This window comes from Sphingopyxis sp. (genome assembly GCF_035998965.1).
Taxonomy (GTDB): domain Bacteria; phylum Pseudomonadota; class Alphaproteobacteria; order Sphingomonadales; family Sphingomonadaceae; genus Sphingopyxis.
Genome location: NZ_DASYHE010000079.1, coordinates 1 through 55793, shown reverse-complemented (window position 1 = coordinate 55793; position 55793 = coordinate 1). Strand labels below are relative to the sequence as shown.

The window sequence follows — 55793 nt, the reverse complement described above, 5'->3', positions numbered from 1 at the left end:
TCGCCGCGGCGATTTCGGGGTGATTTTCCAGCGACAGCGCCGCGACGGTCCAGCTGGCCATGATATCATAGCGCTGCAGCAGCTTGACGATACGCGGCGCGCCCGCCTTGATGCCATAGAGATAGTTGGATTCGTTGGAATAATTGCGCATCTTTGACTTGACGAAGACGCCCAGCTCATCAACCGGCTCCATCCCGCGGTCGCCCCGCGCGATGGTCATCTCGCTGCCTTCCTCGACATTGACCACCACCGACAGCGCCAGCTTGGCGCCATCCGGCCAGTCGATCCGCTCTTCCTTCAGCACATGGGTCTCCGTCTGCTCGGTCATCTCAATGCATTTCCTCACCGCCGCTGACGTTCAGCGCCTCGCCGCTGACGTAAAAGGCGTCGTCGCTCGCCAGCCACGCACAGGCGGCCGCCGTATCCGACGGCAGGCCGGGGCGCCCCATCGGGTTCCTGGCACTCATGTTCTTAAGATAGGCCTCGACGCTGCCGAAGCCCAGCAGCTTCGAGAAATAGGCGTTCTGCTGCGCGCCGAGTCCCGTCGTTACATGGTTGGGGCACACTGCATTGACGGTGATGCCGTGCGCGCCGAGTTCGACCGCGCTTGCGCGGGTCAGCCCGACCATGCCGTGTTTCGACGACACATAGGCCGGCAAGTGCGGAAAGCCGGTTTTGGCCGCTTGGCTCGCGATATTGATGATCCGCCCGCCCTGCCCGCGCCGCACCATGTCGCGCGCCGCCGCCTGGGTACAGTAAAAAGCGCCCGACAGGTTGACCGCGATCACTGTCGCCCAGTCGGCAGGATCGACGTCGAGCAGCGGCTTCATCATGAAGCCTATTCCTGCATTGTTGACCATGATATCGACGCCGCCAAAGCGCGCTGCCGCCTGTTCGACCAGCACGGCACATTGCGCGGCATCGGACACGTCGCACGCGATCGTCGCCACTTGCGCGCCGCGCGCCGCGAGTTCGGTCGCGACCGCTTCGGCCTCGGCATCGATGGCGAGGTCGGAGACCACACAATTGGCGCCTTCGTCGGCGAACCGCTGCAAGATCCCCTGCCCCAGACCGCGCTGCTTGCCCGATCCTGTGACGACCACCGTCTTGCCCGCAAAGCGCGCCATGATCACAGATCCTCGGTCAGGATGAAGGTCGGATTGTCGGTGAACTGGCCGAATGCCGCCGCGACCTTTTGAAATTCGGCGTCCGACACGTCGGCGACGAACGCATCCATGCCATGAATGTCGATGACCTCGATATAGTCATAGGGCGGCGCCGCGTCGGACCCGAACAGGCCGGTGGCGCGGTGGACGGTAAAGGCGGCGACGCTCCCCAGCGCGTTGACGCCGGGAATGTCGGTGCCGCGCGCCCACGCCTCATAGTCCGCAGCGCTGGCGCCGTCCTTCAGGTTGAACAGACAGATGATGCGCATTTTGGTTTCTCCCATCATGGCGCGCGATAGGCGCAAAGCGTTGAATCGATCTGGCGGGCGAGCGCGAACAACGCCGCCTCCTGCCCCGCTGCCCCGACCAGTTGGACGCCGACCGGCAGGCCGTCGTCGGTCCACCCCGCGGGCAGTGCCAGCGCCGGTAGCCCGGCGATATTGGCGAGGCAGGTGAAATCGGCCTGCGCCGCAGGTTCGGGGCCGTCGTGCGAAAAGGCCGGGTTCGGACAGGTCGGCAGGATCAGAAAGCCATGCGCCGCGACGAAATCGCGCAGTTGCGCGCGTGTCCGCGCCAGCACTGCCGCGTCGGCAGCCCTGTCGGCGTCAGAGCGGCGCGGACCATAGGTCAGCAGCTTGGCAAGATGCGGCGACAGGTCCGGAACTTCGGCCAGATGTTCGGCCATGGTGCGCGACACCTGAATGAACCCGGCAAAGCGCACGCGACCCGGCGGGTGATCGAGCCGCACCGCCACCGGCGGCTGCGGCAGCGCCGCACAGGCTGCGGCAAAGGCCCGTGCCACGGCAGGATGCAGCTCGACACCATGATCGGCGAGCGTACACCCCGCGCCTGCGGTCGGCACCGCTGTCCCGACCTCCGAAATCAACTCTGCCGTCCGTTCCAGCAGATCGAGGTCGCGGGCGAGCGGGCCGATGGCGTCGAGCGCCAGGTCAGCGGGTTCCAGCCCGTCCTGGCTGACGCGCGCGGTTGCCGGTTTGAAGCCGTAAACGCCGCAATGCGCCGCCGGGATGCGCACCGACCCCATGGTGTCGGTGCCAAGCGCGATGCCGCACAGCCCCGCCGCGACCGCCGCGCCGCTGCCACCCGACGAGCCGCCGGGCGACCAGCCGGGCCGGTGCGGATTATGCGTTCGGCCATAATGGGGATTGTCGGTCTTGGCCCCCAGCGCCGCCTCTTCCATGTTGAGCGTGCCAAGGATCGCCGCCCCCGCCGCGCGCAGCCGCGCGACGCAGTCGGCGTCACGATCCGCGATACGGCTGCGAGACGCCGCCAGCCCGCCGGTCCATGGCAGGCCCTTCATCATGATGTTCGCCTTTACCCCCACAGTCAGCCCCGCCAGCGGGCCATCGCCAAACGCCGCGCCCTCATCCCAGTCGAGGAAAGCGTGGAGCGGCGCGTTGGCCGCCTTCAGGGCCCCGAAATCGATCAAAGCCCGCGCTCGTCGATCAGCCGCAGCGGCTTTTGCCGTCGGTCGATCTCGGTCGCCGCGGCGGTGTCGCCCGGTTCGACCAGACAAATCTCGACCTCGACGCCCAGCCCTTGCTTAAGGAGTACGCCGAGCGCGGCCGCGTCGGTGCCGCCGCGGCTTTCCAGCGTCACCGTCATCGCGTCGCGCTGCGCCGCGTCGCGGCGCAGGTGACAGACATATTCGCCGGTCAGGTCGCCGCGATTTTCGATGATCGCGCCGATCGCATGGGGAAAGACGTTGATGCCGCGCAGCTTGACCATATTGTCGCTGCGCCCCTTGAACCCCACGATACGCTTGAATGCCAGTTCGCCGCGGCCATCGAGTTCGTGGGTGATGTCGTGGGTGTTGAAGCGTATGCACGGCGCGACGTCGCGCTTGTACAGACAGGTGACGACCATGTCGCCGGTGCCGCCCCGCGCCACCGGCTGCCCGCTGTCTACGTCGAGCAGCTCAAGATATTGCGCATCTTCCCACACGTAGAGGCCATCGCGGTCAGGCCCTTCGCCGGCGATCGCGCCGGTGTCGCCGACGCCGTACCAGTCATAGGCCCTGGCGCCGTGCCACGCCGCCTCGGTCGCTTTGCGGTCCTCGGTCCCCAGATGGCCGATAATCATCTTGATGTTGATGCGGTCGAACAGGCCGTCCGCCTCCGCCTGCGTCGCCAGTTTGCGGATATAATCGACGAAACCGACCAGGCAGGTGACGCCGAAATCGGCCATCAGCCGCACCTGGTTCGCCGAACGCGTCTCGATGCCCGTGCCTGCCGACAGAAAGATCGAGTTGGTGAAATGCGTCACCGCCTCGCGGATATAATGGCCGCCGTTGATCATGCCGTGGCCGTACACCGACTGGACGACATCGGCGGGCGACAGCCCCATCCAGCGGTACATGCGCCCGACGAGCAGATTGCCGACCTCGCGCCCCCACGGCCCGAACATCAGCACCTGCGGCTTGCCGGTGGTGCCGCTCGTGGTGTGAAAGATGGCGGGCGGCCGGTCGGCGCCGCCGAGCCCGGCGAAATCGCCATAGGGCGGATGCGCGTGGATGGAGGCCATCAGGTCGGATTTGTCGTATACCGGCAGCTTGCCGATATCGGCCAACCCGCGAATGTCGCCGGGTTCGATGCCCTGTGCGCCCCACAATCGCTGATAAAAGGGGATCTGCCAGCCGCGCTGCATCAACTCGCGGAACTGCGCGTCCTGGATGGCGAACAATTCATCGCGGCTCATGCTGCGATAACGCGCGGTGAAAGCATCGCCGACGGGATAGTCGGTCAGCATCCGGCGATGGTCGAGCGCCTCGAAATAGGTCGGAAAACTCATTGCGGCTCCGTGAAATATGCAAGCGGTTGGTAAAAGATGCGCGGATGAGCATCTGCGGAAGCGAGCGCGCGGGTGAGGTCGCGCTTCGCCGCAAGTTCGGCGGCATCGAGCGGATTATCGGGACTGCCCAGCGTGTGCGCGACGGGATGGTCGGTGCGGCGCCCCGCGCCGTCGATGATCGTCAACCGCTGCGGGAACAGCGCATTGGGATCGTCATTGCCGTCGGGAACCAGGCGGACCTTTGCGGCGAGCGCGGCGAGCGCCGAGTCGGCAAAGCCTTCGGGGGTGAAGCGCCGCGGATCGATACGCCCGTCGGTCAGCATCAGCGCCGTCAGGAACGGCAGGCACAGCCGCGCATAGGCCGGAGTCATGTCGGGGCGGTAGGGCCGCCCGACGAGACGGTGGATCAGCGGCGGCGCCGCAAGCTCGATCGCCGCGATGCTTGCCCGATCGGGGGAGAGCGCCGCCAGCGCGCCGAGCATTGCGTGGCTGGCGCGGCCCGAGGGATAGGGCTTCATACTGATCTCGGTGATCCGCCAGACCTGGCCCAGCGTGGCGGCATAGCCGTCGAGTTCGCCATCCTCGAACAGCCTGAAATAGCCGAACGGCCCTTCGATCGGATCTTTCGGCCCGGAGAAGCCCGCGGCGGCCAGATCGCTGGCGACGATGGCGGCGCGTGCGGCGTTGGCGATCTGGAATGGCAGCGTCGGCGATCCTTCGACATGCGCCTGCATGGTCCCCGCCGCCGACGAATAGGCCAGGCCAAGCGCATCGGCGAGCGGCGCGCCATCGAGCCGCGCGACCGCCAGCGCGGCGCCCATCACCCCGGCGACCGCGGGACGGAAAAAGCGCAGGCCACTGGTCGCGCCGATCCCAAGCCCCGCCGCAACATCCACGCCGACGGCCAGCGCCGTTAGTGCGGCGTCCGCGTCGCACCCGCCGCGCCGGTCGATCGCTGCACCCAGCGCCGCGGTGACGACGCTCAGCGCATGGACGACCGCCCCTTCGTGCACCGCATCCCATTCCAGACAATGGATGCGATAGCCGTTGACGAACGCTGCCGACGGCGCGGGGAGCCGTTCCTGCGTACCAAGCAGCCGCGCCTCGCCGCCGGCGCCGAACGCGCGCGCCGCCGCCAGCACCGCCGCCTCGCCCGGTGCATCGACTCCCGCTGCCCCAACCGCCAGCGTATCGGCGAGCAGTCGTTCCGCCGCACCGCGCACATCGGGCGCCAAGCGATGTTCGGCGCCGACAAACTCCAGCAGGGCCGCTGTGGCGCTCATCCCAGCCAATCCTCCAGAAGCATGGTGAGCGCCGTGACATCGTCGCCATGCAGCACCGCCGCGACCGCGCGATCGGCCTCCCCGGGCGCCAGCCCGCCCCATGTCACCAGGCAGCGCAGCTTGGCGACGATATCCGCCTCGCTCACCGGGCGTTCGGGGTCACCGCGTGTGTCGATTAATTCGAGCCCGTTGACGCGCGCGCCGAAATGCGCGGGATAGCGCGCGCTGATCGCGGGATCTTCGGCGACGGTCACCTGCGCGCGCAGCGGCGCCAGCGCGGCGATCGCCTCGGGTGTGAAGTCGGTGGGCTCGGCCTGCCGCCCAGCCGCGATCACCGCGACCGCATGTTGCAGCGAGAATTTCGCCTCGATCTCGGTTCGCGGATCGGGCCGATCGCAAAAGGTCAGCGCATCGGCGTAGGTTTCGACCCGGAACGGCGCGTTCAGCCGGCCGGCGGCGCGCAGTTCCAGCGCGGCGTCGATCGCCGGATGCGCGTGGCGGCACGCCGCAAAGGGTTTGAAACTGACCTCGCCGATGAGCCAGCCCTCGCCCGCACTGCCCAGTTTGCCGGGCGCGCGCGTCATCGCCGCGAACAGCCCCTGCGGACCTTCGAGGATCGCCGCCGGTCCCGTGATTCCCACCGCTGCGGCGCGCGCGGCAGTATGCCCCGTCGCGACCGCGTGATAGACGTGCCACTGTTTCGTCTGCACGTCGTCGTGGCGCATGTGCCACAACCCGCCCGCGACCGACGCCGCATTACCGAGCGCCCAGCCCGTCGCCTCGCGGTTCAGCCCCAATACGCTGGCTGCGGCCGCCGCCGCGCCGATCGTCCCTGCCGTCGCGGTCGGATGCCATTGTGCATAATGATGCGCGTCGAGCGCAGTGCCGACCGCGATCATCGCCTCGTAACCGCGCACTCCGGCTTCGAGCAGCACCGCCATGTCGGTCGGCCCTGCCACCAGCGCCGCCGGCCAGATGACCGGCCCCGGGTGCAGCAATGCGGTGCGATGAACATCATCCATCTCAAGCACATTGCCCAGCAGAGCAGCGTCGGCAAATGCTGTGCCCAGACCGCGCCCGCGACCCCGAATCGGATGGTTTCGCGCCCCGGCAACACAGGCCACCCAGTCGAGCAGGTGCCGCCGCGCGCGCATCCTCTCGCTTTCCCCCACGGTGCGGGCTAGGCTGCTTGCAAGCTGCACGGTAAGGGGCGGATTCATTGCACCATGCCTCCCGTACCGCCCCTATCAAGGAGCTGAATTTGCCGAGCGATATTTCGACGAACGAGGTCGCGATCAAGTCTACGACCCCCCGTTATCTGCAACTTGCCGGGGAATGGCGGGCGGCGATCCTGGCCGGCAGCTTCGCCAACGGCGATCATTTTCCGACCGAAACCGAATTGTGCAAACGCCATGGCGTTTCGCGATTCACGGTTCGCGAGGCGCTGCGACGCCTGCAGAATGAAGGACTGATCGCCCGCAAACGGGGATCCGGAACGACCGTCCAGCCGGCGGCGGCTCGCGGGGGTGCGTTGCATCAGCCGCTGTCCAACGTTGGCGAAATCCTGCAATATGCCCGCGACACCAAAGTGGTTTACGAGCCGCGGGGCGCGGGGAAGCTGCCGCGCGTGATCGCCGAGCAGATCGGTGAGAACACGCTCGGCGAGTGGACCTGTTTTCGGGGCATCCGCCGTCATGACGGCGACAGCCTGCCGATCGCTGTCACCGATGCCTATTTTCACGAAACGCTTGGCGATGCGATCGACCGCCTGAATCTCGGCGCGGGGACGTTGTTCAGCCAGATCGAACAATTGTCTGGGCGCAGTGTCGGGCGCGTCACACAGGATATTCAGGCCGTAGCGGCGCGCGGCGAGATCGCCGCCGCACTCGGCATCCGGCGCGGCGCCGCGGTGCTGCGTATCCTGCGTTGCTATTTCGATCCGCACGGCGCGCTGTTCGAAATTTCTGTCAGCCACCATCCCGGCGACCGCTTCGCCTATTCGATGCACATCGACGTCGACGACTGACCGCGTCATGGCTGGGCGAGGTCCGGCACCGATGCGGGAATCCACTGCGGCTCGTTGGCAAAGCGTATCGGCGGCGCGATATGATGCCCGCCGTCGGCGCCCGCAACAATCAGGCCGCGCTCGGCGACTACCGGGGCGTTGAATGCCTCGCGAAAATCGAGCACGGGGGCGAAAGCCACATCCTTGTCGGCGAACCACGCGGTCCATTCGTCGCGTGTGCGCGTTGCAAAGGTCTCACGCAGAAAAGCGATCAGCGGCCCCTGCTTGCCCGCCGGCGCCTCGGCATAGGGCAGCAGATCGTCGCGGCCGAGCGCGCCAAGCAGCACGCGCGCGAACTTGATCTCGCGCCCGCCGAGCGCAATGTGCCCGCCGCCGCGGGTTGCATAGACCTGATATAAGGCTGCGCCGCCCAAGGAGCGCTGGTGCGACGAGACCGGCGACGCGCCGCCCGCAATCGCGCTGCCCGCGATATGCGCGCACCAGGGCAGCAGGCTGTCGAACATCGCGCAGTCGATATAGTCGCCCGCGCCGTTACGCTCGCGGCCGACGAGCGCCATCAGCACCGCCGACAGCGCGGTCAGCCCCGCCGCCATGTCGGCCGACGGCGCACCCGGCACCACCGGCGCGCCCACGCCGTCGCCCGCATCGTTGACCGACAGGAACCCCGCCATCGCCTGCACCGCCATGTCATGCGCCGGATGATGCGCCAGCGCGCCCTCTTGGCCGAAGGCGGAGATCGAGCAATAAACGATGCGCGGGTTGAGCGCACGCACCGTGTCATAATCGAAGCCCAGCCGCCTCATCACGCCGGGGCGAAAGCTCTCTACGAACACGTCGGCGCTGCGGCACAGTTCGGTCAATCGCGCCTTGCCCGCCACACCCTTGAGGTCGAGCACCAAGCTTTCCTTGCCGCGGTTTAGGTTCGCAAACCACACCGAGTGCCCGGCCTCGAACGGCGCCTGCTCGCGCGCGGGGTCGCCCGTCGGCGGTTCGACCTTGATCACGCGCGCACCTTGGTCGGCCATCATCACGGTCATCATCGGTCCTGGCAGGAATTGCGACAGGTCCAACACGGTGATGCCCGACAGCTTACCCATGATCGTCCTAAAACTCCGATGCTCAGACGACGCCAGCGGCGCGCAGCCGCGCCACCTCGTCGCCATCATAGCCCAGTTCGCCGAGAATGGCGTCGCTGTCGGCGCCGAGCAATGGCGCCGCGCGGTTGGGCAGGCGCCCGCCATCGAGCTTGATCGGATTCGCCAGAATGTCGATACCCGCCCGGTGCGGATGATCGACCTGATCGCGCATCTGCACCGTCTCAACCCAGTCGCTATCCAGCGCAGCGCCCAGTGTGTAGACCGGAGCGACGGGCACGTGCCCCGCCAGCAGCGTCTGCCAATGCGCCATCGGCTGCGCGGAAAACTCGGCGTCGAGCAGCGTGGTGAGCGCGTCGCGATTGGCCAATCGGTCGGCATTTGTCGCAAAGCGGGGATCGGCGGCCAAGTCAGCACGGCCCATCCGGTCCAGCAGAATATCCCAGAATTTTGGCAGCTGGCACATCACGAACATCCAGCCATCGGCAGCGCGGAACATCTGGCTGGGGGTTGCCGAAGGATGCGCGGAGCGCGGGGTGCGCTGCGTCTCGTCGCCCTCGTTCATGTACCACAGCGCCGGATAGCTGGTCTGATGCAGCGCGGCGGAAAACAGGTCAGTATCGACGTCGCGACCCTTGCCGGTGCGCTGCGCGTCGACCAACGCCGCGAGCAGGCCGATGCTCATGATGGTGCCGGTCATGAAATCGACCATCGAGAGCCCCATGCGCTGCGGCTCGCCATCAGGATCGCCGGTTAGCGCGCAATAGCCCGCCTCCGCCTGCATCAGATAGTCATAGCCGGGCCAGGCGCTGCGCGCATTGCCGCGGCCATAGGCCGACAGATGCGCGCACACGATTGCCGGATTGACGTGTTTCAGCGCGTCATAGGTGATGCCGAAACGCGCAGGCAGGTCGCCGCGCATGTTGTTCGCAACGGCGTCCGCCGACGCGGCGAGCTTATGAAACACCGCCATGCCCTCGGCGGCACCGAGGTCGAGCGTCAGCGAGCGTTTGTTGAGGTTGAATGCCTGAAAATAGAGGCTTTCGTCAGCACCCAGAAAATGGGGGCCAACATGCCGCGCCGTATCACCGCCGCCGCGCCGCTTGCCATCGCTCTCCGCCTTGCCCGGCGGCTCGATCTTGATGACATCGGCGCCGAGCTGCGCGAGGAACATGGTGCCATAGGGACCGGCACCATATTGTTCGACGCTGACGACGCGGAAACCGGTCAGGGGAAGGTACATCGAGTGGGACGCCGTCACGCCGGGTTGTTCTTGAAATGCTGCTTCGCGATGATGATCCGCTGCATTTCATTCGTCCCCTCGCCGATGCACATCAGCATCGAATCGCGATAATAGCGTTCGATGTCATATTCCTTGGAATAGCTATAGCCGCCGTAGACCCGCATCGCCTCCTGGCTGTTGTCAACCGCGGCTTCTGACGCAAAATACTTCGCCATCCCCGCCTCCATGTCGCAGCGATCGCCGCGATCATACGCCTCGGCGGCGTCGAGTGTCAGCAGCCGCGCCGCGCGCGCGCGCGTCGCCATCTCGCCGATCTTCAGCTGGATCGCCTGGTGATTGGCGATCGGTGTCCCCATCGTCTCGCGCTGCTGCGCATATTCGGTGGCGAGCCGCAGCGATCCTTCGGCGAGCCCGACACCGCGCGCGGCGACGTTGATGCGGCCGAGTTCTAGCCCGCCGGTCGCCTGGAAAAATCCCTGCCCCTCGACGCCGCCGATCAGCTGGTCGGCGGGAATGCGATAATCCTGCATGACCAGTTCGGCGCTATCGATCGCCTTATACCCCAGCTTGTCGAACTTCTTGCCGGTGGTCAGCCCGTCGCGCTTGTCGGCGATGAACAGGCTCATCCCCTTGTAGCGCGGATTGGCGGCGGGATCGGTCTTGGCGAGCAGCGCGAAGCAGGAGCCGTTGATCGCGTTGGAAATCCATGTCTTGGTGCCGTTCAGGACATAATCGTCGCCGTCACGCCGCGCGACGGTACGGATCGCCTGCAAGTCGGTGCCGGCGTTGGGTTCGGTCAGCGCCAACCCGCCGCGCACCTCGCCCGTCGCGAATTTGGGAAGCCACTGCGCCTTCTGCGCCGGGGTGCCGAAGCGTTCGACCGCCGCCGCCATGATCAGATGCGAATTAAAGATGCCGGTGATCGCCATCCAATAGGAGGATATGCGCATCACGATCTTGGCATAGGTTGTCGCAGGCAGGCCCAGCCCGCCATATTCCTGGCCAATCGTCGCGCCGAACAGTCCCATTTCGGCCATTTGTGCCACCAACTCGGCGGGCCAGATGTCGCCATGATCATGATGACGGATGACCGGAATGACCTCGCGTTCGAGCCAGCGGTCGATCGCATCCAGAAACGCCCGTTCTTCATCGGGATCGATGGTACGGATCGGTTCGACCAGTGCGGCGGTCGCCATGACATTCTCTCCCTTGTTCTTTTCCACGCGCCCGATGTCGCTGCTTCAATCGTCGACCGGACCGCAACCACGCTTCCAGATCAGCATCGTCCGCTTGAAACTGCACACCGTGTCGCCATGCTGATTCTTGCCGATGGTCCGGATCGTGACGATCCCCTGCTCAGGCCGCGACGATGATTCGCGTTTGTCGAGCACTTCGCTCTCGGCATAGAGCGTGTCGCCGGGGAACAGCGGATGCGTGAGACGAATCTCGTCCCAGCCCAGGTTTGCGACGGCCTTCTGGCTGGTGTCCGACACGCTCATGCCCACCATCAGCGCGACGGTGAAAGGCGAACAGACCAGTGGTTTGCCGAACTCGGTCTTCTTGGCAAATTCATAGTCGAAATGCGCTGGATGCGTGTTCATGGTGAGCAGCGTGAACCACACATTGTCGGTGTCGGTGATCGTCCGCCCGGGCCGATGCTCATAGATATGCCCGATCTCGAAGTCCTCGAAAGACCGGCCAAAGGTCTCCCGAAAGCGGTTTTCTCCAACCTGCTTTACCCCGTCACGCATCGATCTGTCCTTTGCTTCGCGCAAGCAGCGCGCGATATTTCATGATAATGGGTTTCTCGAGCATCCGACCCTCGTGACGCACAGCGCGACCACCCGCCGCGTCGAAAGCCGCGAGTGCGGCTTCAGCCTCTGCAATTTGCGCTGCGGACGGCCGAAAGGCCTGCTCGATGACGGGCACCTGCGACGGATGAATGGCCGCCTTGGCCGCGAATCCCAGTGCCTGCGCGCGACCGCACTCAGCAGCGAGCCCGTCAGGATCGTCAAGGCCGACAAAAGGGACGTCGATGGCGGCCACGCGCGCTTCCGCTGCTGCGAGCAATAGCGCCTGACGCGCGCCCAGCAACGGCTCCCAAGCCATCTCGACACCCAGTTCGGCCGCGAAATCGCCGCCGCCGAACATGATCGCACCAACCCGGGGGGCGACTGCAATGGCTTGCGCCTGCCGCAACCCGCGTGGGGTTTCGACCAGCGGCACCAGCAAGGGACAGCGATCGCCGAACAGCTTGGCGACAAGCTCGGCCTCTGCGGCCGCTTCGACCATCGGTAGCAGCAGCACGGGCGGCAAAGTCGCAGCATCGAGCAGCGCTGTCAGATCCCTTACCCCGGCGGCGGTCGCAAGCGCATTAATGCGCAGTCCCCATCCCTCAACATTTTCGGCTATATGAACAAGAGCCGCCGCCCGCGCGCCATGTTTGTCTTCTGGAGGGACCGAATCTTCAAGATCAATCACTGTCAGACCAGCCCCCGACGCCTTCGCCTTGGCGAACCGTTCCGGTCGCGTTCCGGGTACGAACAGCAGGCTGTTGGCGGCAAACATGAAAAGGGCGATCCTCCCGGCTTCGTCGTCGATTATCTTCTTCACAATTTGTCCGGACAAATTTAAAGTCAAGGCAGAATCGCAAATGTCCGGACAAATTTGCCGACATGACCATGAGGGAGAGTGCAGAAATGAAGAGATCAAGGTTGGCCGCACTGGCCACAAGCGTCGTCGTTGCCGCAGGCATCGCGGCCCCCGCCGCATCGGCACGCGTTCTGGATCCGGCCAAGCCGGTCGATGCCGTCGAAATATCCAAGCGGACGCAATGCGGTGTTAAGGACGGTACGCCTGCGGTATATCGCTGGACCGGTCGGGTCTATGGGCGCCGGACGGGCGAGCGCGACCGTCATCTCTTTAACGTCGAAGGGATGAATATCCGCCAATGCACCACCGTAACCGACGCCAAGCGCGGGACCGGCTATCGGATGGTCAGCCGGGAGATCATGCTCTATCTCGATCCAAAGACCAATGAAGTGCTGCGGAACTGGACCAATCCGATTACGGGCAAGACCGTCGAGGTCATGCATGTGGCCAATGACCCAGTGAACAGTCGGCCGACCTTTCCATATGGTGAGGATGGCACACCCTATGCAATGAACATGAGCCGGATCAACGACACGGTGTTTCTGGCGTTCGAGGCGCCGCTTTATTATGTGAACCCGTTGGCCGGCGACTATCAGGATTATGTCGGCAACAAATATCACGCGATGGAAATTTTCGATTTCGCGATGAGCGCGAAAGATGCGCTCGATACCAGCCTGCCGACCGCCTATCCGTCGATCGCCTGGGTGCGCATTTCCGACTGGATGCCCTGGATGATGATGGAAGGCCGTGACGGCCAGATGGTCTTCAACGCCGTCGGAACGAAGCTCAAGAGTTTCGACGAATTGCCCGCTGTCATGAAAAACGAGATCGCGACCACCTACAAAGATTATGTCGCACCGCCGCCGGTCGATGATGCCCGTCCCAACGAGACGACCTGGACCGTGTTCAAGAAATCGATCGATGCCAAACGCGCTGCGGAAGGGGCGAAGCCCGCCACGACCGCTCACTGATCGACAAAAACCCGGCAGCCGGATCCCCCGGCGGCCAAGCAATAAAAATGCCCCGGAAAGTCAGGCCTTCCGGGGCATTTTTTGATCCTGCCCCGGTCGGGCGCGACCCAGTTCAGAAGCCGGCTGTCAACGTCACCCCAAACCGACGACCGGGGCGCAGTCCGGCGATGAAATTGCGGCGAAGGTCTGCGTTGGCGTCGGCGTAACGGATGATTTGCGCGATGGCGTCTTCATCAAAGAGGTTCTTCACATAGGCCATGATCTTGAACCGGTCATTCTGCACCCCGATCCGCGCATCGACGACCACCGAGTCGCCGGTCTTGGCTAGGTTGAGCACCTGATCATAGCTTGACGCCACCAGATTGACGTTGCTGCCCACGAAAAACTGCCAATCCCCGGTTCCCATCGGCCGGCGATAATCGGCATCGACAAACACGGTGTGCGCCGGCGCCCGCGGGATATATTTCCCTTTGATCGACGCATAGCGCGACTGGCAACCGGTGATCGCTGGAAACTCGTCGCCGGTCGAACAATTGACGAGGCCGTCGTCGCTGACGTCCACGATCAGCCCGAGATTCTCGTCACTGCCCGCGGTGAATTTCGCATTGGTGTAGGCATAGTTGGCGGTGAGCGTGAAATTGCGATCCGGCCGCAAGATCAATTCGACTTCGGCCCCGTGGACACGGGCGTCGCCGCCGTTGCGCGTCAACGACACCTGGTTCGGCGGCACGGACACATTCTGTGTGATTTGATACCCCGAAATCTTGGTGCGATACAGCGCCACGTTGGCGATCAGCTGACCGTCGAGAAAGCTGTTCTTACTGCCGATTTCGAAAGCCTTGTTGTCTTCGGGATCGAAGGTCGGAAAGCCCGCGGTTATCGCCTGGTTGCTGTTGAAACCGCCGGGCTTTTGTCCTTCGGCATAAACGCCGTAAATCAAATGGTCGCGCGCCGCCTGCCAACTAAGGGTGAAGCGCGGGGTAAATTCCTTGAACGTCGCTTCGACCACGCGCGGCGCGGGCGCCGCCTGCCCGTTGCTGAAGGTCTGTGTGGCTTGCCGGATTTTTTCTTCGGCATAGCGGCCTTCGGCGGAAATCGACAACGTGTCCGTGATGTCAAAGGTCGCCGATCCGAAAACCGCCTTGTTCGTAATGTCGAAGTTGTTGGTGTTGCGGGATTCCGGCAGGTTCGCGGCGGTCACGGTAATCGGCGTAAAAATGCCGCACGCTGGCATTGCCGCACAGAGCGCCGCCGTCGCTGCGTTCGCATTGGCCTCGGCCCGCGTCAGTGCGTCGCTTGGCAACACGCGCGTGTCGCGGCTCTTGTCGGACTGATCGAAATAATAGCCGCCGATCAACAGCTTTAAGCGGTCCCCTTCATAGGCAAGACGCAGTTCCTGTGACCAGTCTCTGGTTTCCTGATGGTTCGAAAAGGTGAAATCCTGAACCGAGGTCGCGAAGGCGGTGTAGCGCAGCGTCCGCGGCGGCGTCACCGGCGCCGGGGCCGGACCCGTCGCGCCATAGGCAAAAATCACCATCTGGAAACTGTTGCCCGAATAATCGCCGTCGGTTTGGGTATCCGCAACGCGCCGGTTGTATCCGGTCAGCGATGTCAGCGTCACCCGATCGCCGAAATCGAAATCCATCCGATACGCTGCATTCAGCGTTTTCGATTCCAGGCCGACATCCTCGACATTGACGAACTGGCGGCTATAGTAGCTGTTGATCTGTTGCGGGCGAATGACGCCGCAATAATAGCGTCGCTGCCCACGATAGAGAGCCCCGTTGTCGGGGAAACAATTGTTGGCATTGGCGCTCTGGGCGAAAATCGCCGGCTGACCGTCATCGACCACATTGTAATTGGCGCGCAGCGAGGCCCGAAAGGCGCCGCCATTGTCATATTGCAGCAGTCCGAAACCCGAATAGCTTTGCTGCTTGCCGATCCGGCTGCCGTCGAACTGGTTGCGGAATTCGCCGGCATTGTCGAAGAGACGACCGCCGAGCGCAATCCCCAGCCCTTCGCCGATCGGGCCGCGCAAGCTGGCGGTCAGTTCGTAGCGACGCGTATCGGAAATATCGGCCTGCACCCTTCCGGTCCAGCGATCACCAGGACGTTTCGAAATGAGGTTGATCGCACCCGAATAGGTGTTGCGTCCATACAGCGCCGATTGCGGCCCCTTGACCACTTCGATCCGTTCGATCGTATCGACATCATAGTCGGCAAGCGATCCCGAATAATATATGCCGTCGATAAAATAGGCGACACCCGACTGGCCAAGGATATTTGCCTGCCCGCGGATCACCGGACGGTTGGCGTCGCGCCCGAACGTGTCGTCGAACACCAGCCCCGGCGTCGTTTTGGCAATGTCGGTCAGATTGTCGAGGCCCAGCCGATCGATCGACGCCGCCGTAGCGACCGCGACCGTCGTCGGTACATTTTGCAGCGTTTCTTCACGCTTGCGGGCCGTCACGATAATCAGATTGGGATCTTCATCGACCACCGGCGCCGAACCGCCCTGCGCCATGGCAGGCGCCGCGGCCAGTGACGCCACCGATGACATCAGCACGGCGGTCGAACAAAAAATACGGTGTTTGCTAAGCATGGTTTCCTCCCCCATACGGCATCAATTTGTCCGGACAACTTTCATCAATGCGCACGATTGTCCAGACAAATTTATGCCCGACCCGCTGGGCGGCCGATCGAATGTCTCTCGCAAGGCGCCCCGCGGCGCTCACCAGAACGGCTTTACCGAACCGAGCCAGGATGTGACGATCAGGAGCAGATATATGACAAAGACCCAGATCCGGGTGCGATCCATGGTGCGACGCAGGGGTCTTTCGGTGGCGTCGCTCGACCCCTCGGCGATCAGGCGCGCCAGCTGTCCGCCCACCGGCTTGAAGCTGTAATCGATCAGAATGGCCGCAACGAAGATCGCACCGAAAAGCAGCGCCTTGGTCGCGAGCCAGCCCGGCGCCAGCGGAGCCCCCGTTACCAGCGAAACCGCCCCGATCCCGAGATAAAAAAGGGTGAGGCCGAGCTTGATCGGGAGCTCGATCAGGCGTCCGGTCCGGGCGCGCGGCGTTCCTTCGTGCAGATAGATATCCCAGGTCAGCCAGAGCCAGAAGCCACCGACAATCCAGGCAGCGACCATCCATATGGGCGGTACCGCCCACCATCCCCCGCCCGCAAGAACCGAGAGTGACACCGGCACCATCAGCGCCCAGGCCGAGCGCGGGACCATATCGACCAGCACCAGCATGCGCAGCAGCACGAGCCGCTCGCCCAGCGCATAGCGATCGCGTTTACGAAAATGCTGCCCGAGCAGGAAGACGCCGACGTCGCCGCCCAGCCAGAACACGAACAGCAGCACATGGACGTATACGAGCGTCGGATAGGCCATATCGACGAGCGACATCACAACTCTCCCTTCAGCCAAATCGCCATTGCGACACAAAAGTCCGGACAAATGCCATTTGTCGCCTTGACAAAAGAGCATTTGTCCGGACAACTTTCAAGGGCGCAGGATGGGAAACCGACCGGATCGCCAACAGGCGGCCGTGCCGAAAAAACGGGAAGGTGTTGTCCATGGTCACGAAAATCATCTGCAAGCCCGCTTTATATGCTGCGGTCTCGATCGCTGCCGTCGTCGGCAGTGCTGCGCCGGCAACGGCACAGACCAGCGAAGCTGCGGCGGACGAAAGCGTCGGCGGCGTTCCGGAAATCGTCGTCACCGCCCAGCGCCGCGAACAGAGTGTGCAGGATGTTCCCATCGCGATTACGGCGCTCGATGCGCAGTCGCTGGAAACGCGCGGCGTAACGAGCGCGCTCGAGATTGCACAGTTCGTGCCGAACCTGGTGGGTATCAACAATACCGGTCTTGGCACCGGCAATGCCTATTTCCTGCGCGGCATCGGCAACACCGAGTCGATCGCGACCTTTGACCCGCCGATCGGCACCTATATCGACGACATCTATATCAGCCGCCAGAACGCCAATAATTTCAGCTTTTTCGACGTCGAGCGGGTCGAAGTGTTGCGCGGACCGCAGGGCACCTTGTTCGGCCGCAACACCACAGGCGGTGCGATTGCGATTGTGATGAAAGAGCCCGGCGACACGGTCGGCGGTTTTGTCGAGGCAGGCTACGGCAGCTTCGATCGCTTCTTGGCGCGCGGGTCGATCGACCTGCCCTTGTCCGACACGTTTGCCGTCAAACTGTCGGGCTATTTCCAGGATGACAAGGGATATGCGCGAAACGTCACCACCGGTGAACGCGTCAACGAGGACGATGGCTGGGGGGTTCGGCTAGGCATTCGCGGCGATCTGTCCGACACCGTACGCTGGAACGCCAGCCTGACGCACAGCTACGCCGCGTCCGCGAACCTGGTCAATTTTACCTGCAACCCGGTGGCGCCGACCGAATGCGATGGCCGCTATGTTTCAACCGGTCTGTCCAAAGACAGCAATTTCACGGGTCTGCTGACTGGCCGCAAGGCCGGGTTCGGGTTGGATAACGAGGCTTGGCTGAACCTCTTTACCTCCAATCTGGAAGTCGAGGTCACGCCTGACCTGACGCTCAATGTCATCACCGGTTTCGTGAATATGGAGCAGGATTTTGCGCTCGACTTTGCCGACGGACGCGCGTTGCCCAGCCTCGCAGTCCCGCGTCCCCCGGTCCTGGGGTATCGCTTCGGCGGCTTTGCCATCGTCAACGAAGGACAGCACGACCAGTTTACGCAGGAAATCAAGCTGAATGGGTCGCTCGGCGATGGCTTCATCGATTTTGTGTCGGGCATCTATTTCTACAAGGAATGGAACACGACCGATTTTGCCGATGTCTTCACCCTGCCATTGGCACCGCCGCCGACCGGCGTCCCCCTGGTCCTCGCCGATCGAACGCTGAAAAACAGCACGACCGCCTGGGCAGGCTATCTTCAGGCCGATGCCAATGTCACCGACCAGATCATCGTCACGGCGGGCATTCGCTATACCGACGAGCGCAAGACCATAAAGTTCGACGACAACCGGCTATCCTGCAACGATGCCGTGATCGAGGCGGCCTGCCTGGAAAGCGCCAACCTGATTGCGGCGAATGGGGTGCGGATCCCGACCCGGCAGCGCGCGAAAGTATGGACGCCGCGCTTTGCGATCAATTTCAAACCTTCGCGCGACCTGCTGCTGTTCGTCAGCGCAACGCGGGGCTTCAAATCGGGCGGGTGGAGCGCCCGCGCGACGTCGCCGACCGAGGCGCTGCCCTTCGGGCCAGAAAAGGCGTGGAGTTACGAGGCGGGAATCAAGGCCGATCTTTTCGATCGCCGCCTTCAACTGAACCTCGCGGCTTTCTGGCTCGATGTCAGCGACCTGCAAACGCCCTCGGCCTTCACCCGCGCCAACGGGTCGGCGGCGTTCATTACCCGCAACTTTGCCAACTATCGCAACAAAGGCATCGAACTTGAACTGACGGCGCGGCCGACTGATGCCCTCACGCTGTTTGGATCGCTCGGCTATTCGGACGATGAGTACCGGCTTGATGCCGATTTGCCCCGCTTCGATCTTTACGGCGTCGAATCGGTCGCAAGCCAGTTGGCGCGCTGTCAGGCGCAACTCGCGACCGGCCTTACCGCCGGCGGATCGGGTGCCGACAATGCCTCGGCCTGCGGCGTCGGGATTGTCGCGCCCGACGGAACGCTGGCCGAGCCTGTTCGCAGCCCGCGCTGGACCGCGGCGATGGGTGCCAGTTACGATGCGCCGCTCGGCGGTGGATTGTCGCTGCGCCCGTCGGTCAACGCCAGCTGGCGATCGAAAAGCGAGGTCAGCACGGCCAACCTGACCTTCTATGATCGGGCCTATACCAGTCCCCGCGGAACCAGCTATCCCGCCAATCCCTTTGGCGATGGCGCGGCCATCACGGGATCGTTCAGCCCGGCGCGCTGGATCGTCAACGCCTCGCTGGCGCTGGTCAGCGACCAGGGCTGGTCCCTGACCGCCGAATGCAAAAATTGCCTCGATCAGGAAGCTGTCGAATCGACGCTCACCAACTATACCTATCTCAACCGTCCGCGGACCTGGTCGATCCGGGGCAAATATATGTTCTGATCGCGGCGACAAAGATATTTGCCTGCCTCCGGGCGAGACGGATTTTTGTCTTGCCGATGACGCCGGGCTTTCTGGGGGAAACAAGATATGAGCGTCACGGATACGGCACACCAACCCGGCCGATCGGAATTTGGCAAAGGCTGGAAGGTCTTGATCGCGGCGATGATCGGCGTGGCGTGCGGCGCCTCGCCGCTGCCATACAACACGATCGGCTTCGTCATCGGACCAATTAACGCCGAACTTGGCTGGAGCTTTGCAGAGATCAGCGCCGCCATTCTGGTATTCGGTATCACCGCATCGTTGCTGGCACCGGTGTTCGGGTGGCTCGCCGACCGCCATGGGGTGCGCCGCGTGGCCATCCTAGCGATGCTCGCCTTCGGATTGACCTTTGCCCTCGTCGGCGCCGCTCCAGCCTCGCTGCTTGGATTTTACCTGCTGTGGTTCCTCGTCGGCTTGGTCGGCATCGGATCGACCCCGGTCACCTTCAGCCGCGCCGTCAATATGTGGTTCTCGCAGAATCGGGGGCTGGCGCTGGGCCTCATGCTGATCGGCACCAGCTTTGCCGCGCTGATCGTGCCGCAGGTCGCCGTTCGTGCGGTCGAAGCCTATGGTTGGCGCAGCATGTATCCGGCGCTGGCATTGTTCCCGCTGCTCGTCGCGCTGCCCATCCTCTACCTCTGGTTCCGCGAGCCGCGGGCAGACGAAATGCCGGCCGACATTCACAGCGGCGGCCAGTTGACCGGCGTCACGTTGGCCAGCGCGCTTCGCGACCGACGATTCTGGACCATCTGGCTGTCGATCCTCTGCGTCGCGCTGGCTTATGGCGGCGCCCATATCCATATGCCGGAAATCATCAAACAGCACGGCATGACCGCCGCACAGGGTGCGTCAGTGATGGGCATGATCGGGATCGCACTCATCGCAGGGCGGATCGTTACCGGCTGGTTGCTCGACCGGATCTGGGCGCCGCTGGTGTGCGTACCCGTTCTGCTCATCCCGGCAGGCGCATGCTGGCTGTTGATGGGGACCAGCACCGACGTCGCGCTGATTTACGGAGCCGCGTTTCTGCTCGGCTTCGCTGCCGGGGCGGAAAGCGATCTCATCGCCTATCTGGCCAGCCGCTATTTCGGCATGGCGAACTACGGCAAGGTTTACGGATTGCTCTATATGCCCTTTGGCATCGGGTCAGCGATCTCGCCCGTCCTTTACGGGCGGATACGCGACGTAACCGGCAGCTATGACCAGATGTTGCAGGCGGCGATGCTGCTGTTTGCGGTCGGCGCGGCGCTTCTGATCACGCTTGGCCGCTATCCCGTATTCAATCGTGAGACGGCGCGCGCGGCATGACAATCGCCGACCTGCCGCTACCCGCGGGCTTAAGATCTGCGGTCGAACCGCAGTCGTTGCTTGTCGATCGCGAAACGCGCTCGCTCTATGCGCACGACGTCTATTCAGCGGGCCCGCTGCCGTTGGCGGTGTTTCGACCGACATCGGTTGACGAGCTGGCGTGCGGTGTTGCCGCCGCTACCCGCGAGGGGATCGCGGTCGTCCCGCGCGGCGGCGGGATGAGCTATACCGGCGGTTATCTGTCGCCGATCCCCCGCTTCATTCTGGTCGATACCGGCGCGCTCGACGCCATCGTCAGCATTGATGAAACCGACATGACGGCGACGGTCGAGGCGGGCGTGACCTGGGAAAAACTGCGCGCCGCGCTGCAGGGGCGCGGCTTGCGGGCCAAGGCATGGGGCACGCTGTCGGGTTTGCACGCGACGGTCGGCGGCGGGATGAGCCAGAATGGCGTCTTTTGGGGCGCCCGCGACGGCACCATTGCCGACGCCGTATTGCGCTTCGACATTGTGCTGGCCGACGGACGGATCCTGTCGACCGGCAGCGAGTTCTTTCGGCCCTTCGGTCCCGATTTGACCGGCCTGTTCATTGCCGACTGCGGGGCGCTGGGTATCAAGGCGCGAATCACGCTTCGGCTCGTTCGGGAGGGAACGGGCCTCGCCTATGGCAGCTTTGCCTTCGACGATCACCGCGCCCTGTTTCAGGCAATGAGCGCAGTGGCGCGCGGCGGATATGCGTCCGAATGTTTTGGCTTTGACCCGTTTCTGCAGGCGCAGCGCATGAAGCGCGAAAGCCTGACCAAGGACGCGAAAAGTCTTGTGACAATGATGAAAGCGCAAGGCTCGCTCCTAAAGGGTCTGAAGGAAGGCGCGAAGGTCGCTTTGGCGGGCCGCAGCTTTCTGGACGATGTCCCCTTCTCGCTCCATTGCATCGCTGAAGCGCGCAGCGAAACGGCCGCGCGTGACGACATAACGGCGATCGAAAAGATCGTCGGCGCGGCGGGCGGCCGCGCCATTGAAAACACGATTCCGAAGATATTACGATCGAATCCGTTCCCGCCGGTCAACTCAATGGTCGGCCCCGACGGCGAACGCTGGGTGCCCGTCCATGGATTCCTGCCGCATTCGCGATTGGTCGAAAGCTGGGAGGCGATCCAGATACTATACGCCGATCATGGTGAGCAGATGGCGGCGCTCGGTGTCGAAGCGGGGGCGATGCTTGCCGCGGTCAGCCCGCAAGCATGCCTGATCGAGCCGGTCTTTTTTTGGCCCGATGCGCTAAATCCCCTGCATCGCAGCGCCGTTGAGCCAGCGCATCTTTCCAAGCTGAAAGGGTTTGATGCCAACGCCGCAGCGGCATCGCTGGTCCACACGCTGCGTGCTGGCGTCATCGACATTTTTGCCAAGCGTCAGGCAGTGCACCTGCAGATCGCGCGGACCTATCCGCTGCGCGAGAGCCATGACGAAACGGCGTGGCGTCTGTTAGAGACGATCAAGCGGCAGCTCGATCCGGCCGGACTGATGAATCCGGGGTCGCTGGCCCTGACATGAGGAGCGCGCAAGTTTGACAGAGATTTCGCCATACGCAGCAGCGGCCATGCAGCTCACCGCACGGTCGTTGGCGGGAATCGACGCATCGTCGGCGCGCGCCGATATATTGGCGCATATCGGCGCGCTGGAGGGCGCCATCCGCACCACCGCCATCTTTGTCGAACAATATAGCGGCCTGCCGCTACGCCTGGTGGTCCTGCCCGAATATCTCTTCACCTCCTACCCGGCTGGAGAGACGATTGAAGGCTTTGCGGCGCGCGTTGGCTTTGCCCCTGACGGACCCGAATATGACGCGCTCGGCAAACTGGCGCAGCGGCTTGGCCTATATATCGCCGGTAACGCCTATGAGACCGACCGGCATTTCCCAGGTTTTTATTTCCAAGCAAGCTTCCTGATCGCGCCCGATGGCAATGTCGCGCTGCGATACCGGCGGCTGCTGTCGATGTTTGCGCCGAGTCCGCATGACCTTTGGGAAGCCTATCTCGATCGCTACGGCCTCGACGGCGTGTTTCCCGTCGCCGACACGGCACTCGGACGGATCGCCGCCATTGCGTCCGAAGAAATTCTCTATCCCGAAATCGCCCGCGTGTTCGCCCTGCGCGGCGCGGAAATTTTTGTCCATTCGTCGAGCGAGATCGGTTCGCCACTGGCCACGCCAAAGGATATTGCGAAGCGCGCCCGCGCGTTCGAGAATATGGCCTATGTGGTGTCGGCGAACACCGCTGGGATCAGCGGCACGCCGATGCCGATCGCCTCGGCCGACGGCAACAGCCAGATCGTTGACTGGCGCGGCAAGCTGGTCGCGCAATCGCTGTCGGGCGAGACCTACACCGCGTTCGCCGAGATCGATCTGGCGGCATTGCGCGCGGCCCGGCGACGTCCGGCAATGACCAATATGCTCGCGCGCCAGCGACCGCAGATGTTTGCCGAGGCCTTTGGCGCCGCCGCAGCGGCTTTCCAGCCGCCGGGCGCGATGCTGGATGACGGCGGGATCGCCACGCCGCCGCCCCGCGACTATTTCCGTAAGGCGCAGGAAGCGGTCATCGACCGGCTGCTGCGCGCCGACATCTTGCGATGAAGCACCGCAGAGTCCGCGGCACGATCCGTTACACCTCGGTCAAGCCGGGCATGGCGGGAACGGAGCGCGGCCGCGAGTATTTTTCCTTCACCCATCATCGCGACGGATCGACGATTCTGCGCGCGCAATGCGAGATAGAAGAACCTGCGCCGACGGTCTTGCGCGACGTCATCTATCATATCGGGCCGGATATGACGCCGTTGCATTTGCATGTGCAGCTGATGCTCGACGACGCATTCCTGGGGTCGGGCTGGATGCGCCATAATGTCGCGGCGAAGACGGTCGAATGCGAGAGCTGGGCGCCGTCGACGGGACGGCGATCGGAAAGCAGGACCGTCGGCGATTTCGACGGCTTTGGTACCCATCCCGTTGTCGCCGACGCCTATGCGACGCGTCTGATGGCGGACGCCGCTGCCGGGAGCCGGCGGCAACTGCGGATGGTCCTGCCGTCCGCCGATCATCGGGGCGCCACGCCGCCAGCGATAGCCGAGGTTTTGATCGACCTGGAATATGTCGGCGTTTCGCGTCGCGAAGTTGCCGCCGGTGCCTTTGATTGTCGCCATTTTCGGTTCATCGATGACAGTAGCGAGGGCATGGGCGGGCGCACGCACCCCGCTTATGATATCTGGGTCACCGACGACGATGATGCGATTTTGGTCTATGGCGCGATCGATGGTTATATGATGAACCGATACGAACTTGTCGAACTCGTCCGTTAACGCATATTGCTATGAGGTCTTACCTCAATCCATGCGGATCAGCAGTTTGCCGAAATGCGCCGCCTCGGCAAGATAATGATAGGCATCGGGTGCTTCGCCAAAGTCAAATTCGCGCGCGATCGGCATCCGCAGCTCTTTCTCGGCCGCCAGGTCGAGTGCGTCGATGAGCATCTCGCGGCTGCCCGATGCGATGCCCTTGACAACGATATTCTTGCCGATCAGTGCGCCTTGACTGGCGCTCCCCACGTCGGTCGGATGCCCGGATTGCGCGCCCACTGTCGCGATGCGGCCTTCAACCGCGGCGGCCGCGACCGTCTGTCCCAGTGCCGAAAAACCGAGGGTATCGACGATCACATCGACGCCGCGCCCGCCAGTTGCTTCGCGCAGCGCCTCCGCCCAGTCGGGACGCCGCCGATAATTGATGATGTAATCCGCGCCCAGTTGCTGCGCCTCCGCCAGTTTGGCATCGCTGGACGACGTAATGGCTACTGCTGCACCCAGTGCCTTGGCGGCCAACAGCGTGAAGATCGCGATGCCGCCAGTACCCTGCGTCAGCACCAGCTGACCTGCTTCGGATGCGCCAAAACGCACCAAGGCGTGCCACACCGTCGCCCCCGCGACAGCAAATGTCGCGGCGGTTGCATTGTCCAGCGCATCGGGAACGCGGATGAGCGCCGATGCGGGGAGAATAATCTCCTGGGCCAGCCAGCCATCGACGGTGACCCCCAAATCGGCGGCGAAAAATTCCGGCCGATAGGGTCCGTCGTGCCAACCCACAAAATGCGGTGCGATGACGCGCCAACCGGGCTCGACCGAATCGACGCCGTCGCCGATCGCGGTGACGATCCCGACGCCATCCGAAAGCGGTACCCGGGTCGCGGGGAGGTCGCGGCCATAGTCGCCGTTCGCCACCATCAGGTCGCGATAATTGAGCCCTGCGGCCAAGACCCGCACCCGCACCTCTCTAGGTCCAGGCATCGGCGTGTCGCGCTCGCCAAGCTGCAGGTCGGTCAGGCCACGTCGCTGTCCGAGCTGCCATGCTTTCATCGCGGCTGCTCCGCAAAAGCCTCGATCGTCGCCGCGGTGCCGGTCTGGGCGATCAGCGCCTGGCGGCGGAGGAAGCGCAGCAGCCCCTCGTCGCCCATGCGCGACGGGCCGAGCCCCGACCCCTTGCGCGAATGGTTGGTCGCATCGCCGACCATCGAGGTCAGCGCGCCGTCCTGAAGGCTGATCGCGCCGGCGTCGAGCCGCGCACCGACCGCCGCCGCCTCGTCCAGCGACCCGGCATAGACCGCTGCCGACAGGCCATAATCGCCCGCATTGGCAAGTACGACCGCTGCGTCGATGTCATCGAACGGCGTCACCGGCAGTACCGGACCAAAGGTTTCCTCGCGCATCACCATCATCTCGGGCGTCACGTCGGCGAGGATCGTCGGGCGCAGCCATGCGCCGCCGCCGTGCCGCTCGACCGTGCCGCCACTCAACAGCCGCGCGCCCTTGGCCAGCGCATCAGCGATCTGCTCGGCAACCTTGTCGGCCTGCGCGGCGAAGATGAAAGGGCCGATATGGCCGCGCGCTGGATCGGGCCAAGTCAGCTCGACCGCCTCGGCGGCGCGCACCAGCTCGGCCAGGAAGGGCTCGGCGATCGCGCGCGCGACGTAAAGTCGCTCGATCGACTGGCACGCCTGGCCGGTCGCAACGATGCTGGCGCGCAGCGCGACCTGCGCCGCGGCGACGGGATCGGCCGAAGCGGTGACGATCATCGGATCCTTGCCGCCAAGCTCGAGATTGACGGGGATCAGCGCGTGCGCCGCCGCTTCGGCGACCTTGCGCCCGGTCGCGGTCGAACCCGTAAAGCACACATAGTCGACCGCCCCGATCAGCGCCTGGCCGGTGACCGGCCCGCCCATGACATAGGCGAGCGGCAGATCGGGCACTTCGGCAAGCGCGGCGCGCATCGGCTCGACGAAACGCGGCGTCACCTCCGACGGCTTCACCAGCGCCGCCGACCCGGCCATCAGCGCGGGCACAGCGTCGATATGGCTGAGGATGACGGGGAAGTTCCACGGCGCGATCGCCCCGAACAGCGGATAGGCCGACCAGCGCGACGAAATCTCGATCCCCGGCACAACCGAGGGCCGCGGCCCGGCGTCGAGCGCATCGAACAGCGCCGGCCCGCGCGCCACCCAGCCGCGCATGTTGCGGAGGCACCCGTCGATCTCGATCGCGGCGATGGTGCGCCGCCCGGTGTCGATGGCGAGCGCCGCGGTGATCGCTTCACGGTGCCGTTCGATCGCGTCGGCGAAGCGCAGCAGCACCGCCGCGCGTCCCTCGGCACCGAGTCCTTCCCAGGCCGGCTGGCGCGCGCGCAGCGCCGACGCCTGCGCGACAACGGCGGCTGGGTCGGTGGCGGCGAAGCTGTAATCCTCCTCGCCTGTGCGGGGGTTGCGCGCCTTCATGCCTGCTCCTCCCACGCCGCGACGATCGCGTCGCCGGGCGCAAACCATGCTTCCGGCCGCGCCGTGAGGTCGGCGAGCAACGCCTCGAACGCGCCGATGCGATAGGGCAGTCCCATAATATAGGGGGTGACATGGATCGGCAGCAGCCGCGCGCTGCGCTGGGTCGCCGCCTCCGACGCCAGCCAGTCAAAGGCGTCGGTCAGCGCGGTGCGCCAGCTGTCCGCCGACTGCTGCTGCACCGCGACCATCTGCCGATCCGATAGCTCGTGGTTGAGCGGCAGGTTGATGAGGCCGTTGGCAAAGCGATAGGGCAGCTCGTCGTTGACCCAGTCACAGCAGTAGGAGAGCCCCGCCGCGCGCAGCAGATCGGGGGTACGAAAGCTTTGCGAGCGCGCGATCGACAGCCAGCCCTTCGGCGTCACCCCGGCGGCGGCAAGCCGCGCCAACGTGTCGGCGATCAACGCCCGCTCGGCCGCTTCGTCCAGCGAGCCGTCGATCGTGCCGTTCATGTCGGTCGAGTGGGCAATCACCTCATGCCCACCGTCGATCACTGCCGCGAGCAGTTCGGGATAGCGTTCGGCAATAGCCGCGTTGACGGCAAAGCTCGCCCGCACCCCCGCCGCCGCCAATGCGTCAAGGAAGCGCCACGCGCCGACGCGGTTGCCATAATCGCGCGCGGTATAGTGGCGATAGTCGGGATAGGCGGTCTGCATATGCCCCGGCGCGCGAAACGGCGCATCGGCGGGCTGGATCGGGAACCATTCCAGGCTGACGCAAATCCACACCGCGACGCCGCGGTCGCCGGGCCAGCGGATCGGCGCGCGCCGATGAATGTTCGACCAGGCATAAAGGTCGTGATCATAGCCATGGCCGCGGCGCGGATAATGGAGATAGGCGGGATCGAGCGTCATTGCGGCGGCGCCTGCTGCGCGCGCCACGCATCGACGATGTCGCCGGCGCGCGCGATCCACGCGCGGCCGTCGGCGGCGATATGCTTCAGCGCAGCGTCGAACGCGCCGATGCGGTGCGGCTGGCCGATCAGATAGCCATGGAGCGGAATGCACATAACCGTCCCCGACGCCGCGCCCTCGGCCGCCAGCCGTTCATATTGGCGGACCAGCGCGTCGGCATAGTCGCGGCCAGACATGTTGTAGACGAAGAAGCCATAATGGTCGTTGACCTCGAGGCTGTAGGGGATTGACGCGAGCTGGCCGCGCGCCACCTTCACCTCCTGCACCTGATCGTCATGATAGAGGTCGCAGGTATAATCGAGACCATAGTCGGCGATCAGGTCGAGGGTGCGGACGGTGTGGGTCAGCGCGGGCGCCAGCCAGCCGCGGATTGTCTGCCCCGTCGCCTCGCGCACCGTGCGGATCGAATCCTCAATGATCGCCCGCTCCTGTTCCTCCGACATATTGTAGGCATAGCGAGTGTTATAGATGCCGTGGCTGAAGAATTCCCAGCCGCGGGCGTTGGCGTCGGCCACGACTTCGGGATGGTGCTGGCACAGCGCCACCGACAGGCTGACCGATCCCGGAAAGCCGTGCTTTGTCATCACATCGGCCATCCGCCAGTGGCTGACGCGGTTCGAATGGTCGCGGTGGGCAAAGCCGACGACGTCGGGCGCGGGCCGCGCCCACGCCTTGCGCTGAGGGTGCGGCGGCGGGTCGATCTCATAATATTCCAAGTTCGGCGCGACCCACACCGCCACTGTCTTGCCCCCCGGCCAACGCACTGGTGTGCGCCCGCGATAGGGGTGATAATCATACAGCCCCGGATCGGTGGCACCCGGCTGCATCAGCGCGCCTCCAGCCAGTCGATCACCGCCTGCACCGGCTCGACGTCGGCATATTTGAGCTGGAGGTCGGTGAGGTTGGCGAAATGATAGCTGGCATGTTTGTCGGCGCAGGTTTCGATGGGGACGATGGCGCGATAGCCATGGCTCAGCGCATCGACCGCGGTCGCGCGGACGCAGCCCGAGGTGCTGCCGCCCGTCACCACCACCGTATCGACCTTGTGCCAGGTCAGATAGCTGGCGAGCGGCGTTTCGAAAAAGGCCGACGGCATTCGCTTGGTATAGGTCAGATCATCGGCGTCGATGTCACAGCGCGGGTCGAACGCATGGCGGTCGCTGTCATATTTGATATTCTGCAGGCTGTCCTCGGTGTCGGTGCGGGTGCCCCACACCCCCGCGTCGCCGGCGTCGGCCTTGTACGCGACGCGGCTCCAGATCACCGGCATGCCGCGCGTCCGGGCCAGCCGACTGATGATGTTGATGTAATCGATCTGGCGCGGGTCGGTTTCATAGGCGGTGCGGAACAGGTCGGTGCGGGTATAGGCCTGCTGGACATCGACGTTGACGATCGCGAGCCTGGTCCCGAAGCCGAATTTGCGGCGCGCGGGGTTGGCCATCACCTCGTCGAAAATCTCGCGCGCGGTGCGGCCGTCATCGATCATCTTCGTTCCCAGCATCGGCCGCCATCTCCCCAAAAATCGGTGTCGCGGCCGCCGCGCCGGCGGAGCAACAAAAATCGCTTGCCGAATTAAATTTGTCCGGACAAATTATGCAAGTGATTTCTCGCCACGCCCTGACGATTCCCGCTACGCCCGGGACACCGGCCCGCACGGTACACTACCGCCGCTGCGGCCGCGGCCCAGCGCTACTCATGGTACATCAAAGCCCGCGAAGCTCGGCCGAATATGAGCCGCTGATGCGCCGCTGGGGCGAACATTTCACCTGCATCGCGCCCGACACGCCGGGCTTCGGGCAGTCGGACCCACTGCCCGGGGCGCCCGAGATTGGCGATTTCGCCGACGCGCTCGGCGCCTTCGTCGATGCGATCGGCGTCGGCCGGTGCGCCGCCTATGGCTTTCATTCGGGTGGCATTATCCTGATGGCGCTGCTCAAGCGGCAGCCGGCGCGCTTTTCGGCGGTCGCGATCGGCGGCTATGCGATCTGGACCGCGGACGAGATGCGGCTGTTCGGCGAGCACTATCTGCCCGAATTTCACCCGGCCCCCTATGGCGAGCATCTGGCCTGGTTGTGGAACCGGATCCTTGAGCAGAGCTGGTTCTTTCCATGGTTCGACGTCCGCGATGCGGCGCGCCTGTCGGTCGCGCACGCCGATGTGGGCCGTGTGCAGCAGGCGGTGATGGAGATGCTCGACGCCGGTAACGCCTATCGCGCCGGCTATGGCGCGGTGCTGCGCGCCCCGCGCGACATTCCGGATCCTGACGCGCCCTGCCCACCAACGCTGATCACCGCTTACGACGGCGATCCGCTCCAAGCGCATATTGCGCGGCTTGGCGCACTGCCCCCGCATTGGCAGGCGCACGCAGTCGCGACGTCGCAGCAGCATCAGAACGAAAGTCTGGCGTTTCTGGCCGCGCGAGCGGGCGATGCGCCCTGCCCGCCGCTCGCCGAGGATGACGGCGAGGGCTGGGTCGCGGTCGGCGACACGCTTCTCCACTGGCGCGGCGCGCGCGGCGCCGATGCGCTGCACCTGCACGCCCCCGGCGCCGAACTCACCAATCCGGCGCCCGGCGGGCTGGCGATCGACGCGCCGGGCCACGGGCTGTCGGACCGCGCCGCCGATCCGTGCGCCGCGGTCGAAGATGCGGCGCGGGCGCTGGGCGCGGGAACGATCGCCTGGCCCGCGCCGCCCCCGGGTGACGCGGCCCTGCTTTATCCGGACCTCACTCCCGACCGTTTCGGCGGCCATCTTCTACGTGCGTGGAGCGCGGCCCGGGCGGAGGCGCTGTTCGCGCCCTGGTATGCGGCGGACAAGGTCCATGCGATCGCCGTCGACGCCGCCGCGATCGCCCCCGCCGCGATCGCGCGGCGCGCCCGCGCCCGCCTGCGCGCCGGCGATAGCGCCGCGGCGTGGCACCACCTATTGACCGAAATGGACCAAGGAGAGTGAGATGACCGATATCCGCACCGCGATGCCGCTGCTCGCCCGACACGAGGGCGTGTGGGACGGCACCTACAGCTATTTCAACGCCGCCAATGAAAAGGTGGACGAACATTCCAGCCGGCTGCTGTGCCGCTTTCCCGACGATGGTCCGCACCCCTATCACCAGACCAACCATTACACCTGGCCCGACGGACGTACCGAAGTACGCGATTTTCCCGCCGATTATCGCGACGGCCGGGTGTGGTGGGACAATGAGCTCATCAAGGGCTGGGCGGCCGAAGTACCGCTCGACGAGTATAACCGCACGGTGATGCTCTACTGGCAGCGCCAGGGCGATCCCTCGCTCTATCTTTACGAGATGATCCAGCTTGCCGATGACGGGCAGAGCCGGTGCCGCACCTGGCATTGGATCCGCAGTGGCCTGCTGGAGACGCGTACCGCGATCCAAGAGCGACTTGTCACGCGCGACTGGCGCGCGGTCGAGGCCGACATGGTCGCTTCGGCCTGACCGGAGAAGCGCAGAATCATGCCGCAGACGCTGTTCGACAAGATCTGGGCCGCGCACCATGTCGCCGATACGGCGGCGGGCGCGGCGCTGATCGCGATCGACCGCGTTTTTCTGCACGAACGCACCGGCGCCGCGGCGCTGCGCTCGCTCGCCGAGCGCGGGCGCCGCGTGCATGATCCCGCACGCGTCTTTGCGGTGATGGACCATATCGTCGATACGCGCCCCGGGCGCGGTGACAGCACGCTGATGCCGGGCGGCGAAGCTTTCATCACCGAAACGCGCGCCGCGACGCGGGCGGCGGGGATTACGCTGTTCGACGTCAACGACCGCGACCAGGGTATCGTCCACGTCATCTCGCCCGAACTCGGCATCGTCCTGCCCGGCGTGACGCTGGTCGCGCCCGACAGTCACACCTGTACGCAGGGCGCGTTCGGAGCGCTCGCGTGGGGCATCGGCTCGTCCGAAGCCGAACATGCGATGGCAACGGGGACATTGCGGCTGAAACGGCCGCAAACGATGCGCGTCACCTTCACCGGCCGCCTCGCACCGGGGGTAACGGCCAAGGATATGGCGCTGGCGCTGATCGCCGCGCATGACGCCGGTGGCGGCGCCGGCCATGCCGTCGAATTCGCCGGTTCGGCGGTGCGCGAGCTCGACATGGAAGCGCGTATGACGCTGTGCAACATGGCGACCGAGTTTTCTGCGATGACCGCGCTAATTGCACCCGATGTGCAGACCTTTGCATGGCTTGCCGGGCGCCGTTACGCGCCCGCCGCGTTCGATGACCCTTATTGGGCGACCCTGCGCAGCGACGAAGGCGCGGTGTTCGACCGCGAGTTGGCGATCGACGCCGCCACCATCGCGCCGATGGTCAGTTGGGGGACAAGCCCCGAGCAGTCGGTGGCCATCGACGCCGCTGTACCCCAGGGTCCGGCGCGCGCGCACGACTATATCGGCCTTGCGCCGGGGCAGCGCATCGCTGGGACGCCGATCGACGCGGCGTTCATCGGCAGCTGCACCAACGGCCGCCTCTCCGACCTCCGCCGCGCCGCCGCGCTGCTGAAGGGGCGCCGGATCGCGCCGTCGGTGCGCAAGGCGCTGGTCGTCCCCGGCTCCGCCGCGGTGCGCCGCGCCGCCGAAGCCGAGGGACTCGACCGCATCTTCACCGACGCCGGTTTCGAATGGCGGCTGAGCGGCTGCTCGCTCTGTTTCTATGCCGGCGGCGAGGGTTTCGCGCCGGGCAGTCGGACGGTGAGCACCACCAACCGCAATTTCGAAGGCCGCCAGGGTCCGGGCATTCGCACCCATATCGCGAGTCCCGAAACCGTGGCGGCGAGCGCGATCGCGGGGGCGATCGCCGACCCGCGCGCGCTCGCGGCGGAGGCGGCGGCATGACCCCCGTGACGACAATCACCAGCCCCGGCGTCCCGCTGATCCGCGACAATATCGACACCGACACGATCATCCCCAGCCGCGAGATGCGCTCGACCGGGCGCACCGGCCTGGCCGCCGGTCTGTTCGCGCCGTGGCGCTACACCGACGCCGACCGGCGGATCGGCGATGCGACCTTCGTGCTCAACCACCGCGACGCGATCGGCACGCGCCTGCTGCTTGGCGGACGGAATTTCGGCTGCGGGTCGAGCCGCGAACATGCGGTGTGGGCGCTGCGCGAATATGGCATCGAATGCATCATCGCAGCGAGCTTTGCCCCGATCTTTGAGGGCAATTGCATCCGCAACGGGCTGCTCCCCGTCACCCTGCCGCTCGACGTGGTGCGATCGCTGGCCTGGGCGATGGTGACAATCGACCTGCCGGCGCAGGAGGTGCGCGCTTCCGGCCGCACGCACCGCTTCGCCATCGATGCCGAGGCGAAGGCTATGCTCGCTGGCGGGCTCGACGCGATCGATCTGACTTTGACCCAGGCGGACGCTATCGCGGCGTGGACGGCAGCCGACCGCGCGGCGCGGCCCTGGGTTTATCCGGAGCCTGCATCATCATGACCCGCATCCTGATCTCCGAAGTTGGTCCGCGCGACGGGCTCCAGTCGATCGACCGCGTGATGCCGCTCGCGGCCAAAAAGGCGTGGATCGCCGCCGAGGCCGCAGCGGGGGTGCGGGAGATCGAGGTCGGCAGCTTCGTCCCGCCTTCGCTGCTGCCGCAGATGGCCGACACCGCCGAACTGGTCGCCTTTGCGCGTACCATTGCCGGGCTGAACGTTGTCGCGCTCGTCCCCAACGCCAAGGGCGCGGCGCGCGCCGCCGAGGCAGGCGCACATGGCATCAGCATCCCTTTTTCGATGAGCGAGACGCATTCGATCAAGAATGTGCGCAAGGACCACCGCGCGATGCTCGCCGAAATCGCCGCAGTGGCGGAGATCGCGCAGGGCGCCGGAATGCATTTCGCGGTCGGCATGTCGACGGCCTTCGGCTGCACAATGGAGGGGGCGGTGCCGGAGGACCGCGTCGTTCGCCTCGCCGAGGCGGCGGTGGCGGCAGGAGCGGCCGAGCTTTCACTCTCTGATACGGCGGGCTATGCCGATCCGGCACAAGTGCGGCGGCTGGTGCGGGGGGTGCGCGCCGCAGTGGGTGCGGAGCGGATGACGACGCTCCACCTCCACAACACCCGCGGGCTCGGCCTCGCCAATGTTGTCGCGGGCCTTGAGGAAGGGATCACCACCTTCGACGCCTCGCTCGGCGGGCTGGGCGGCTGTCCGTTCGCTCCCGGCGCATCGGGCAATCTCGTGACCGAGGATCTGGTGCTGATGCTCAACGCCATGGGGCTCGACACCGGCGTCGATCTCGACAAGCTGCTCGCGGTGCGCGCCATCCTCGCCGAAGCACTGCCCGGCGAGCCGCTCTATGGTTTCACTCCCGATGCGGGGCCGATGCTCGACTATTCCGAAAGGCTGCATGCATGAGCGATCCCGAAGACAGCGGTGCGCCCACCCCGCTCGCCCGCATCCGCGTCGTCGAATTCACGCATATGGTGATGGGGCCGACGGTCGGCCATGTGCTCGCCGGGCTGGGGGCCGAGGTGGTGCGGATCGAACCGATCGGCGGCGACCGGACGCGGCGGCTGCTGGGGTCGGGCGCGGGCTATTTCCCGATGTATAATCGCGGCAAGCGGTCGATCTGTCTGGAACTGAAAAGCGCGGAGGGGATCGGGGTTGCCCGCGACCTGATCGCCGGCGCCGATGTGCTGGTCGAAAATTTCCGTCCCGGCGCGCTCGACCGGCTGGGGCTCGGTTATGACGCGCTGGCGGCGGACAATCCGCGCCTGATCTATTGCTCGGAAAAGGGGTTCCTCCCGGGCCCCTATGAGCAGCGCACGGCGCTCGACGAGGTCGCGCAGATGATGGGCGGGCTTGCCTATATGACCGGGCCGCCGGGACGCCCGCTGCGCGCGGGGGCGAGCGTGATCGACGTGACCGGCGGCCTGTTCGGAGTGATCGGCATCCTCGCCGCGCTGGAGGAGCGCCACCGCACCGGGCGCGGGCAGAAGATCGTCGCCAGCCTGTTCGAAACCACCGCCTATCTGGTCGGCCAGCATATGGCGCAGTTCGCGGTCACCGGCAAAGCGGCGGCACCGATGCCCGCGCGCGTGTCGGCCTGGGCGATCTATGACGTGTTCGAAACGCGCGACGATCCGGTGTTCATCGGCGTTGTCACCGATGCACTGTGGGAGAAATTCTGCGCGCTGTTCGGGCTCGACGCGCTGTGGGCCGACGAAAGTCTGCGCGAAAACAACCAGCGCGTGCTGGCGCGCGAGCGCATCCTGCCCGTTATTCGCGAGCTGATCGCGGGCATGACGCGCGCCGAAGTGATCGCGCGGCTTGATGGCACCGGCCTGCCCTTCGCGCCGATCGGTCGGCCCGAGGATCTGTTCGACGATCCGCACTTGGCCGCGGGCGGGATGGAGCCGGTCGAGCTCGACAATGGGACGCTGACCAACCTGCCCGCAATCCCGATCGAAATGGCGGGGCGGCGGCCGGGGCAGCGCCAGAAGCTGCCGATGCCCGGCGCCGACAATGCGGCCGTGCTCGCTGCGCTCGGCTATTCTACCCAGCATATCGAATCGCTGCTGCAAAGCGGCGCCGTAGGAGGACCGGAATGACACGACTGACGATTTTGGCAGCGGCGATGCTGCTGGCGGGATGCGCCGCGGCGCAGGAGCGCCCGGCCACGACCGCGCAGCCTGCGCAGCCCGCCGCACCCGGCGTCGACGTACCCGCGACCGCGCTGCCCACCGATGTGCGGCGCACGACGCTGATCGTCCGCGACATCGAAAATTCGCTGCGCCTCTATCGCGACGTCATCGGGCTACAGGTCAATTACGATACCGTCGTCACCACCTCCGGAGTCGCGCTGCCCGCGGGCGAGCCGGGGGCGAAGGCACGGCTGATCCTGCTGAATAGCAACGACCCATGGGTCGGCTGGGTCGGGCTGATGCAGTGGCTGGACCCGAAAATCCCCGATCCCGGCCCCTATCCGCTGCGGATGAAGCAAGGCGGCGTGGTGATGGTGATGAACACCGAAGATGTCGATGGCCGCTGTGCGGCGGCGGCCAAGCTGCCCGGCATCACCATGACCGCCCCGCCGCGGCTGCAGGTCTATCCAGGGCGCAACGGCGGCCCCGACATTCGCGTGCGCGGGTGCAATTTCTTCGACCCCGACGGCATCCTGATCGAGATGAACCAGATTCTGAAATAGTGGGGATTGATGCGGAGCCTCACACCCTGCTCCCTTCACCCTGAGCGTATCGAAGTCTGTCCTGAGCGCCTGCAAAGCAGTCGAAAGGGGCCGGTTGTTTCTGCGACGTTGAACAGGGAAAGACGGTGCTTCGACAAGCCCAGCACGACCGGTGGAGAGAGTCGGAGGATTAACTGCCGATCGTGTGCGCCTCGATCAGCAGCACCTGGCAATCGGCGATGCCGTCGCGCAGCTTCTTGACCTCGGCATATTCGGGGCTGGACCAAAAGGCGCGCGCGGCGGCGCGGTCGGGCCATTCGGAAATCACCATCGACGCGCCTTCGCCAAAACCGCCCTCCAGCAGCTCGGCGCCCGGCGCCCGCAGGACATAACGCCCGCCGAATTGCGCGACGAGCCGCGCTGCGGCCGCCCCATAGCCGGCGATGAAGGCATCGCGGTCAGCTATCTTGGCAGTCACGATCATATAGGCCGGCATCGTCCGCTCCTCCCTATTCGCGTGCGAGTTTTTCGACCCAGTCCATGATCGGCGGGTCGCCCGCCTCCATCGCCTCGATCTCTTGCGAGAAGCCGCGCATGATCCGCGCGATATAGGCACGGGTCGCCAGCCCGCGTTCCTCACCCGCGGCACGGTCTGGCTCATAGCCTTCTATGTCAGCACGACGCACCACGCCTTGCCCGTCCAGCAGCCGCTCGACCGTGTCGAGCCGTTCGCGCAGCACCGACACCTCGGCCGCCAGCGCGAGCGTCAGCGAATAGAGGCGATCGATCGCCGGATCGTCGAAATAGTCGGGACGTTTGCCCTTGGCGCGCTTCGCGGCGAGTGCCACCCAATCGATCGCGTCCTGATCGACACTCATGCCGCGGCCTTCCACGCGCCATAGGCGTTCCACACCGCGGCGCGACCATAATCCTCTTCGCCGCCATCGGGCGACGGTGGAAAGATTTCGGGATCGACGACCGCACGGACGCCAACGGTGAACTGGGTGTCGCGCGCGAAGCCGGCGTCGGCCATCACTTGCTTCAGGTCCTGGCCGTGCATGGCCGACCAGAAGGGTTCGTTGTTGTTGAACGCGTCCCAGTCGCGCATGAACTGTTCGAACAGCGGCATGGCATTCGAATATTGCGGCTGTTCGATGTGGAAGATGAGACCGCCGGGGGCGAGCACGCGGTGTGCTTCGCGCAGCAGGCGCGGCATCGCGGTCGCCGACAGTTCGTGCAGGAACATCGTCGTCTGTACCCAATCGAAATGCCCGTCGGCCCAGCGCGAAAGGTCCTCGCCATTTGCCTGAACGAAGCGGATATTGCGCACGCCGAGCGCCGCCGCGCGCGCCGCACCGTAGCGCAGCGACGCGGCAGCGGTATCTATCGCGATGACCTCCGCATCGGGAAAAGCCTGCGCGATCGGCACCGCATTATGGCCGACGGTACAGCCGATATCGAGGATACGCCGCGGCTGCCAGTCGGGCCGCTCGCGCCGCACCCATTCGACGACGGCCTGTCCGCCGCCATCGTTGAGCCCACCGAGCGCGCCGCCGGTGGTAGCAAAGATGCCGATGTCGTAATTCGCCCCCGCCGACACGTCGCCGGCGCGCGCTTCGCCATGATAGCCGCCGGGTTGGCAGTGAATATCGACCGCGGTCTGATAGGGCGGCTGCGCGATCGCTGGATCAAGCTCCAGCTGTCCCGAATGCTCGTTATACTGACGCGCCAGCGCGTCGAGTTCATCGAGCTGACGCAGCACCGCCTGGCGCCCGTTATGCTGGCGCATTTCCATCGAATTGCGTTTCAGCGCCGACCAGCTGCGGTGCCAAGGATCGCGGTTGATCGCCTCACGGATTTCATAGCGGTGCTGCGGGTCGCGACCATGGTCAGTCTGGAAAGCCGGCAAAACCCGCTGTTCATAGGCGATGCGGTTGCCGGCGCCGAGCGGCCCCGAAAGAAATCTATTGAAGTGCGTCAAAAAATTGAACCGGGCAGTTTCATCATGGCTGGTCCGCGGCATCATAGGATGGCGGGTCAACGCGGAATAAGGCGGCGGTAGGTCCGTCATGCGCAATGCTCCAATTTGTCCGGACAACTTGCTGCATCGGTGGGCTTTGTCAATGGTCGGCGTAACATTGCTAAGCAGCCAAGGGGCATAGTAGTCTGGTTGTTGGGCCTAAAGAAGAGCGTCAATGAGCGCGTCGATCCGCCGATCGAATGACGCCATCCCGGCGTCACCTTGATCGCGCTCCATTGCCACCAGCGCCAATTCGGCGACCGCCGCGCTCAGGAGCCGCGCGGCAAGATCGGGATCCTCGCAAACCGCTTCGCCTTTTGCCACTGCCTGTTCGATCGTCCGCCGGAGCGGGGCTAGATTGATCGGTTCCTCCAGCGACCGCGCGCGGGCAAAGCCCAGCACGGCAGGCCCCGTCTCCAGAATAATCCGCCGTGGCACCGGAAGGAGCACTGCCCGCAGCCAGGCCTTCAAACTGACCGCGACTGCGGAACGCGAGTCGGGCGCGCGCGTCGCTGCGGAGTGCGCGGCAGCGGCCGCCTCGCCGAGCACGGACTCGAACACGGCTCCAAGCAGATCGGCTTTGTTCGGGAAATGATGATACAGCGCACCCTTGCTGAGCCCGGCCCGGACAAGAATTGCGTCGGTTGACGCCGCATCATAGCCGTTATCGACAAACGCTTCGCGGGCCGCCGCGACCAGCGCCGCTCGCGTCGCTTCGCGTCGTTCATTCTGTGTTGCCAAAACCTGCTCCACTAACTATAAACATACCGTCAGTCGGTTTATATTGGAGAATGATGATGTCATCAGTGCCGTCCTGCTTCCCTACCCTTCTCGCGGCATGGAATGAATATGATCCTGCCAAACTCCGGTCGCTAGTCGAAGCGTCACTCACCGAAGATATTGCATTTACCGACCCCAACTACCAGATCGTCGGGATCGACGCCTTCATCGCGCAGGTCAATGAATTTCGGGCCGAGGAAGGCGTCAAGGTCCGTCTCGTTCCGACAAGCGGCGTCGATCTCCATCATGACCGCGCGCGCTATAGCTGGGCGGTCGTGCGGCCCGATGGTTCGCGGTTCGAGGGCTTCGACGCCGTGGCCCTGGACCTCAAACAAGGTAAAATCTGTCGCATCGACGGATTTTTCGGCCCCCTCCCCCCGGTGATTGGGGCCTGACGCCTTTCCAATGAAACGTGCGAGTTCCGCCAAGCGGCTCAGGCAAACCGCCTACCTCGAATAACCATTTGAAGATAATTGGTTTTCTGAACAGCCAAGCGATCCGCGGCGGAAGAACCACCGCAACAGCCCCATCCTGCCCGCCAAAAACGTGTTAGACGGGCCTTCGGTACGTCATTGTTTCTGTGACAAGAAGATAGATTTGGTAGCGGAGGAGGGACTCGAACCCCCGACACGCGGATTATGATTCCGCTGCTCTAACCAGCTGAGCTACTCCGCCCCACAGGGCCGCCGCATCGGGCGAGCAGCGCCTATAGGCAGGGTGCTGGCGCGGGTCAATATCATGTGCGATCCCCGCGAAAATTCCGGGCGAAGGCGGCTTCCCACGGGCCGCCGCGATAGTGGTGGGCGGCAAGCCCAGTGATCGCCAAGGGGCGCGGCACGAAATCGGCGGTCAGTTCGGCGATTAGAGCGCGTGCCTCGCTGGGCGCAACCTTGTTCTGAACCGTGATGTGGAGCCGCGGGGTTCCCTGGTCCTGTGCGGTCAACATGCCGGTGAAATGGTCGGAGATCCGGGCGCGGATCGCGAGCAGGTCGGGGCTGTCGATGCGATAGGCGACGCCTTTGCCGAGCGAATAGACCTCACGCAGCCGCGCAACGGGCGGCGGGGTGTCGGCGGCGATGCGGCGGATCAGACCGTCGAGCTCGCTTAGTGCTGAGGGCGGCAGCTGGTGAAACAGCGTGATATGCGCGGTCAGATAGTTGCGCTCGGGCGGAAAATGCGCCGCGCGCAGCTGGTCGAAAAAACGCTGGTCGGCCGCACCCATCGTCGCGGTCACGATGATGGGTGCGGCGCCAGCGGCCCGGATGGGAGGGGGGATGGCCGGGCCGCTAATCGCGTCAGGCCGCCTGTGCCAGCTTGCCCCTATAGGGGTTCGCTTTGACCCACTCGAGCGCCTTTTCAGGGGTCGATTCGACATAGGGATCGCTGTCGGTGCCAACGTCGTTGATGCCAGGTTCAACGAACATCTGGACGACGATGCCGTCATCGACGATCGCGGTGTAGCGCCAGCTGCGCATGCCGAAGCCAACATGGTCCTTGTTGATCAGCATGCCCATGCGGCGCGTGAAAGCGCCCGAGCCATCCGGGACCATCTTGACGTTCTGAACGCCCAGGCTCTTGCCCCAATTGTACATCACGAACGCGTCGTTGACGCTGATGCAGTGGATGTCCGTGACACCTTCGGCAGTGAACTCGCCATAGAGGCGTTCGAAGCCCGGGCACTGCTCGTTCGAGCAGGTCGGGGTGTAGGCGCCCGGCAGGCCGAACAGGATGTGGCGGCCGGCGCCAAAGGCTTCGCCGGTGTCGAGATCCTGCCAGCGGAACGGGTTCGGGCCGTCGACAGCCTCGTCGCGGACACGCGTCTTGAGGGTCACGGCGGGAACGGGTTGATTGATCATGGGAGAGAATCCTTTCTTTGGGATTTTTGTGCGGCGCACCAAAAGCAGACCGGCGGGCGCGGGTCAAATCGAGTGGGCCGCTTATATTGATTGAGTCAGACGATCAGAGCGCGGACCAAAAGCGATGCAGGGCCGCCGCGACCTCTGCGGGTCGCTCGGCGATCGCCCAATGCCCTGCCCCGTCGATGACGGTGAGCGGGATGCCGGTGTTCGCGCTGAAGCGCTGTGCCACCGACAGTTGCACATATGGGTCGTCGGCGCCCCAGATCAACGCCCCCCGCGCGGGCAATTTGTCGATATCGCGCGCCCAGTCATGCTCGAAACTGAGCCCCTTCGCCGATCGATAGAGTTTCAGGATCGCGCGGCGCTTGTCCTTGTTCTGCCACTGCTCGGCCTCTTCGGCGGCGATGTCGGCGGGCATGCCCTGCGCCGCCAATCCCTCCGCCAGTTTTGCGGGTTTGCTGAGCGCCATGAAGATTTCGCCGAGGATCGGGGTGTTCCAGATCCGCGCGACGCGGTGGCCGCGATAGTCGGGATCGATCACCGCGTTCGAGATCGCCCAACTGCGCAGCAGATCGGGGCGCAACATCGCGACGCGCTGGGCAATCAGCGCGCCCCAGTCATGGCCGATAACGTCGATCGGGCCGTGCGCGACGAACAACGCTTCGGCTTGTCCGATTGCCCAGTCGGCATAGGCTTCCTTGGTGGCAGGGAAGCCTGCGGGCAACGGCGCCGTAAAGCCGGGGAGCGGCGGGATCGCGACCGGTGTGTCGCCCAGGTCGAGCGCGGCGAGCAACGGGCGCCAGATCGCCGGGCTGTCGGGGACGCCGTGGAGGAAGAGTTTGGCAGTCATTCGGCTCAATGCCTAATATCCATCGGTTGATGTGGGCATTGCAAGGACGGGCCATGAAGCCAGAGATTCCATGCGTGACGCATGGGGTACAAAAATTTCATCTCTTGATTGACCCGATAAACATGAGCGCCACAAGCCTCGCATCGATAAAAATAGAGCGGAATGAAGGCCATCGCAAAGGCGAGCCACGCCGCAACGATAAACGGTATGGATTGAGCGAAAATCGCGACCAAGAAGATCAGCATGAAGATTTTCGTGGCGTTAAAAAGGCGTTGATGATGCTTGATCGCAAAGCCACGCACTACTCCATCTCCCCGCGATCCCGGCGCAGCTGATACCATTTCTGCACATTGGCATTATGTTCGGACAGCGTCCGCGCGAAGATGTGGCCGCCGTCGCCTTTCGCGACAAAGAACAGATAGTCGGTCGGCTCGGGATCGAGCACCGCGGCGATCGAGGCTTTGCCGGGGTTGGCGATCGGTCCCTTGGGCAGGCCGATCATGCTGTAGGTGTTGTAATCATTCACCGCCTGGATTTCGGAGCGCAGGATGCGGCGACCGAGTGGTTTTCCCTTGGTGAGCGGGTAGATGATCGTCGGGTCGGCTTGCAATTTCATCCCGACCGCGAGGCGGTTGGTATAGACCCCGGCGACGGTACGGCGTTCGGCGGGGACGCCGGTTTCTTTCTCGACGATCGAGGCGAGCGTGATCGCTTCGTTGCGGTCCTTGGCGGCGGTGCGCGGGGTACGCTTGGCCCAGAGTTCGTTGAACGCCTTGTCCATCGCCGCCTGCATGCGTTTGACGACCGCGGCACGGCTTTCGCCGGTGGTGAAGGCGTAGCTGTCGGGCAGGATGCTGCCCTCCGCAGGCACAGGGATTTCGCCGGTCAGCCGCTTTTCGGCCATCAGCCGCTCCCACACCATGATCGACGGCATACCTTCGGGAATCATGACGAGGCGCTGGATCGTCTTGCCCGACTGGAACAGTTCGAGGATGTCGCCCGCGTCCATCCCCTTTTCGATCTGGTACTCGCCGGGTTTGATCGGATCGTCGGATGCAAAGAAGCGCGCTTCGTTGCGGAAGCTGGAAGCGGAGACGGCGCCTGCGTCCTCCAGGATTTCACCAGCTTTGGCGATGCTGGCGCCCTGCGGAATCACCACGACGGTATCCGCAGGCGCGCCGCCCGAGCAGGCAGCGAGCAGCAGGGCCAAGATTGCCATCGTCAGCCAGCGGAACGGATGCACCTGATTCTCCCGTCAGTCGGATGCCGCTGCTAAAGCCACAAAAGCCCCGCATGTGCAGCGTCCTTTTGTGTCCTTTGTGGCTTTAAGCGAAGCCTCGGCAAGCTCCCGACTGCTAAAGCATGGCGGAGAAATGTAGGAAAGAGGTTTTGATCCTCCCTGTCGCGAAGCGATGGGGAGGTGGCAGCGCGGAGCGCTGACGGAGGGGCTTTGGCGCTACCGTCGTTGCCCCTCCACCACCGCCTGCGGCGGCGGTCCCCCTCCCCATCGCTTCGCGACAGGGAGGATATGAGTCTAATCGATCGCTTTCACGATCACGCTCGCATTGGTGCCGCCGAAGCCGAAGCTGTTGTTCAGCGCCGCCTTGACCGGACGCTTTTTCGCGGTGTGCGGGACGAGGTCGACGCCGTCGGTGCCCTCATCGGGATTGTCGAGGTTGAGCGTCGGCGGGACGATCTGGTCGCGGATCGCGAGGATGCAGAAGATCGTTTCGACCGCCCCGGCGCCGCCGAGCAGATGGCCGATCGCCGACTTGGTCGAGCTCATCGACACGTCGCCGATCGCGTTGCCGAACAAGCGCTTGACCGCGCCGAGTTCGATCGTATCGGCCATCGTCGAGGTGCCGTGGGCGTTGATATAATCAATGTCCGACGGGGTCATGCCCGCTTTCTTGAGCGCCATTTCCATCGAGCGGAACGCGCCCGAACCCTCGGGATGCGGCGCGGTGACGTGGTAGGCGTCGCCCGACAGACCGTAGCCGACGACTTCGGCGTAAATCTTGGCGCCGCGCGCCTTGGCATGTTCATATTCTTCAAGCACGACGACGCCCGCGCCTTCGCCCATTACAAAGCCGTCACGGTCCTTGTCATAGGGGCGGCTCGCCGCTTCGGGGCGGTCATTGTAGCTCATGTTGAGCGCGCGCGCCTGCGCGAAACCGGCGATGCCGATCGGACAGATCGTCGCCTCGGCGCCGCCCGCCAGCATGATGTCGGCGTCGTCGTCACGGATCATCCGCGCCGCATCGCCGATCGAATGCGCGCCGGTCGAACAAGCGGTGACGACGGCATGGTTCGGCCCCATCAGCCCATATTTGATGCTGACCTGCCCCGAAATCAGATTGATCAGGCGGCCGTGGACGAAGTGCGGGCTGACGCGGCCCGGACCCTTTTCGGCGAGCAAAAGGCTTTCGCTCTCGATGCCCGGCAGGCCGCCGATGCCCGACCCGATCGAACAGCCGGCGCGCAGCTTCTGCGCTTCGGTCATGTCCTCAAGACCCGCGTCCTCGATCGCCTGCCCCGCGGCGTCGATGCCATAAATGATGAAGGGATCGACCTGGCGCTGCACCTTGTGATCGACGCGCTTGCCTGGATCGAAGCCATATTCATGGTCCGGCCCCTTGACCTCGCACGCGATCGTGCATTTATAGTCGGAGGCGTCGAAATGGGTGATCTGACCCGCGCCCGATTTGCCCGCGAGCAAATTGGCCCATGTGGTTTCCACATCGGCGCCCAGCGGCGTCACCAAACCCAATCCCGTCACCACAACCCGGCGCATAGTCATTCCTTTCGTCGGCCCCCGCCCCCGCAGGCGCCCGCATCATTGTAGTTCGCGCGCTTCTAGAGGACGCGCGCGCATAAAAAAAGCTCCCCGGTCGCTGCGCACGAGCGCTCGAGACCGGGGAGCCGGAATTGCGTGGACGGCGTCGCCGCCGCATCCGGCAACGCCGGACAGGCTGGATCAGCCCTTGTTCGCTTCGATATAGTCGATCGCGTCCTTGACGGTGGCGATCTTTTCCGCCGCGTCGTCGGGGATTTCGACGCCGAATTCTTCCTCGAACGCCATCACCAGTTCGACGATGTCGAGGCTGTCGGCACCCAGATCATCGATGAAGCTTGCTTCTTCGGTCACCTTGTCGGCTTCGACGCCCAGATGTTCGACGACGATCTTCTTAACCTTTTCGGCCGAATCGCTCATGCGCTATTCCTTTTCTGACTAAGCCGTGAATGTTGGGATTTGCCCTAGTGTCCGTGGACGGGGCTGGCAAGAGGGCTGGTATCGACCAGTTCCTCCTCCGCCGCGCTATAGGCGGAACGCCTCCCTTTCTGTCCGCTGGGTACCTGCGTCACGAAATAGGCGGTGCCGGTGCCGGCTTCAAGATCGTACCAAAGCCCCGAGCGCAATCCATAGGCATCGCCCGAATGGCCGAGCCGCCGCCGCCCGTCGCCGAACAGATCGTCGCGGCACCCCGGCCCGGTCGCGGCGCCGGTCCCCGTGCTGTGCATGGCAGTGCCATATTCGCAGAAAAATCCGTCGGTTCCCTCGCCCGTCGCCGGACGTACCGGTGCCATGACCTCCAGCCGGGCGAGGCTATCTGCTTTCAGAAAGCTGTCGCCGCGGCGCAGCAGCATGACGCCGATCCGCGCCAGTCCGTTCGCCGAGATGCGCAGGCCGCCTTGCGGGCTGAACCCGGCACCATGGCGGGCAAGGCGATAGGTACCAAGATCGCAGCTGCCGTCGCGAGCCGGAACAACGGGGCAGGCAGGGCGGACGCCCCTCATGTCGTCGCGGACGACCGCGCCGTCGGCGCCGTAGAGCACCACCGCGCGCCCTACCGCGGCGTCGCTACATGTCGGCCAGTTGAAACAGGCGTCGATGCCGAGCGGGCGCAGCACCAGCCGCACCATTGCCTGGTCGAACCGCTGACCCGTCGCGCCCTCGATCGCGGCGGCGACGATCGGATAGTTGAGATTGGCATAGACGAAATCGCCGCCCGGTTGGCGCGGTGCGTCCCACGCGGCCGGGTTCTGGAGCGCCGTTTCGAGATCGGCATCCAGCGGCAGCGCATAATCGACCCGATCCGCGAGCCCGGAGCGATGGCCGAGCAGTTGTGCCAAGGTAATCGGCTGGTCGGGATAGTCCGGATGACGAAGCCGCCAGCCGAGATAGTCCGACACATCGCGATCGAGATCGAGCCGCCCCTGCTCGGCCAGCCGCAGCACGCCAAGCGCGACGACGAGTTTCGACACCGATGCTATGCGTACCGGGTCATCCGGCGTCAGCGCGCGTCCGGTCGCCCGGTCCGCCTGACCGACGGCCACGCGCGTTTCGACCGTTCCCGCACGGTCGAAATGCACCACCACCGCGGCCGGCGGTGGGGGCGGGGAGGCGAGCAAGGCGAGGGCGAGCAGCATCAGGCCGTTCTGATCAGCCCATATCAGCGCGTCAAGTCGCGGGCGTGGCCGGAACAACCCCCGAATCGCGCAGCGCTGCGGACGCCCGCTGGATCACCAACGGGGTGATCATGAAGCGACCGAGCACGGTTTCGGGCGCGGCGTTGGCCGGTTGGCGGGTATAGGCCAGCAAACGGCGCCATTGCGCCTGTCCCGCCGCGACATCGCCCTGCCGCGCCAGGACGATGGCCCGGACCATCATATATTGCGGCTCCATGGTGCTGGGCGACGGCATCTGATCGAGCACCGCGAGCGCTTCGGCCTGGTCGCCGCGCTGCGACAGGATGAACGCCAGCGTGACCGCCGGAACGCCGGGGTAGCTATCGTCAAGCGCCAGCGAACGGCGGAGCAGCGCTTCGCCCTCCACCGCCTGCCCGCAGGTGATTTTGAACAGGCCCAGAAAGCCGGCAATATCGGGGTTATAGGGATTGAGCCGCCGCGCGGCGTCGCCCATCGTATTTCCCGCCGGACAATTGCCGACATAATAATTTGCGCGCGCCATCGCAAAAAGTCCGGCCGTTGAACGGGGACTGCTTTCATAGGCCTGCAACGCCAGCGCGCGGGCTTCGGCAAAGGCTTCGCGCCCCGCGGGGGATGCCCGCTGCGGCTGCCAGTCGCCAAAACGAAGCAGCGACAGCGCGGCAAGCGCGACGGGATTGCGGTTGTCGCGCTCCAACTGCGCGCGGAGGCAGGCATCAACCTGCTTGGCCCCGGCGGGATTGCGCAGCTGGCGCAACCGGTTGAACTGGGCCAAGCAGGGAAAGCCGGGAGCAAAATTGTCGGGCTGGCGCTCCACCTGATCGCGCACGATGACGCCATAATCGCCCGCAATTTGCGCGATCAAGGGTTCCATCGCGGCGAACTGCGGCGCTTCCGCATCGGTTGCGCGGACCTGCTGCGACCAGATCGCGCGCTGATCGGCGAGGCGGTTCAGCACTAACGTCACCTCGACATTGCCTTCCAGATCGCGGACAAGCGAGGTGTCGAGCCGATAATCGGCGGCGCGCGGCGCGGTGTCGCCCGGCACCTTTGAACTCAACAGATCGACCAGATCGAACCGCCGCAGACCGTCACGCAATTTGCCGTCCAGCGCCCGCGCAACCGCCCGCGACGCGGCCGTGTTGCCGGAAACCGGGGCGCTCAATTCGAGCAACGGCATCGGCTTTGGATCGCTGACGAACAACCGGTCGGGTCCGCTGCGCAACGACCATAGTGCAACAATGGCGACCGCGAGCAGGACCAGCGCAACAACCCAGCGGCCATAGCGCGGGCCACCGGCATGGGCCGAACCGGTATCGCCGGGTGCGCGCGGTGCGCCTGTTCCGTCTGTGTCGGCAGCGGTCTTGACGTCATGCACGGCGCCCGCATCGTCGCCCGACCGCGACGGCGGCGCGATCCGCCGCTGGACGACGACCTCATAGCTGCCCTGCGGGACACGCAAGCGATGGATCCACGGCGTGTCGGCATAATAGCGGTCGAGCAAACTGCGCAGCCGTCCGACCATGACACGCGGATAGCTGTCGACCGCGGGATCGAAATCTGCGCTGCGGCCTAGCGCTTCGGTCGCGATCGCATAGGCCTTGGGCGAACTGCGCCCGCCGCGTAACCGATGCTCGACCAGAAATTGCAGCAGCCGCGTCAGCACGGGCGACCGGACGAACAGCGGGGATTCAAGCAAGCGCTCCAACTCCTCGGCGATAATCCGTTCGGTTTCGCCGGGATTCTGCGTCTCGTTCGCGTTCGCGTGGTCCATGCTACCCTCAAATGCCCACGGCGGGCGGTGCGGGTGATACGCCATTCAACAAGCGCGACCAGTCCTTGTTACGCCGACGTAACGGTAACAGGCGCGCGCAGCAGCATATCAGAAGCTTGGACCTTCGCCAATCAGCATGGACAAAATTTGAAACATAGTGAACAAAAGCTTATCAAATGGCGACATTGCGGCATGTGACCCCTTGTAACTGCCACATATTCGAAACCCTGTCATTCTGGGGACATCGCGTCCCTCCTACAACGGCGCGATGTTGAGACGGGCAAGTGAAGGGCGCGAGCTGGTCCCTGGCGTTCTTCAGACCTTCCGCCCGCCTCAGTTCAAGACTTCGCCGGGTGGACCGACAGCCCCACCTGTCGCCCGCCCGGCAAGTCGATCGTGAAGGTCTGGACCCCGACCGGACCCCGCTGCGCTCAAGCCGAACCGATTCGGAAAACGCACAGCTTGTTGCCGTCGAGATCGCGGAAATAGGCCGCGTAAAACGCCTGTTCGCCCTCGTCACCGCGCACCCCCGGCGGGCCTTCGCACGCGCCGCCCAGGTCCAGCGCCTTGGCGTGGAGCGCATCGACCTTGGCGCGCTCGTCGACGACGATCGCGGCCATATGCCCGTTGCCGGCGTGCATCGGCTGACCGTCATAGGGCCGCGTCACCGCGATGCCGGGCTGCCCCCAACTGGTCGCATAAAGGGTAAAGCCATTGTCTTCGTCCGACATCCGCATCAATTCGCTGGCGCCGATCGTACCGAGCAGCGCCGCATAAAATTCGCGCGCCCGGTCGATATCGTCGGTTCCCATCGTCACATAGCCCAGCATTTTCGATCTCCTCCTACGTCGATACGACAAGGGCGCCAGCTTTGCTGACGCCCCGATCGATTGACAATTACCTCGCGGATCAAGTCGTCGCGGGTGCCTTGCACGGGCCGGTGTGGGTGCTGGTCATCTGCATCACCATTTCCATGTCGCCGCCGGTCGGCACCTTGCCCTTGGTGGTGATCGTCACGTCGGACTTCTTCGCCGCCATCGTGCCGTTCATCGCCATGTCGACCGTCTGGCCATTGGCGGTGCAGGTGCCGGCGATGTCGATGGTACCGCCCGCGATATTCTTTTTCGACCAGGTACATTCGCCGCCGTTGCCCGGACCCTTGGCCAGTTCGGCGGCGATATCTTCCTTGTCGACCTGTTCCTGCGTGAAGCACTGGTCCATGCCGCTGGCGCCTTCCATCATCTTGGCCATGCCGTCCTTCATTTCAGGCGGCATGCCCGGGACTTCGAACTTCACCAGCTTGACGTCGGTTTTCCAGTTGCCCGCTTCACGCTTGACCGCGCCGCCGGCATTTTCGGCTTTGCCGCAGCCGGTTACCGCCAAGAGCGTGCCGACGGCTGCAATCGTCAAAATCTTTTTCATACCCTGTCTCCTGTGACTAGCCGCTGCCTGCTCTGTGGCGGACTGATTGCGATTGTGGACCCGCCCCATCGATACCATATTGGCAGCAATGGCAATTCAGATTCGTACATCGCTCGATGAAATCGACACGGCGGAGGGCTATGTCCCCCATCGTCCCGCGCGCCCCGACAAGGTCGAGGGGGGCAAGCGATTCGAGCTGGTTAGCGATTATGAACCGGCGGGCGACCAGCCCACCGCGATCCGCGAGCTGGTCGATACCGCGCTGACCGGCGAGCGCGATCAGGTGCTGCTCGGCGTTACCGGGTCGGGCAAGACCTTCACCATGGCGAAGGTCATCGATGAATTGCAGCGCCCGGCGCTGATCCTGGCCCCCAACAAGATCCTCGCGGCGCAGCTCTATGGCGAGTTCAAGAGCTTCTTTCCGAACAATGCGGTCGAGTATTTCGTCAGCTATTACGACTATTATCAGCCCGAGGCCTATGTGCCGCGGTCGGATACGTACATCGAGAAAGAAAGCTCGGTAAACGAGGCGATCGACCGCATGCGCCATTCGGCGACCCGCGCGCTGCTCGAACGCGATGACGTCATCATCGTCGCGTCGGTGTCGTGCCTCTATGGTATCGGCTCGGTCGAGACCTATTCGGCGATGATCTTTGACCTTAAAAAAGGTCAGGTCGCCGACAATCGCGAAATCATCCGCAAGCTCGTCGCGCTCCAGTACAAGCGCAACGATCAGGCGTTCGCGCGCGGCAATTTCCGCGTGCGCGGCGACAATCTCGAAATTTTCCCGTCGCATTATGAAGATATGGCGTGGCGGATCAGCTTCTTCGGCGACGAGATCGAGGAGATCACCGAATTCGACCCGCTGACCGGCAAGAAGATCGCGACGCTCAACCATGTCCGCATCTATGCCAACTCGCATTATGTGACACCGGGACCGACGCTCAAGCAGGCGTCGGAGGCGATCAAGCATGAGCTGGCTGAACGGCTCAAGGAGCTCGAGGCCGAGGGCCGCTTGCTCGAAGCGCAGCGGCTGGAGCAGCGCACGAATTTCGACCTCGAAATGATCGCCGCGACGGGCAGCTGCGCCGGGATCGAGAATTACAGCCGCTTCCTGACCGGCCGCTTGCCCGGCGAGCCGCCGCCAACCCTGTTCGAATATCTGCCCGACAATGCCCTGCTCTTCGTCGACGAGAGCCATCAGACGATCCCGCAGATCGGCGCGATGTCAAAGGGCGATCATCGCCGCAAGATCACGCTGGCCGAATATGGCTTCCGCCTGCCGAGCTGTATCGACAACCGCCCGCTGCGCTTTGCCGAATGGGACATGATGCGCCCGCAGACGGTCAGCGTGTCGGCGACCCCCGGCACCTGGGAAATGGACCGCACCCAAGGCGTGTTCGCCGAACAGGTGATCCGCCCCACCGGGCTGATCGACCCGCCGGTCGAGATCAAGCCGGTCGAGGAACAGGTCGACGACCTGATCGTCGAGGCGAAAAAGACCGCCGCGGCGGGATACCGCACGCTCGTCACGACGCTGACCAAGCGGATGGCCGAGGATCTGACCGAATTTCTCCACGAAGCGGGGATGAAGGTACGTTACATGCACAGCGACATCGAGACGCTGGAGCGCATCGAGATCATCCGCGACCTGCGGCTGGGCGTGTTCGACGTCTTGATCGGGATCAACCTGCTGCGCGAAGGGCTCGATATTCCCGAATGCGGCCTGGTCGCGATCCTCGACGCCGACAAGGAGGGGTTCCTACGGAGCGAGACCAGCCTCGTCCAGACGATCGGCCGCGCCGCGCGCAACGTCGACGGCCGCGTCATCCTCTACGCCGACCGCATCACCGGCAGCATGGAACGCGCGATGCGCGAAACCGACCGCCGCCGCGAAAAGCAGCGCGCCTATAACGAAGAACATGGCATCACCCCGACGACGATCAAGCGCAACATCGGCGACATCATCGCCCACGTCGCGTCGAAGGACGGCGTTGTCATCGACATCGGCGACGACAAGCCGACGCACATGGTCGGGCATAATCTGCGCGCATATATCCAGGATCTGGAAAAACGGATGCGCGATGCGGCGGCGGATCTGGAATTCGAGGAAGCCGGACGGTTGCGCGATGAAATCCGCAAGCTGGAGGCCGACGAGTTGGGATTGCCCGCGGGCGAGCAGGTCGCGCCGCGCGTCGGGCGGAGCAACGAGGGCAAGCCGGGGACGCGCAAGGGGCGGTTCGGGAAGCAGAGCAAGACGAAGTGGGGGCGGTGACCGCCCGATGACGATCATCCGATGGGGAATGATTGGTTGCGGCAGCGTGACCGAGCACAAGAGCGGCCCCGCATATCAACAGGTCGAGGGGTTCGCGCTGCACGGCGTGTTCAACCGCACGCTGGCGAAAGCGGAACATTATGCCGCGCGCCATGCCGTGCCGCATGTGTTCGCCAGTGCCAAGGCGCTGATCCATTCGCCCGATATCGACGCAGTCTATATCGCAACGCCCCCCGACAATCACGAAGCCTATGCACTCAAAGTCGCCCGAGCAGGCAAACCCTGCTGCATCGAAAAGCCGATGGCGCCCGACCACGCCGCCTGTCTCCGCATCCGCGACGCCTTCGCCGATCAGGGATTGCCCCTGTTTGTCGCCTATTATCGCCGCTCGCTGCCGCGTTTTCGGCAGATCAAATCCTGGCTCGACGACGGCGCGATCGGCACGGTTCGGCATGTACACTGGTCGTTGACCAAGCCCGCGACCTCTTTTGATCTGTCAGACACCAACTGGCGGGTCGATGCTGCGGTGGCGCCCGGCGGCTATTTCGACGACCTCGCTAGCCACGGCCTCGATCTCTTCTGCTGGCTGTTCGGCGAGGTGACCGACGTCGCGGGTTTCGCGATCAACCAGCAGGGCCGCTACAGCGCCGCGGATGCGGTCACCGGATGTTGGCTTCATGAAAGCGGCGTCACCGGATCGGGCAGCTGGAATTTCGGCGCGGCAGAACGGCAGGATCGCGTCGAGATCACCGGCAGCACCGGCCGCATTATCTTCTCGATCTTCGACGAGGAACCGCTGCGGCTATCGCGCGACGACGAAACGGTCGAACGCGTCATCGACCACCCGTCGGCGGTCCAGTATTTCCACGTTGCGGCAATGCGTGAGCACCTTGCCGGGCGTGGACAACACCCCTCGACCGGCGAAAGCGCGGCTCACACCACCTGGATGATGGATCGGATATTGTCGCGGCGGTGAAGCGAGCCTTTCGCTTCGACGAAACCCCGCCTGTTACCGACAAGTAGCCTTGCCCCCTCACCGCATGCTGCATAGGGTTCGCGCGCAATCGGGGAGAAAATGCTGATGAAATCGGGTCTGTCGCTGATCGCGCTGGCGCTTGCCGCTGCCGCGCCTTCGGTCCTCTACGCGCAGGACAAACCTGCCGATAAGCCCAAGGCCGAAAAGCCCGCCGACTACGAACCGCAGGTCCGCACCACCAAGCTCAGCGGCACCTTCGGCGGCCAGCGGATCAACTATGCCGCGACGATCGGTGAGACGATCATCAGGAACAAGGATGGCGTGGCCGAGGTTGCGGTCGTCACGACATCCTATGTCAAGGAACCGCGCGACCCCGGCCGCCCGGTGACCTTCCTGTTCAACGGCGGCCCCGGTTCAGGCACCGTCTGGTTGATGATGGGGGCGTTCGGGCCGAAGCGCGTCGCGATCCCCGGCACCGGGGTCGACGATGGCGCGCCGCCCTATCCGATCGTCGACAATCCCGATGCCTTGATGGACGTCACCGATGTGGTGTTCATCGACCCGCCGGGCACTGGCTTTTCGCACCTGATCGGCAAGGCTGACCCCAAGGATTATTATGGGGTGACGCAGGACGCCAAGCTGGTGGCCGAGGTGATCCGCCGCTGGCTCAACGACAACGGCCGCTGGAACAGCCCCAAATATCTGGGCGGCGAAAGCTATGGCACGACACGCTCGGCCGCGGTCGCCAACCAGTTGATGAACGCGACCTACAACGACGTCGCGCTGAACGGCATCATCCTGATCTCGACCGTGCTCGATTTTGCCGCGGGGTCGGACACCGCGGGCAACGAGCTGTCGTTCATCACCAACCTGCCGTCGATGGCGGTTACCGCGCTTTATCATGGCAAGGCGACCGGTGCCTCGCCCGAAGCCTTTGCCGAGGAAGCGCGGCAATGGGCGATCGGCCCCTATGCGTCGGCCCTGCTCAAAGGGCAGAAGTTGCAGGGTGAGGAACGCGCCGCGATCCGCCGCGATCTGGCGCGCTTCACCGGCCTGTCCGAAACCTATCTCGACAGCGCCGACCTGCGCGTCACGCCCGGACGCTTCTACAAGGAATTGCTGCGCGACCGCGGGCTGACCGTCGGGCGGCTCGACAGCCGCTATACGGGCAAGGATTATGACAGCGCCGGCGAGGAGCCCGACAACGACCCCAGCTTTTACGGCATCGACGCCAGCTACACCGCGGCGATCAACAGCTGGAGCCGCGACGGTCTGGGGTTCAAGACCGACCGCGAATATCAGTCGATCGGTGGGATCGGCGGGCAATGGGACTGGCGCATCGGCGGCCGCGACACCAACGCGTATCTGAACGTCGCGCCCTATATCGGACAGGCGCTACGCGAAAATTCGGGCCTGAAAGTGCTGGTCGCGCAGGGCTATTATGATTTTGCGACGCCGTTTTTCGCCGCCGAATATGCGCTGTCCCGCACCGGCATCCCGCAGGACCGGATCAGCTACACCTATTATGGCGCGGGCCATATGATGTATATCCGCGACGAGGATCGCAGAAAATTGTCGGAGGATGTGCGGGCGTTTATTCGGGCACGGTAGGGCCGGGCCGGGTTTCGGCTATCGACCAGTTGCGGACGTAAATCCCCCCTATGGCGCAGCCATGGGAAGGGGGACCGCGTCCGAAGGACGTGGTGGAGGGGTAGCAACGGTAGTGCCATGGCCCCTCCGTCAGCGCTTCGCGCTGCCACCTCCCCATGGCTTCGCCACAGGGAGGATTTTCTCCTCCTCGTCCTCCCGGACTTGATCCGGGATCCATAGCCGCACCGTCGTTCTGGATCCCGGATCAAGTCCGGGATGACGACGCTGGGTCGTCAGCGCAGCACGCCCTTTGCCGCCTGCGCCCGCGCATACAGGAACAGCGCGATCAAGATCACCCAGATTACCGCGGTGAAGACCATCGGAAACGTCCCGAACATGCGCTCCAGATCGCCATAATGCATGCCGAACTGATAGACGCTGCTGATCGCGAGGCCGACAAGCGATAGCAGGAAGGCGGTCACCGCATGGCGGCTGCGCGCGAGCAGCAGCACGGAACCCAGCACCGATCCCCACACCCCTAGCGCCCAGCCGACATTGGCCCACAACGGAAAGCTGTAGAAATAGGCCTGCTGTTCAGCGGTAAAGGCCGCCATATAGTCGGGATTTTTAAGCTTGGTCATCGTGTAGTCGAACGCGCCGAACGCGTTCCAGAGCAGCGACACGATGCCAACCACCCACAGGTGCCACGGCGTTTTTCCAGCTTCGGTCATAATGATCTCCCTCCCCAGAAAGATGGCGCGAGCGTAACGACTTTTGCCGCAACGGCAATCGCGCTGCCATAAGCATATAACACACCTGCGGCGCTAACGAAACAAAGATGCGCCGATGATTGCCAAAGCGCTTGGCAAGCCGGGTGGGGAACGCGATAGCCGCAGCATGTGCGTCGTCGCCATCGCCTTGCAGATCCATCCCGACTGGCCGCTGATCCTGGTCGGCAATCGCGACGAGTTTCATGCTCGGCACGCCGCGCCGCTCGGCGCCTGGGACGATGGCAGCGGCATCGTCGCGGGGCGCGATCTGTTGGCGAGTGGCACATGGCTCGGCGCGCATCCGGCGAGCGGACGGATCATTGTCGTGACCAACGTGCGCGGCGCACTGCCCGATCCGGCCAAGGAATCGCGCGGGGCGCTGGTCGTCGATTTGCTGCGCGGTGACGGGCGCTTCGCCGATCCGGTTGTGGCCGACCTCGACTGTTTTAACGCGTTCAACCTGTTGGCGATCGGTGATGGCAAGGTGCGGCTGTTGAGCAATCGGCCTCAGCCGCAGATCCTTTCCCTCCGTCCCGGCGTCCATGCGCTGGCCAACGAGCCGATCCACAGCCCCTGCCCGCGCGCCGAGCGCCTGCGCGCGGCGCTGGCGGCGGTGGTCGATTCCCAAACGGATCCCGATCGTCTGCTCGACATGCTGAGCGCCGAGGATGACCCGGCGCTGTTCCTACGCGGCGATATTTATGGCACCCGCGCCTCGACGCTGGTTGCGGTCGCGGCGGACGGCAGCGCGCGGATGATCGAGCGCCGATATGAAGCGGGCGGCCGTCCCGTTGGAACGACCGCCCTGCAATTTCGTATCGGTTAGACCGAACCGGCTTATTTCGGCGCAATCACCATCAGCATCTGACGGCCTTCGGTGCGCGGATGCGCCTCGACCTTCGCGACTTCCGACGTCAGCTCGGCGACTCGCTGGAGAACATTGAGGCCAAGCTGGGTGTGGCTCATTTCGCGGCCGCGGAAACGCATGGTCATCTTGACCTTGTCGCCTTCCTCGAGGAAGTCGAACACCTTGCGCATCTTCACGTCGAAATCATGATCGTCGATATTCGGACGCATCTTGATCTCTTTGATTTCCTGCGTCTTCTGGCTCTTTCGCGCCAGGTTCGCCTTTTTCTGAGCTTCGTATTTGAACTTGCCCACATCGAGGAATTTGCACACCGGCGGATCGGCGTTCGGGGATACTTCGACCAGGTCGAGGCCCACAGAAGCCGCCTGTTCAATCGCTTCAGCGGTCAGCATCACGCCCAGATTTTCGCCTTCATCGTCGATCACGCGGACCTTCGGAGAGGCGATGAATTCATTGTATCGCGGGCCATTCTTGGGCGGCGTGCGCTCCATCGGGCGGCGGGTCGTGGGCGGTGGTATAGCTGTATCTCCTGATCGTGGACGGGTGGCGTGCGGA

At 64.4% G+C, this 55793-nt stretch carries 55 protein-coding genes and 1 tRNA gene (1 of these 56 running past the window's edge); 20 read left to right on the top strand and 36 right to left on the bottom strand.

The features are described from left to right. The 7 genes in view from VGN68_RS13450 to VGN68_RS13420 are tightly spaced (at most 14 nt apart) and all read right to left on the bottom strand, a layout consistent with a single transcriptional unit that may run on beyond the window. Positions 1-328: the 5' end (the start) of a polysaccharide deacetylase family protein gene (locus VGN68_RS13450; RefSeq protein ID WP_327477383.1), read on the bottom strand. 566 nt of this gene lie to the left of the window's left edge; 328 of the gene's 894 nt are visible here — the first part of the coding sequence; its start codon is at positions 326-328; its stop codon lies off the left edge, out of view. Position 329: 1 nt separating this feature from the next. Then, the gene (locus tag VGN68_RS13445) at positions 330-1127 is read right to left on the bottom strand and encodes an SDR family NAD(P)-dependent oxidoreductase (protein ID WP_327477382.1); all 798 of its coding nucleotides are present in this window, start codon (positions 1125-1127) and stop codon (positions 330-332) included. Between the two features lie 2 nt (positions 1128-1129). Continuing rightward, positions 1130-1435: an REDY-like protein HapK gene (locus tag VGN68_RS13440; protein WP_327477381.1), complete on the bottom strand. Its 306-nt coding sequence runs from the start codon at positions 1433-1435 to the stop codon at positions 1130-1132. Between the two features lie 14 nt (positions 1436-1449). After that, a complete protein-coding gene (locus tag VGN68_RS13435) occupies positions 1450-2616 on the bottom strand; it encodes an amidase (RefSeq protein WP_327477380.1) in 1167 nt (388 codons plus the stop codon). Further along, positions 2613-3977: a phenylacetate--CoA ligase family protein gene (locus VGN68_RS13430; protein ID WP_327477379.1), complete on the bottom strand. Its 1365-nt coding sequence runs from the start codon at positions 3975-3977 to the stop codon at positions 2613-2615. Before VGN68_RS13430 ends, VGN68_RS13435 begins: the two co-directional genes overlap by 4 nt. Beyond that, positions 3974-5260 carry an MmgE/PrpD family protein gene (locus VGN68_RS13425; protein WP_327477378.1) on the bottom strand — a complete coding sequence of 429 codons (1287 nt, stop codon included), beginning with the start codon at positions 5258-5260 and terminating at the stop codon, positions 3974-3976. The genes VGN68_RS13430 and VGN68_RS13425 overlap by 4 nt, the downstream gene beginning before the upstream one ends. Then, the gene (locus VGN68_RS13420; RefSeq protein ID WP_327477377.1) at positions 5257-6414 is read right to left on the bottom strand and encodes an MmgE/PrpD family protein; all 1158 of its coding nucleotides are present in this window, start codon (positions 6412-6414) and stop codon (positions 5257-5259) included. Before VGN68_RS13420 ends, VGN68_RS13425 begins: the two co-directional genes overlap by 4 nt. A gap of 107 nt (positions 6415-6521) precedes the next feature. On the opposite strand from VGN68_RS13420, the gene VGN68_RS13415 reads away from it, so the two are divergent. After that, positions 6522-7286: a GntR family transcriptional regulator gene (locus VGN68_RS13415; protein WP_327477376.1), complete on the top strand. Its 765-nt coding sequence runs from the start codon at positions 6522-6524 to the stop codon at positions 7284-7286. 5 nt (positions 7287-7291) lie between these two features. On the opposite strand, the gene VGN68_RS13410 is transcribed toward VGN68_RS13415, so the two are convergent. From VGN68_RS13410 to VGN68_RS13390, 5 genes are read right to left on the bottom strand one after another with little or no spacing between them, the layout of a single operon-like run. Next, the gene (locus tag VGN68_RS13410) at positions 7292-8383 is read right to left on the bottom strand and encodes a CoA transferase (RefSeq protein WP_327477375.1); all 1092 of its coding nucleotides are present in this window, start codon (positions 8381-8383) and stop codon (positions 7292-7294) included. A 22-nt stretch (positions 8384-8405) separates the two neighbouring features. Next, positions 8406-9623 (bottom strand): CoA transferase, encoded by a 1218-nt coding sequence (locus tag VGN68_RS13405; RefSeq protein WP_327477374.1) that lies wholly within the window; start codon positions 9621-9623, stop codon positions 8406-8408. A 14-nt stretch (positions 9624-9637) separates the two neighbouring features. After that, positions 9638-10819, bottom strand: a complete 1182-nt coding sequence (locus VGN68_RS13400) for an acyl-CoA dehydrogenase family protein (RefSeq protein ID WP_327477373.1) — start codon at positions 10817-10819, stop codon at positions 9638-9640. Between the two features lie 45 nt (positions 10820-10864). After that, a complete protein-coding gene (locus VGN68_RS13395) occupies positions 10865-11374 on the bottom strand; it encodes a MaoC family dehydratase (protein ID WP_327477372.1) in 510 nt (169 codons plus the stop codon). Further along, the gene (locus VGN68_RS13390; RefSeq protein ID WP_327477371.1) at positions 11367-12335 is read right to left on the bottom strand and encodes a CoA ester lyase; all 969 of its coding nucleotides are present in this window, start codon (positions 12333-12335) and stop codon (positions 11367-11369) included. The genes VGN68_RS13395 and VGN68_RS13390 overlap by 8 nt, the downstream gene beginning before the upstream one ends. 2 nt (positions 12336-12337) lie before the next feature. On the opposite strand from VGN68_RS13390, the gene VGN68_RS13385 reads away from it, so the two are divergent. Beyond that, positions 12338-13246: a DUF1838 family protein gene (locus VGN68_RS13385; protein ID WP_327477370.1), complete on the top strand. Its 909-nt coding sequence runs from the start codon at positions 12338-12340 to the stop codon at positions 13244-13246. A gap of 112 nt (positions 13247-13358) precedes the next feature. Here VGN68_RS13385 and VGN68_RS13380 read toward each other — a convergent pair whose 3' ends face one another. Together VGN68_RS13380 and VGN68_RS13375 are read right to left on the bottom strand one after the other, a co-directional pair. Then, positions 13359-15848: a TonB-dependent receptor gene (locus tag VGN68_RS13380; RefSeq protein ID WP_327477369.1), complete on the bottom strand. Its 2490-nt coding sequence runs from the start codon at positions 15846-15848 to the stop codon at positions 13359-13361. 129 nt (positions 15849-15977) lie between these two features. Further along, positions 15978-16661: a hypothetical protein gene (locus VGN68_RS13375; RefSeq protein ID WP_327477368.1), complete on the bottom strand. Its 684-nt coding sequence runs from the start codon at positions 16659-16661 to the stop codon at positions 15978-15980. Positions 16662-16831: 170 nt separating this feature from the next. On the opposite strand from VGN68_RS13375, the gene VGN68_RS13370 reads away from it, so the two are divergent. The 5 genes from VGN68_RS13370 to VGN68_RS13350 all read left to right on the top strand — a co-directional run bounded on the left by VGN68_RS13370 (position 16832) and on the right by VGN68_RS13350 (position 24033). After that, the gene (locus tag VGN68_RS13370; RefSeq protein ID WP_327477367.1) at positions 16832-19339 is read left to right on the top strand and encodes a TonB-dependent receptor; all 2508 of its coding nucleotides are present in this window, start codon (positions 16832-16834) and stop codon (positions 19337-19339) included. 87 nt (positions 19340-19426) lie between these two features. Then, positions 19427-20686, top strand: coding sequence for an MFS transporter (locus VGN68_RS13365; protein WP_327477366.1), 1260 nt, complete (start codon positions 19427-19429; stop codon positions 20684-20686). Continuing rightward, entirely contained in the window at positions 20683-22236 is a 1554-nt protein-coding gene (locus tag VGN68_RS13360) for an FAD-binding oxidoreductase (protein ID WP_327477365.1), read from the top strand. The genes VGN68_RS13365 and VGN68_RS13360 overlap by 4 nt, the downstream gene beginning before the upstream one ends. Positions 22237-22282: 46 nt before the next feature. Continuing rightward, on the top strand, positions 22283-23314 hold the full coding sequence (locus tag VGN68_RS13355; protein WP_327477364.1) for a nitrilase-related carbon-nitrogen hydrolase: 1032 nt from the start codon (positions 22283-22285) through the stop codon (positions 23312-23314). Next, positions 23311-24033: a hypothetical protein gene (locus tag VGN68_RS13350; protein ID WP_327477363.1), complete on the top strand. Its 723-nt coding sequence runs from the start codon at positions 23311-23313 to the stop codon at positions 24031-24033. Before VGN68_RS13355 ends, VGN68_RS13350 begins: the two co-directional genes overlap by 4 nt. 24 nt (positions 24034-24057) lie before the next feature. Here the strand turns inward: VGN68_RS13350 and VGN68_RS13345 are convergent, their stop codons facing one another. Genes VGN68_RS13345 through VGN68_RS13325 form a run of 5 tightly spaced genes read right to left on the bottom strand, consistent with a single transcriptional unit; the run spans position 24058 to position 28949 of the window. After that, positions 24058-25080 (bottom strand): NAD(P)-dependent alcohol dehydrogenase, encoded by a 1023-nt coding sequence (locus VGN68_RS13345; protein WP_327477362.1) that lies wholly within the window; start codon positions 25078-25080, stop codon positions 24058-24060. Next, positions 25077-26492, bottom strand: a complete 1416-nt coding sequence (locus VGN68_RS13340) for an aldehyde dehydrogenase family protein (protein ID WP_327477361.1) — start codon at positions 26490-26492, stop codon at positions 25077-25079. The genes VGN68_RS13345 and VGN68_RS13340 overlap by 4 nt, the downstream gene beginning before the upstream one ends. After that, positions 26489-27403: a polysaccharide deacetylase family protein gene (locus tag VGN68_RS13335; RefSeq protein WP_327477360.1), complete on the bottom strand. Its 915-nt coding sequence runs from the start codon at positions 27401-27403 to the stop codon at positions 26489-26491. Before VGN68_RS13335 ends, VGN68_RS13340 begins: the two co-directional genes overlap by 4 nt. Then, entirely contained in the window at positions 27400-28290 is an 891-nt protein-coding gene (locus VGN68_RS13330; protein ID WP_327477359.1) for a polysaccharide deacetylase family protein, read from the bottom strand. Before VGN68_RS13330 ends, VGN68_RS13335 begins: the two co-directional genes overlap by 4 nt. Further along, the gene (locus tag VGN68_RS13325) at positions 28290-28949 is read right to left on the bottom strand and encodes an isochorismatase family protein (RefSeq protein WP_327477358.1); all 660 of its coding nucleotides are present in this window, start codon (positions 28947-28949) and stop codon (positions 28290-28292) included. Before VGN68_RS13325 ends, VGN68_RS13330 begins: the two co-directional genes overlap by 1 nt. Before the next feature lie 209 nt (positions 28950-29158). On the opposite strand from VGN68_RS13325, the gene VGN68_RS13320 reads away from it, so the two are divergent. From VGN68_RS13320 to VGN68_RS13290, 7 genes are read left to right on the top strand one after another with little or no spacing between them, the layout of a single operon-like run. After that, positions 29159-30415 carry an alpha/beta hydrolase gene (locus tag VGN68_RS13320; RefSeq protein ID WP_327477357.1) on the top strand — a complete coding sequence of 419 codons (1257 nt, stop codon included), beginning with the start codon at positions 29159-29161 and terminating at the stop codon, positions 30413-30415. 1 nt (position 30416) lies between these two features. Then, entirely contained in the window at positions 30417-30917 is a 501-nt protein-coding gene (locus VGN68_RS13315; RefSeq protein WP_327477356.1) for a DUF3598 domain-containing protein, read from the top strand. A gap of 18 nt (positions 30918-30935) precedes the next feature. Then, positions 30936-32312: a 3-isopropylmalate dehydratase large subunit gene (locus VGN68_RS13310; RefSeq protein WP_327477355.1), complete on the top strand. Its 1377-nt coding sequence runs from the start codon at positions 30936-30938 to the stop codon at positions 32310-32312. Continuing rightward, positions 32309-32917, top strand: coding sequence for a 3-isopropylmalate dehydratase small subunit (gene leuD, locus VGN68_RS13305; protein WP_327477354.1), 609 nt, complete (start codon positions 32309-32311; stop codon positions 32915-32917). The genes VGN68_RS13310 and leuD overlap by 4 nt, the downstream gene beginning before the upstream one ends. Further along, positions 32914-33834, top strand: coding sequence for a hydroxymethylglutaryl-CoA lyase (locus VGN68_RS13300; protein ID WP_327477353.1), 921 nt, complete (start codon positions 32914-32916; stop codon positions 33832-33834). The genes leuD and VGN68_RS13300 overlap by 4 nt, the downstream gene beginning before the upstream one ends. Beyond that, positions 33831-35030: a CaiB/BaiF CoA-transferase family protein gene (locus VGN68_RS13295; protein WP_327477352.1), complete on the top strand. Its 1200-nt coding sequence runs from the start codon at positions 33831-33833 to the stop codon at positions 35028-35030. Before VGN68_RS13300 ends, VGN68_RS13295 begins: the two co-directional genes overlap by 4 nt. Beyond that, on the top strand, positions 35027-35626 hold the full coding sequence (locus VGN68_RS13290) for a VOC family protein (protein WP_327477351.1): 600 nt from the start codon (positions 35027-35029) through the stop codon (positions 35624-35626). The genes VGN68_RS13295 and VGN68_RS13290 overlap by 4 nt, the downstream gene beginning before the upstream one ends. 169 nt (positions 35627-35795) lie before the next feature. On the opposite strand, the gene VGN68_RS13285 is transcribed toward VGN68_RS13290, so the two are convergent. From VGN68_RS13285 to VGN68_RS13270, 4 genes are all read right to left on the bottom strand, one after another. Continuing rightward, positions 35796-36101 (bottom strand): DUF1330 domain-containing protein, encoded by a 306-nt coding sequence (locus VGN68_RS13285; RefSeq protein WP_327477350.1) that lies wholly within the window; start codon positions 36099-36101, stop codon positions 35796-35798. A 13-nt stretch (positions 36102-36114) separates the two neighbouring features. Further along, entirely contained in the window at positions 36115-36483 is a 369-nt protein-coding gene (locus tag VGN68_RS13280; protein WP_327477349.1) for a hypothetical protein, read from the bottom strand. Continuing rightward, positions 36480-37676 (bottom strand): class I SAM-dependent methyltransferase, encoded by a 1197-nt coding sequence (locus tag VGN68_RS13275; protein WP_327477348.1) that lies wholly within the window; start codon positions 37674-37676, stop codon positions 36480-36482. The genes VGN68_RS13280 and VGN68_RS13275 overlap by 4 nt, the downstream gene beginning before the upstream one ends. A 108-nt stretch (positions 37677-37784) precedes the next feature. Further along, positions 37785-38366, bottom strand: coding sequence for a helix-turn-helix domain-containing protein (locus VGN68_RS13270; RefSeq protein WP_327477347.1), 582 nt, complete (start codon positions 38364-38366; stop codon positions 37785-37787). A gap of 56 nt (positions 38367-38422) precedes the next feature. Here VGN68_RS13270 and VGN68_RS13265 point away from each other — a divergent pair, with 56 nt between their 5' ends. Further along, positions 38423-38800, top strand: coding sequence for a nuclear transport factor 2 family protein (locus VGN68_RS13265; protein WP_327477346.1), 378 nt, complete (start codon positions 38423-38425; stop codon positions 38798-38800). Between the two features lie 203 nt (positions 38801-39003). On the opposite strand, the gene VGN68_RS13260 is transcribed toward VGN68_RS13265, so the two are convergent. From VGN68_RS13260 to VGN68_RS13245, 4 genes are all read right to left on the bottom strand, one after another. After that, positions 39004-39080 (bottom strand) — tRNA-Met (locus tag VGN68_RS13260). 61 nt (positions 39081-39141) lie between these two features. Continuing rightward, positions 39142-39627: a 2'-5' RNA ligase family protein gene (locus tag VGN68_RS13255; RefSeq protein WP_327477345.1), complete on the bottom strand. Its 486-nt coding sequence runs from the start codon at positions 39625-39627 to the stop codon at positions 39142-39144. Between the two features lie 73 nt (positions 39628-39700). Next, positions 39701-40261, bottom strand: coding sequence for a peroxiredoxin (locus VGN68_RS13250; protein WP_327477344.1), 561 nt, complete (start codon positions 40259-40261; stop codon positions 39701-39703). A gap of 103 nt (positions 40262-40364) precedes the next feature. Further along, positions 40365-41114, bottom strand: coding sequence for an alpha/beta hydrolase (locus tag VGN68_RS13245; protein ID WP_327477343.1), 750 nt, complete (start codon positions 41112-41114; stop codon positions 40365-40367). 53 nt (positions 41115-41167) lie between these two features. Between VGN68_RS13245 and VGN68_RS13240 the strand changes: the two genes are divergently transcribed. Next, positions 41168-41449 (top strand): hypothetical protein, encoded by a 282-nt coding sequence (locus VGN68_RS13240; RefSeq protein WP_327477342.1) that lies wholly within the window; start codon positions 41168-41170, stop codon positions 41447-41449. On the opposite strand, the gene mltG is transcribed toward VGN68_RS13240, so the two are convergent. The 7 genes from mltG to VGN68_RS13205 form a co-directional block, all read right to left on the bottom strand. Beyond that, the gene (gene mltG / locus VGN68_RS13235) at positions 41416-42333 is read right to left on the bottom strand and encodes an endolytic transglycosylase MltG (protein WP_327477397.1); all 918 of its coding nucleotides are present in this window, start codon (positions 42331-42333) and stop codon (positions 41416-41418) included. The genes VGN68_RS13240 and mltG overlap by 34 nt on opposite strands. 315 nt (positions 42334-42648) lie before the next feature. Next, a complete protein-coding gene (gene fabF / locus VGN68_RS13230; RefSeq protein WP_327477341.1) occupies positions 42649-43908 on the bottom strand; it encodes a beta-ketoacyl-ACP synthase II in 1260 nt (419 codons plus the stop codon). 183 nt (positions 43909-44091) lie between these two features. Beyond that, complete coding sequence (locus VGN68_RS13225; RefSeq protein ID WP_003039428.1) at positions 44092-44328, bottom strand: acyl carrier protein; 237 nt, start codon at positions 44326-44328, stop codon at positions 44092-44094. A gap of 44 nt (positions 44329-44372) precedes the next feature. Further along, positions 44373-45545, bottom strand: coding sequence for a serine hydrolase domain-containing protein (locus tag VGN68_RS13220; RefSeq protein WP_327477340.1), 1173 nt, complete (start codon positions 45543-45545; stop codon positions 44373-44375). Between the two features lie 31 nt (positions 45546-45576). Further along, complete coding sequence (locus VGN68_RS13215) at positions 45577-47337, bottom strand: tetratricopeptide repeat protein (RefSeq protein WP_327477339.1); 1761 nt, start codon at positions 47335-47337, stop codon at positions 45577-45579. Between the two features lie 431 nt (positions 47338-47768). Beyond that, complete coding sequence (locus VGN68_RS13210; RefSeq protein WP_293701323.1) at positions 47769-48167, bottom strand: VOC family protein; 399 nt, start codon at positions 48165-48167, stop codon at positions 47769-47771. 79 nt (positions 48168-48246) lie between these two features. Then, complete coding sequence (locus VGN68_RS13205) at positions 48247-48759, bottom strand: DUF3617 domain-containing protein (RefSeq protein ID WP_327477338.1); 513 nt, start codon at positions 48757-48759, stop codon at positions 48247-48249. An 88-nt stretch (positions 48760-48847) separates the two neighbouring features. On the opposite strand from VGN68_RS13205, the gene uvrB reads away from it, so the two are divergent. The 3 genes from uvrB to VGN68_RS13190 all read left to right on the top strand — a co-directional run bounded on the left by uvrB (position 48848) and on the right by VGN68_RS13190 (position 53621). After that, on the top strand, positions 48848-51034 hold the full coding sequence (uvrB, locus tag VGN68_RS13200; protein WP_327477337.1) for an excinuclease ABC subunit UvrB: 2187 nt from the start codon (positions 48848-48850) through the stop codon (positions 51032-51034). Positions 51035-51041: 7 nt separating this feature from the next. After that, entirely contained in the window at positions 51042-52010 is a 969-nt protein-coding gene (locus VGN68_RS13195) for a Gfo/Idh/MocA family oxidoreductase (RefSeq protein ID WP_327477336.1), read from the top strand. Positions 52011-52115: 105 nt separating this feature from the next. Beyond that, on the top strand, positions 52116-53621 hold the full coding sequence (locus VGN68_RS13190) for a S10 family peptidase (RefSeq protein WP_327477335.1): 1506 nt from the start codon (positions 52116-52118) through the stop codon (positions 53619-53621). Between the two features lie 272 nt (positions 53622-53893). Here the strand turns inward: VGN68_RS13190 and VGN68_RS13185 are convergent, their stop codons facing one another. Next, entirely contained in the window at positions 53894-54331 is a 438-nt protein-coding gene (locus VGN68_RS13185) for a hypothetical protein (protein WP_327477334.1), read from the bottom strand. A 115-nt stretch (positions 54332-54446) separates the two neighbouring features. Between VGN68_RS13185 and VGN68_RS13180 the strand changes: the two genes are divergently transcribed. Further along, positions 54447-55196 carry an NRDE family protein gene (locus VGN68_RS13180; RefSeq protein WP_327477333.1) on the top strand — a complete coding sequence of 250 codons (750 nt, stop codon included), beginning with the start codon at positions 54447-54449 and terminating at the stop codon, positions 55194-55196. 11 nt (positions 55197-55207) lie between these two features. On the opposite strand, the gene infC is transcribed toward VGN68_RS13180, so the two are convergent. Continuing rightward, entirely contained in the window at positions 55208-55729 is a 522-nt protein-coding gene (infC, locus tag VGN68_RS13175; protein ID WP_327477332.1) for a translation initiation factor IF-3, read from the bottom strand. Positions 55730-55793: the final 64 nt, after the last annotated feature.

What these genes read in the sequence shown, in the direction of transcription:
- VGN68_RS13410 (WP_327477375.1), bottom strand. Translation starts at nt 8,383, where the DNA reads ATGGGTAAGCTGTCGGGCATCACCGTGTTGGACCTGTCGCAATTCCTG.
- VGN68_RS13370 (WP_327477367.1), top strand. Translation starts at nt 16,832, where the DNA reads ATGGTCACGAAAATCATCTGCAAGCCCGCTTTATATGCTGCGGTCTCG.
- VGN68_RS13325 (WP_327477358.1), bottom strand. Translation starts at nt 28,949, where the DNA reads ATGATCGATGACGGCCGCACCGCGCGCGAGATTTTCGACGAGGTGATG.
- VGN68_RS13195 (WP_327477336.1), top strand. Translation starts at nt 51,042, where the DNA reads ATGACGATCATCCGATGGGGAATGATTGGTTGCGGCAGCGTGACCGAG.
- VGN68_RS13405 (WP_327477374.1), bottom strand. Translation starts at nt 9,623, where the DNA reads ATGTACCTTCCCCTGACCGGTTTCCGCGTCGTCAGCGTCGAACAATAT.
- VGN68_RS13380 (WP_327477369.1), bottom strand. Translation starts at nt 15,848, where the DNA reads ATGCTTAGCAAACACCGTATTTTTTGTTCGACCGCCGTGCTGATGTCA.
- VGN68_RS13330 (WP_327477359.1), bottom strand. Translation starts at nt 28,290, where the DNA reads ATGCAGCCGGGTGCCACCGATCCGGGGCTGTATGATTATCACCCCTAT.
- VGN68_RS13240 (WP_327477342.1), top strand. Translation starts at nt 41,168, where the DNA reads ATGAAGCCAGAGATTCCATGCGTGACGCATGGGGTACAAAAATTTCAT.
- VGN68_RS13335 (WP_327477360.1), bottom strand. Translation starts at nt 27,403, where the DNA reads ATGACGCTCGATCCCGCCTATCTCCATTATCCGCGCCGCGGCCATGGC.
- VGN68_RS13245 (WP_327477343.1), bottom strand. Translation starts at nt 41,114, where the DNA reads ATGACTGCCAAACTCTTCCTCCACGGCGTCCCCGACAGCCCGGCGATC.
- VGN68_RS13400 (WP_327477373.1), bottom strand. Translation starts at nt 10,819, where the DNA reads ATGGCGACCGCCGCACTGGTCGAACCGATCCGTACCATCGATCCCGAT.
- VGN68_RS13225 (WP_003039428.1), bottom strand. Translation starts at nt 44,328, where the DNA reads ATGAGCGATTCGGCCGAAAAGGTTAAGAAGATCGTCGTCGAACATCTG.
- VGN68_RS13320 (WP_327477357.1), top strand. Translation starts at nt 29,159, where the DNA reads ATGGTACATCAAAGCCCGCGAAGCTCGGCCGAATATGAGCCGCTGATG.
- VGN68_RS13360 (WP_327477365.1), top strand. Translation starts at nt 20,683, where the DNA reads ATGACAATCGCCGACCTGCCGCTACCCGCGGGCTTAAGATCTGCGGTC.
- VGN68_RS13215 (WP_327477339.1), bottom strand. Translation starts at nt 47,337, where the DNA reads ATGGACCACGCGAACGCGAACGAGACGCAGAATCCCGGCGAAACCGAA.
- VGN68_RS13275 (WP_327477348.1), bottom strand. Translation starts at nt 37,676, where the DNA reads ATGACGGACCTACCGCCGCCTTATTCCGCGTTGACCCGCCATCCTATG.
- VGN68_RS13440 (WP_327477381.1), bottom strand. Translation starts at nt 1,435, where the DNA reads ATGCGCATCATCTGTCTGTTCAACCTGAAGGACGGCGCCAGCGCTGCG.
- VGN68_RS13250 (WP_327477344.1), bottom strand. Translation starts at nt 40,261, where the DNA reads ATGATCAATCAACCCGTTCCCGCCGTGACCCTCAAGACGCGTGTCCGC.
- VGN68_RS13290 (WP_327477351.1), top strand. Translation starts at nt 35,027, where the DNA reads ATGACACGACTGACGATTTTGGCAGCGGCGATGCTGCTGGCGGGATGC.
- VGN68_RS13285 (WP_327477350.1), bottom strand. Translation starts at nt 36,101, where the DNA reads ATGCCGGCCTATATGATCGTGACTGCCAAGATAGCTGACCGCGATGCC.
- VGN68_RS13445 (WP_327477382.1), bottom strand. Translation starts at nt 1,127, where the DNA reads ATGGCGCGCTTTGCGGGCAAGACGGTGGTCGTCACAGGATCGGGCAAG.
- mltG (WP_327477397.1), bottom strand. Translation starts at nt 42,333, where the DNA reads ATGGCAATCTTGGCCCTGCTGCTCGCTGCCTGCTCGGGCGGCGCGCCT.
- VGN68_RS13430 (WP_327477379.1), bottom strand. Translation starts at nt 3,977, where the DNA reads ATGAGTTTTCCGACCTATTTCGAGGCGCTCGACCATCGCCGGATGCTG.
- VGN68_RS13425 (WP_327477378.1), bottom strand. Translation starts at nt 5,260, where the DNA reads ATGAGCGCCACAGCGGCCCTGCTGGAGTTTGTCGGCGCCGAACATCGC.
- VGN68_RS13365 (WP_327477366.1), top strand. Translation starts at nt 19,427, where the DNA reads ATGAGCGTCACGGATACGGCACACCAACCCGGCCGATCGGAATTTGGC.
- fabF (WP_327477341.1), bottom strand. Translation starts at nt 43,908, where the DNA reads ATGCGCCGGGTTGTGGTGACGGGATTGGGTTTGGTGACGCCGCTGGGC.
- VGN68_RS13315 (WP_327477356.1), top strand. Translation starts at nt 30,417, where the DNA reads ATGACCGATATCCGCACCGCGATGCCGCTGCTCGCCCGACACGAGGGC.
- VGN68_RS13280 (WP_327477349.1), bottom strand. Translation starts at nt 36,483, where the DNA reads ATGAGTGTCGATCAGGACGCGATCGATTGGGTGGCACTCGCCGCGAAG.
- uvrB (WP_327477337.1), top strand. Translation starts at nt 48,848, where the DNA reads ATGGCAATTCAGATTCGTACATCGCTCGATGAAATCGACACGGCGGAG.
- VGN68_RS13300 (WP_327477353.1), top strand. Translation starts at nt 32,914, where the DNA reads ATGACCCGCATCCTGATCTCCGAAGTTGGTCCGCGCGACGGGCTCCAG.
- leuD (WP_327477354.1), top strand. Translation starts at nt 32,309, where the DNA reads ATGACCCCCGTGACGACAATCACCAGCCCCGGCGTCCCGCTGATCCGC.
- VGN68_RS13375 (WP_327477368.1), bottom strand. Translation starts at nt 16,661, where the DNA reads ATGTCGCTCGTCGATATGGCCTATCCGACGCTCGTATACGTCCATGTG.
- VGN68_RS13265 (WP_327477346.1), top strand. Translation starts at nt 38,423, where the DNA reads ATGTCATCAGTGCCGTCCTGCTTCCCTACCCTTCTCGCGGCATGGAAT.
- VGN68_RS13395 (WP_327477372.1), bottom strand. Translation starts at nt 11,374, where the DNA reads ATGCGTGACGGGGTAAAGCAGGTTGGAGAAAACCGCTTTCGGGAGACC.
- VGN68_RS13255 (WP_327477345.1), bottom strand. Translation starts at nt 39,627, where the DNA reads ATGGGTGCGGCCGACCAGCGTTTTTTCGACCAGCTGCGCGCGGCGCAT.
- VGN68_RS13355 (WP_327477364.1), top strand. Translation starts at nt 22,283, where the DNA reads ATGCAGCTCACCGCACGGTCGTTGGCGGGAATCGACGCATCGTCGGCG.
- VGN68_RS13220 (WP_327477340.1), bottom strand. Translation starts at nt 45,545, where the DNA reads ATGCTGCTCGCCCTCGCCTTGCTCGCCTCCCCGCCCCCACCGCCGGCC.
- VGN68_RS13350 (WP_327477363.1), top strand. Translation starts at nt 23,311, where the DNA reads ATGAAGCACCGCAGAGTCCGCGGCACGATCCGTTACACCTCGGTCAAG.
- VGN68_RS13190 (WP_327477335.1), top strand. Translation starts at nt 52,116, where the DNA reads ATGAAATCGGGTCTGTCGCTGATCGCGCTGGCGCTTGCCGCTGCCGCG.
- VGN68_RS13345 (WP_327477362.1), bottom strand. Translation starts at nt 25,080, where the DNA reads ATGAAAGCATGGCAGCTCGGACAGCGACGTGGCCTGACCGACCTGCAG.
- VGN68_RS13340 (WP_327477361.1), bottom strand. Translation starts at nt 26,492, where the DNA reads ATGAAGGCGCGCAACCCCCGCACAGGCGAGGAGGATTACAGCTTCGCC.
- VGN68_RS13210 (WP_293701323.1), bottom strand. Translation starts at nt 48,167, where the DNA reads ATGCTGGGCTATGTGACGATGGGAACCGACGATATCGACCGGGCGCGC.
- infC (WP_327477332.1), bottom strand. Translation starts at nt 55,729, where the DNA reads ATGGAGCGCACGCCGCCCAAGAATGGCCCGCGATACAATGAATTCATC.
- VGN68_RS13310 (WP_327477355.1), top strand. Translation starts at nt 30,936, where the DNA reads ATGCCGCAGACGCTGTTCGACAAGATCTGGGCCGCGCACCATGTCGCC.
- VGN68_RS13205 (WP_327477338.1), bottom strand. Translation starts at nt 48,759, where the DNA reads ATGAAAAAGATTTTGACGATTGCAGCCGTCGGCACGCTCTTGGCGGTA.
- VGN68_RS13180 (WP_327477333.1), top strand. Translation starts at nt 54,447, where the DNA reads ATGATTGCCAAAGCGCTTGGCAAGCCGGGTGGGGAACGCGATAGCCGC.
- VGN68_RS13295 (WP_327477352.1), top strand. Translation starts at nt 33,831, where the DNA reads ATGAGCGATCCCGAAGACAGCGGTGCGCCCACCCCGCTCGCCCGCATC.
- VGN68_RS13420 (WP_327477377.1), bottom strand. Translation starts at nt 6,414, where the DNA reads ATGCGCGCGCGGCGGCACCTGCTCGACTGGGTGGCCTGTGTTGCCGGG.
- VGN68_RS13185 (WP_327477334.1), bottom strand. Translation starts at nt 54,331, where the DNA reads ATGACCGAAGCTGGAAAAACGCCGTGGCACCTGTGGGTGGTTGGCATC.